Annotated in this window: 53 protein-coding genes and 1 riboswitch (1 of these 54 running past the window's edge); of the genes, 35 read left to right on the forward strand and 18 right to left on the reverse strand. The window is 76.2% G+C overall.

Annotated elements, in window-relative coordinates:
* Nucleotides 1-52 precede the first annotated feature (52 nt).
* The 7 genes from ACWF41_RS17240 (at nt 53) to ACWF41_RS17270 (ending at nt 5746) form a co-directional block, all read left to right on the forward strand.
* On the forward strand, nt 53-844 hold the full coding sequence (locus ACWF41_RS17240) for a DUF4129 domain-containing protein (protein WP_380316346.1): 792 nt from the start codon (nt 53-55) through the stop codon (nt 842-844).
* Entirely contained in the window at nt 841-1386 is a 546-nt protein-coding gene (locus ACWF41_RS17245) for a hypothetical protein (protein WP_380316344.1), read from the forward strand. The genes ACWF41_RS17240 and ACWF41_RS17245 overlap by 4 nt, the downstream gene beginning before the upstream one ends.
* Nucleotides 1383-2375: an AAA family ATPase gene (locus ACWF41_RS17250; protein WP_380316341.1), complete on the forward strand. Its 993-nt coding sequence runs from the start codon at nt 1383-1385 to the stop codon at nt 2373-2375. Before ACWF41_RS17245 ends, ACWF41_RS17250 begins: the two co-directional genes overlap by 4 nt.
* Entirely contained in the window at nt 2372-3691 is a 1320-nt protein-coding gene (locus ACWF41_RS17255) for a DUF58 domain-containing protein (protein ID WP_380316339.1), read from the forward strand. Before ACWF41_RS17250 ends, ACWF41_RS17255 begins: the two co-directional genes overlap by 4 nt.
* On the forward strand, nt 3688-4272 hold the full coding sequence (locus ACWF41_RS17260; protein WP_380316336.1) for a hypothetical protein: 585 nt from the start codon (nt 3688-3690) through the stop codon (nt 4270-4272). Before ACWF41_RS17255 ends, ACWF41_RS17260 begins: the two co-directional genes overlap by 4 nt.
* 40 nt (nt 4273-4312) lie before the next feature.
* Nucleotides 4313-4894 (forward strand): Dps family protein, encoded by a 582-nt coding sequence (locus tag ACWF41_RS17265; protein ID WP_380316333.1) that lies wholly within the window; start codon nt 4313-4315, stop codon nt 4892-4894.
* Nucleotides 4895-5041: 147 nt separating this feature from the next.
* Nucleotides 5042-5746: a GNAT family N-acetyltransferase gene (locus tag ACWF41_RS17270; RefSeq protein ID WP_380316330.1), complete on the forward strand. Its 705-nt coding sequence runs from the start codon at nt 5042-5044 to the stop codon at nt 5744-5746.
* A gap of 135 nt (nt 5747-5881) precedes the next feature.
* On the opposite strand, the gene ACWF41_RS17275 is transcribed toward ACWF41_RS17270, so the two are convergent.
* Nucleotides 5882-6601 carry a hypothetical protein gene (locus tag ACWF41_RS17275; RefSeq protein ID WP_380316327.1) on the reverse strand — a complete coding sequence of 240 codons (720 nt, stop codon included), beginning with the start codon at nt 6599-6601 and terminating at the stop codon, nt 5882-5884.
* A 76-nt stretch (nt 6602-6677) separates the two neighbouring features.
* On the opposite strand from ACWF41_RS17275, the gene ACWF41_RS17280 reads away from it, so the two are divergent.
* Nucleotides 6678-7358, forward strand: a complete 681-nt coding sequence (locus tag ACWF41_RS17280) for an IMPACT family protein (protein WP_380316324.1) — start codon at nt 6678-6680, stop codon at nt 7356-7358.
* Nucleotides 7359-7430: 72 nt separating this feature from the next.
* Here ACWF41_RS17280 and ACWF41_RS17285 read toward each other — a convergent pair whose 3' ends face one another.
* From ACWF41_RS17285 to ACWF41_RS17295, 3 genes are all read right to left on the reverse strand, one after another.
* On the reverse strand, nt 7431-8840 hold the full coding sequence (locus tag ACWF41_RS17285) for a UTP--glucose-1-phosphate uridylyltransferase (RefSeq protein ID WP_380316321.1): 1410 nt from the start codon (nt 8838-8840) through the stop codon (nt 7431-7433).
* A gap of 93 nt (nt 8841-8933) precedes the next feature.
* Complete coding sequence (locus ACWF41_RS17290; protein WP_380316318.1) at nt 8934-9554, reverse strand: L-threonylcarbamoyladenylate synthase; 621 nt, start codon at nt 9552-9554, stop codon at nt 8934-8936.
* A gap of 77 nt (nt 9555-9631) precedes the next feature.
* On the reverse strand, nt 9632-10645 hold the full coding sequence (locus ACWF41_RS17295; protein ID WP_380316315.1) for a threonine ammonia-lyase: 1014 nt from the start codon (nt 10643-10645) through the stop codon (nt 9632-9634).
* Nucleotides 10646-10740: 95 nt separating this feature from the next.
* Here ACWF41_RS17295 and ACWF41_RS17300 point away from each other — a divergent pair, with 95 nt between their 5' ends.
* Nucleotides 10741-11700 (forward strand): LysR family transcriptional regulator, encoded by a 960-nt coding sequence (locus ACWF41_RS17300; protein ID WP_380316312.1) that lies wholly within the window; start codon nt 10741-10743, stop codon nt 11698-11700.
* A gap of 81 nt (nt 11701-11781) precedes the next feature.
* The gene (locus ACWF41_RS17305; protein WP_380316376.1) at nt 11782-13284 is read left to right on the forward strand and encodes a lipase maturation factor family protein; all 1503 of its coding nucleotides are present in this window, start codon (nt 11782-11784) and stop codon (nt 13282-13284) included.
* Nucleotides 13285-13460: 176 nt separating this feature from the next.
* On the opposite strand, the gene ACWF41_RS17310 is transcribed toward ACWF41_RS17305, so the two are convergent.
* The 3 genes from ACWF41_RS17310 to ACWF41_RS17320 all read right to left on the reverse strand — a co-directional run bounded on the left by ACWF41_RS17310 (nt 13461) and on the right by ACWF41_RS17320 (nt 19296).
* Complete coding sequence (locus tag ACWF41_RS17310; protein ID WP_380316309.1) at nt 13461-15326, reverse strand: ABC transporter ATP-binding protein; 1866 nt, start codon at nt 15324-15326, stop codon at nt 13461-13463.
* A complete protein-coding gene (locus ACWF41_RS17315) occupies nt 15323-17188 on the reverse strand; it encodes an ABC transporter ATP-binding protein (RefSeq protein ID WP_380316373.1) in 1866 nt (621 codons plus the stop codon). The genes ACWF41_RS17310 and ACWF41_RS17315 overlap by 4 nt, the downstream gene beginning before the upstream one ends.
* 455 nt (nt 17189-17643) lie before the next feature.
* Entirely contained in the window at nt 17644-19296 is a 1653-nt protein-coding gene (locus ACWF41_RS17320) for a bifunctional hydroxymethylpyrimidine kinase/phosphomethylpyrimidine kinase (RefSeq protein WP_380316306.1), read from the reverse strand.
* Nucleotides 19287-19402: riboswitch (TPP riboswitch) on the reverse strand. Its footprint overlaps the gene before it by 10 nt.
* 78 nt (nt 19403-19480) lie before the next feature.
* On the opposite strand from ACWF41_RS17320, the gene ACWF41_RS17325 reads away from it, so the two are divergent.
* The 5 genes from ACWF41_RS17325 to ACWF41_RS17345 all read left to right on the forward strand — a co-directional run bounded on the left by ACWF41_RS17325 (nt 19481) and on the right by ACWF41_RS17345 (nt 23527).
* The gene (locus ACWF41_RS17325) at nt 19481-20155 is read left to right on the forward strand and encodes a hypothetical protein (protein ID WP_380316303.1); all 675 of its coding nucleotides are present in this window, start codon (nt 19481-19483) and stop codon (nt 20153-20155) included.
* A gap of 77 nt (nt 20156-20232) precedes the next feature.
* Nucleotides 20233-20991, forward strand: coding sequence for a YcnI family copper-binding membrane protein (locus ACWF41_RS17330; protein ID WP_380316300.1), 759 nt, complete (start codon nt 20233-20235; stop codon nt 20989-20991).
* Nucleotides 20988-21608, forward strand: a complete 621-nt coding sequence (locus tag ACWF41_RS17335; protein ID WP_380316297.1) for a copper resistance CopC family protein — start codon at nt 20988-20990, stop codon at nt 21606-21608. The genes ACWF41_RS17330 and ACWF41_RS17335 overlap by 4 nt, the downstream gene beginning before the upstream one ends.
* 125 nt (nt 21609-21733) lie before the next feature.
* Complete coding sequence (locus ACWF41_RS17340; protein ID WP_380316294.1) at nt 21734-23179, forward strand: hypothetical protein; 1446 nt, start codon at nt 21734-21736, stop codon at nt 23177-23179.
* Between the two features lie 69 nt (nt 23180-23248).
* Nucleotides 23249-23527: an acylphosphatase gene (locus ACWF41_RS17345; RefSeq protein ID WP_380316291.1), complete on the forward strand. Its 279-nt coding sequence runs from the start codon at nt 23249-23251 to the stop codon at nt 23525-23527.
* On the opposite strand, the gene ACWF41_RS17350 is transcribed toward ACWF41_RS17345, so the two are convergent.
* The gene (locus ACWF41_RS17350) at nt 23517-24209 is read right to left on the reverse strand and encodes a class I SAM-dependent methyltransferase (protein ID WP_380316288.1); all 693 of its coding nucleotides are present in this window, start codon (nt 24207-24209) and stop codon (nt 23517-23519) included. The two genes, ACWF41_RS17345 and ACWF41_RS17350, sit on opposite strands and share 11 nt — an antisense overlap.
* Before the next feature lie 96 nt (nt 24210-24305).
* Between ACWF41_RS17350 and ACWF41_RS17355 the strand changes: the two genes are divergently transcribed.
* The 4 genes from ACWF41_RS17355 (at nt 24306) to ACWF41_RS17370 (ending at nt 26648) form a co-directional block, all read left to right on the forward strand.
* Nucleotides 24306-25055, forward strand: coding sequence for a class E sortase (locus tag ACWF41_RS17355; RefSeq protein WP_380316285.1), 750 nt, complete (start codon nt 24306-24308; stop codon nt 25053-25055).
* 13 nt (nt 25056-25068) lie between these two features.
* Entirely contained in the window at nt 25069-25230 is a 162-nt protein-coding gene (locus tag ACWF41_RS17360) for a hypothetical protein (protein WP_380346885.1), read from the forward strand.
* 30 nt (nt 25231-25260) lie between these two features.
* Nucleotides 25261-26121, forward strand: a complete 861-nt coding sequence (locus ACWF41_RS17365; protein ID WP_380316279.1) for an LLM class F420-dependent oxidoreductase — start codon at nt 25261-25263, stop codon at nt 26119-26121.
* A 95-nt stretch (nt 26122-26216) separates the two neighbouring features.
* Nucleotides 26217-26648, forward strand: coding sequence for a hypothetical protein (locus tag ACWF41_RS17370; RefSeq protein ID WP_380316276.1), 432 nt, complete (start codon nt 26217-26219; stop codon nt 26646-26648).
* Nucleotides 26649-26730: 82 nt separating this feature from the next.
* Here ACWF41_RS17370 and ACWF41_RS17375 read toward each other — a convergent pair whose 3' ends face one another.
* A complete protein-coding gene (locus ACWF41_RS17375) occupies nt 26731-27114 on the reverse strand; it encodes a VOC family protein (protein WP_380316273.1) in 384 nt (127 codons plus the stop codon).
* A 144-nt stretch (nt 27115-27258) separates the two neighbouring features.
* Between ACWF41_RS17375 and ACWF41_RS17380 the strand changes: the two genes are divergently transcribed.
* Together ACWF41_RS17380 and ACWF41_RS17385 are read left to right on the forward strand one after the other, a co-directional pair.
* Nucleotides 27259-28179 (forward strand): LysR family transcriptional regulator, encoded by a 921-nt coding sequence (locus ACWF41_RS17380; RefSeq protein ID WP_380316270.1) that lies wholly within the window; start codon nt 27259-27261, stop codon nt 28177-28179.
* A gap of 248 nt (nt 28180-28427) precedes the next feature.
* A complete protein-coding gene (locus tag ACWF41_RS17385; RefSeq protein WP_380316267.1) occupies nt 28428-29594 on the forward strand; it encodes an epoxide hydrolase family protein in 1167 nt (388 codons plus the stop codon).
* 4 nt (nt 29595-29598) lie between these two features.
* Here the strand turns inward: ACWF41_RS17385 and ACWF41_RS17390 are convergent, their stop codons facing one another.
* From ACWF41_RS17390 to ACWF41_RS17415, 6 genes are all read right to left on the reverse strand, one after another.
* Complete coding sequence (locus ACWF41_RS17390) at nt 29599-29754, reverse strand: hypothetical protein (protein WP_380316385.1); 156 nt, start codon at nt 29752-29754, stop codon at nt 29599-29601.
* 67 nt (nt 29755-29821) lie between these two features.
* Nucleotides 29822-30094 (reverse strand): metal-sensitive transcriptional regulator, encoded by a 273-nt coding sequence (locus ACWF41_RS17395; RefSeq protein WP_380316265.1) that lies wholly within the window; start codon nt 30092-30094, stop codon nt 29822-29824.
* 27 nt (nt 30095-30121) lie between these two features.
* On the reverse strand, nt 30122-31864 hold the full coding sequence (locus tag ACWF41_RS17400) for an FAD-dependent oxidoreductase (protein WP_380316262.1): 1743 nt from the start codon (nt 31862-31864) through the stop codon (nt 30122-30124).
* 77 nt (nt 31865-31941) lie between these two features.
* The gene (locus ACWF41_RS17405; RefSeq protein WP_380316260.1) at nt 31942-33417 is read right to left on the reverse strand and encodes an MFS transporter; all 1476 of its coding nucleotides are present in this window, start codon (nt 33415-33417) and stop codon (nt 31942-31944) included.
* A 112-nt stretch (nt 33418-33529) separates the two neighbouring features.
* Entirely contained in the window at nt 33530-34771 is a 1242-nt protein-coding gene (locus ACWF41_RS17410; protein ID WP_380316257.1) for an RtcB family protein, read from the reverse strand.
* Nucleotides 34772-34913: 142 nt separating this feature from the next.
* On the reverse strand, nt 34914-35036 hold the full coding sequence (locus ACWF41_RS17415; protein ID WP_380316254.1) for a hypothetical protein: 123 nt from the start codon (nt 35034-35036) through the stop codon (nt 34914-34916).
* Nucleotides 35037-35153: 117 nt separating this feature from the next.
* Between ACWF41_RS17415 and ACWF41_RS17420 the strand changes: the two genes are divergently transcribed.
* On the forward strand, nt 35154-35792 hold the full coding sequence (locus ACWF41_RS17420; RefSeq protein WP_380316251.1) for a TetR/AcrR family transcriptional regulator: 639 nt from the start codon (nt 35154-35156) through the stop codon (nt 35790-35792).
* A 135-nt stretch (nt 35793-35927) separates the two neighbouring features.
* Here ACWF41_RS17420 and ACWF41_RS17425 read toward each other — a convergent pair whose 3' ends face one another.
* Together ACWF41_RS17425 and ACWF41_RS17430 are read right to left on the reverse strand one after the other, a co-directional pair.
* Entirely contained in the window at nt 35928-37025 is a 1098-nt protein-coding gene (locus ACWF41_RS17425) for a Gfo/Idh/MocA family protein (RefSeq protein WP_380317213.1), read from the reverse strand.
* Nucleotides 37022-37822 carry a sugar phosphate isomerase/epimerase family protein gene (locus ACWF41_RS17430; protein ID WP_380317215.1) on the reverse strand — a complete coding sequence of 267 codons (801 nt, stop codon included), beginning with the start codon at nt 37820-37822 and terminating at the stop codon, nt 37022-37024. Before ACWF41_RS17430 ends, ACWF41_RS17425 begins: the two co-directional genes overlap by 4 nt.
* 248 nt (nt 37823-38070) lie before the next feature.
* Between ACWF41_RS17430 and ACWF41_RS17435 the strand changes: the two genes are divergently transcribed.
* The 3 genes from ACWF41_RS17435 to ACWF41_RS17445 all read left to right on the forward strand — a co-directional run bounded on the left by ACWF41_RS17435 (nt 38071) and on the right by ACWF41_RS17445 (nt 40958).
* On the forward strand, nt 38071-39090 hold the full coding sequence (locus ACWF41_RS17435; RefSeq protein WP_380317218.1) for a glycoside hydrolase family 43 protein: 1020 nt from the start codon (nt 38071-38073) through the stop codon (nt 39088-39090).
* A gap of 71 nt (nt 39091-39161) precedes the next feature.
* Entirely contained in the window at nt 39162-39794 is a 633-nt protein-coding gene (locus tag ACWF41_RS17440; protein WP_380317221.1) for a dihydrofolate reductase family protein, read from the forward strand.
* A 147-nt stretch (nt 39795-39941) separates the two neighbouring features.
* Entirely contained in the window at nt 39942-40958 is a 1017-nt protein-coding gene (locus ACWF41_RS17445; RefSeq protein ID WP_380317224.1) for a peptidoglycan-binding protein, read from the forward strand.
* 184 nt (nt 40959-41142) lie between these two features.
* Here ACWF41_RS17445 and ACWF41_RS17450 read toward each other — a convergent pair whose 3' ends face one another.
* Nucleotides 41143-41991 carry an AfsR/SARP family transcriptional regulator gene (locus ACWF41_RS17450; RefSeq protein WP_380317227.1) on the reverse strand — a complete coding sequence of 283 codons (849 nt, stop codon included), beginning with the start codon at nt 41989-41991 and terminating at the stop codon, nt 41143-41145.
* Between the two features lie 371 nt (nt 41992-42362).
* Between ACWF41_RS17450 and ACWF41_RS17455 the strand changes: the two genes are divergently transcribed.
* The 10 genes in view from ACWF41_RS17455 to ACWF41_RS17500 are tightly spaced (at most 13 nt apart) and all read left to right on the forward strand, a layout consistent with a single transcriptional unit that may run on beyond the window.
* Nucleotides 42363-43004, forward strand: coding sequence for a hypothetical protein (locus tag ACWF41_RS17455; RefSeq protein WP_380317230.1), 642 nt, complete (start codon nt 42363-42365; stop codon nt 43002-43004).
* Nucleotide 43005: 1 nt separating this feature from the next.
* Nucleotides 43006-43332 (forward strand): LysM domain-containing protein, encoded by a 327-nt coding sequence (locus ACWF41_RS17460; RefSeq protein ID WP_380317233.1) that lies wholly within the window; start codon nt 43006-43008, stop codon nt 43330-43332.
* Nucleotides 43329-44477, forward strand: coding sequence for a hypothetical protein (locus ACWF41_RS17465; protein WP_380317236.1), 1149 nt, complete (start codon nt 43329-43331; stop codon nt 44475-44477). The genes ACWF41_RS17460 and ACWF41_RS17465 overlap by 4 nt, the downstream gene beginning before the upstream one ends.
* On the forward strand, nt 44477-44998 hold the full coding sequence (locus ACWF41_RS17470; RefSeq protein ID WP_380317239.1) for a phage baseplate assembly protein V: 522 nt from the start codon (nt 44477-44479) through the stop codon (nt 44996-44998). Before ACWF41_RS17465 ends, ACWF41_RS17470 begins: the two co-directional genes overlap by 1 nt.
* Complete coding sequence (locus ACWF41_RS17475; RefSeq protein WP_380317242.1) at nt 44998-45321, forward strand: hypothetical protein; 324 nt, start codon at nt 44998-45000, stop codon at nt 45319-45321. Before ACWF41_RS17470 ends, ACWF41_RS17475 begins: the two co-directional genes overlap by 1 nt.
* Nucleotides 45318-45719 (forward strand): GPW/gp25 family protein, encoded by a 402-nt coding sequence (locus ACWF41_RS17480; protein ID WP_380317245.1) that lies wholly within the window; start codon nt 45318-45320, stop codon nt 45717-45719. Before ACWF41_RS17475 ends, ACWF41_RS17480 begins: the two co-directional genes overlap by 4 nt.
* 13 nt (nt 45720-45732) lie before the next feature.
* On the forward strand, nt 45733-48303 hold the full coding sequence (locus ACWF41_RS17485) for a baseplate J/gp47 family protein (RefSeq protein WP_380317248.1): 2571 nt from the start codon (nt 45733-45735) through the stop codon (nt 48301-48303).
* Nucleotides 48300-50774 carry a baseplate J/gp47 family protein gene (locus ACWF41_RS17490; protein ID WP_380317251.1) on the forward strand — a complete coding sequence of 825 codons (2475 nt, stop codon included), beginning with the start codon at nt 48300-48302 and terminating at the stop codon, nt 50772-50774. Before ACWF41_RS17485 ends, ACWF41_RS17490 begins: the two co-directional genes overlap by 4 nt.
* Nucleotides 50771-53083 carry a hypothetical protein gene (locus ACWF41_RS17495; protein ID WP_380317254.1) on the forward strand — a complete coding sequence of 771 codons (2313 nt, stop codon included), beginning with the start codon at nt 50771-50773 and terminating at the stop codon, nt 53081-53083. The genes ACWF41_RS17490 and ACWF41_RS17495 overlap by 4 nt, the downstream gene beginning before the upstream one ends.
* 2 nt (nt 53084-53085) lie before the next feature.
* A protein-coding gene (locus ACWF41_RS17500; protein ID WP_380317257.1) for a DUF6519 domain-containing protein crosses the window boundary here: on the forward strand, nt 53086-55540 show its 5' portion. The gene runs 587 nt beyond the window's last position; 2455 of the gene's 3042 nt are visible here — the first part of the coding sequence; the start codon lies at nt 53086-53088; the stop codon falls past the right edge of the window.

Raw genomic sequence — 55540 nt, forward strand, 5'->3', positions numbered from 1 at the left:
CAGGACGGACGCCCCCAGCACCCACCCGGTGGCACCCGCTACCGTTCCTCGCATGGCAGCCCCACCGACGAGGCCACCCCGCAGGGCCACCCGCGCCGCCCTCGCGCCGCTCGCGGTCGCGATCCTCGCCGCCCTCGTCGTCCTCGGCGCCGCCACCGCCACCCCCTGGCGTGCCCGCGTCCCCGACGTGGTCCTGCCCGCACCCACCGCCAGCGACCCCGTCCGCGACCTGCGGCCCGGCGACCTCGTTCCCGCCGACCGTCCCGAGCCCTCCTACGACCTCATCACCTGGATCGTGGTCGCCCTCTCCGTCGCCGGCGCGATCCTCCTCGTCGCCCTCGTCGTGATGCTCGCCCGCCGCGTCCTGCGCGCCCTCGCCGACCCGGAGGACGACGACGAGCCCGACCCCCTCGCCCCCGGCGCCGCCACGGCCGGCACCCCCACCGAGCTCTCCCTCCCCCAGCTGCAGGACGCCGTCGACGCCGCCCTCGCCCGCGTCGACTCCGCCGCCACGCCCCACGACGCCGTCGTCGCCGCCTGGGTCGCCCTCGAGGACGTCGCCGCCGAGCACGGCACCACCCGCGACCCCGCCCAGACCGCCACCGAGTTCACCGCGCGCCTCCTCACCGTCCAGCGCCACGACGGACGCACCGTCCCCGCGTCCGACGTCGACACGCTGCGCCGCCTGTACCAGCGCGCCCGCTTCACCGACCGGCCCGTCGACGACGCCGCCGTCCACGACGCCCGCACCGCCCTGTCCCGCATCGCCCGCGCCCTCGGCCCCGCCCGCACCGTGCACCCCGGCCCCGCCGCGCACCCCACCCCCACGGACCCCGGCGCATGACCCGCCGCGCCCTGCTCACCGTCGCCCTCCCGGCGCTCGCGGCGATCGGCGTCCTCGCCGCCACGGGCCTGCTCGACCTGCTCCACGCGGCGCTCCTGGTGGTCGTCGCCGTGACCGCGGGCGTGCTGTGGCGGCGGCTCGACGACGGCACCGAGGTGCCGTGGCCCGACCCGCCCGAGAACCGTCGCGAGGGCGCCCGCAACGACGTCAGCGAGCTCGGGTGGGCGACCTTCACCCGCAGCGGCGCGGTCGGGGACCGGGTGCTGCGCCGCGTGCGGGAGCTCGCCGTCGCGCGCCTCGGCGCCGACGGCGTGGACCTCGCCGCCCCCGGCGGGCGGGAGGCCGCCGAGCGGCTCCTCGGGGCCGACGTCGTCGCAGGGGTCACCGCCCGCCGCCAGGTCACCCGCGCCGAGGTGCACCGCTGGCTCGACGCGATCGAGGCGCTCGACGCCCCCGCGCGCTCCGGCGGCCCGGCCCCCGCCCCGCGTACTGCCACCCCGACCCCACCGTCCGCCAGCACTGCAGGAAGGCCCCGCCCATGACCGTCGAGCCACCCGCCACCCGCCCCCTGCCCGTCGCCGAGGTGGCCGCCCTCGGGCGCCGGGTCCTGGACGAGGTCGGCACCGCCGTCGTCGGGATGCGCGACACCCTGGAGCTCGCCCTCGCCACCGTGCTCGCGGGCGGGCACGTGCTCTTCGAGGACGTGCCCGGCCTCGGCAAGACGCTCGCCGCGCGCTCCCTGGCCACCGCCCTCGGCCTCGACTTCGCCCGCCTGCAGTGCACGCCCGACCTGCTGCCCAGCGACATCACGGGCTCGTCGGTGTTCGACCCGTCCTCGCGCGAGTTCGTCTTCCGGCCGGGCCCCGTGTTCACCGGTCTGTTCCTCGCCGACGAGATCAACCGCACCCCGCCCAAGACGCAGTCGGCGCTCCTCGAGGCGATGGCCGAGCGCCAGGTCTCCGTCGACGGCGCCAGCCGGCCCCTGCCGCGGCCGTTCCACGTCATGGCGACCTCCAACCCCGTGGAGTACGAGGGCACCTACCCCCTGCCCGAGGCCCAGCTCGACCGGTTCATGGTGCGGCTCGCCGTCGGCTACCCCGACCGCGAGCAGGAGCGGGACGTGCTGCTGCGGCGGGTCGCCCGCCGCCAGGAGGCCGCGCCCGTGCGCCCCGTCGTCGACGCCGCCACCGTCCTCGCCATGCAGGCCGGCGTCGAGACCACCGCGGTCGACGACGACGTGGCCGGGTACTGCGTCGACCTCGCGGCCGCCACCCGCCGGCACGGCGCGCTCGAGGTCGGGGCGTCCCCGCGCGGCTCCCAGAACCTGCTCCTGCTCGCCCGCGCGGTGGCCGTGCTCGACGGCCGCGACTTCGTGCTGCCCGAGGACGTCAAGCGGGTCGCCGTCCCGGTCCTGGCGCACCGCCTCACCCTCACCCCGACCGCATGGGCGTCCGCGGTCCGCGCCGAGGACGTCGTGTCCGAGCTGCTGTCCTCGGTGCCCGGGCCGGCCACCGTGGGCCGGGAAGGGTGACCGCCGCCGTGTGGCGGCGCAGCCCGCAGGCGGCGGCCGGCGTCGGCGCCGGGGTGCTCGTCCTCGGCCTGGGCCTGCTCGCCGGCCGGGCCGACGTCGCCCTCCTCGGCGTCGCCCCGCTGCTCGGCGCCCTCTGGGCGGGGCGGCCCGGCGCCTGGCGCGCCACCACCCCGCGGCGGAGCACCACCCTGATGGTCGAGCCGGACGGCGGCCCCGCCGCCCCCGGTGAGCTGCGCGCCACCCTCCGCATCGACCCGCCCGACGGCGCAGAGCTCGTGCACGCGCGCGTCTTCGCACCCGGGCACCGTGTCACCGGCGTCGTCGTCGCCGCGACCACCCGCGAGCTCGCCCTCACCCTCAGCACCGTCCGGACCGGGCCCCAGCGCACGTTCCACGTCGACGCGCGCGGCCACGGCGCCGGCGGCACCACCGCCGAGGACCCGGTCGCCGCCACCGCTCCGGACCGGCTCGTGCTGCCCACGGCCATGCCGCTGGGCCGCGTCCCCGTGCCCCGCCGGCTGCGGGGCCTCACCGGTCCGCACACCTCCCGCCGCCTCGGCGACGGGAACGAGCTGCGCGACGTGCACCCGTTCACCCCCGGCGACCGGCTCCGGCGGATCGACTGGCGCACCACCGCCCGACGGTCCCCCGACCTCGAGACGCTGTACGTGCGGCGCACCTACGCCACCGCCGAGGCGACCGCCGTCCTCGTCGTCGACTCCCGCGACGAGGTCGGGCCCGACCTGCGCACCTGGCGTGGCACCGGCCCCCAGCGCGTCGACGAGCCCACGTCCCTCGACCTCGCCCGCCACGCCGCCGCCTCCGTGGCCGCCGCCCTCGTCACCGCCGGCGACCGCGTCGGCGTGGACGACCTCGGCCGCCGACGGCGCCCCCTGCCGCCCGCCGCCGGCCGCCGCCACCTGCGCCGCGTGCTGCACGCCCTCGCGCTCGCCAGCCCCAGCGGCACCCCCGAGCGCCGCCTGCGCGCCCCGCAGGTCCCCGCCGACGCGATCGTGTACCTGTTCAGCACCGTCCTCGACGACGAGCCCGTCGAGCTGCTGCGCGCCTGGCGCGCCACTGGTCACCCCGTCGTCCTCGTCGACACCCTGCCCGACGTCCGCGGCGCCCGGGAGGAGCACATGCGCCTCGCCTGGCGCGTGACGCGTGCCGAGCGCGACGACCGCCTGCGGCGCGCCGCCGCGGAGGGGGTGCCCGTCGTGCGCTGGGCCGGCGAGGCCCGCCACGAGGCCCCGCTCCGGCTCGAGGCCCTGGTCCGCGCCGCCGAGCGGCACCACGCCGGGACGGGCGCCCGATGACCGGCCTGCCCGCCCGCGTCCGCGCCTGGTGGCGGTCCCGCCAGCCCACGGGCCGGCCGCTGCCCGCCGTCGGCGTCGAGACCGGTCGCCGCCTCCCGGGATGGACGCTGCGCGCCGCGTTCCCCGTCGTCGTCCTCGTGCTCGTCCTGGCGGCCGGTGCCCGCACCACCGTCCTCACCGAGCTCTACGCCGTCCTCGCCGTCGTCCTGACGGTCTGGGCCGCCGTGCGCCCCGGGCCCGCGCCGGCCCACGTCGCCCTCGTCGCCGCCGCCCTCCTGCTCCTCGGGTCCGTCCGGGCCCCCTTCGACCCCGCGACGCTGTGGCTCGCGCCCCTCGGGTACGTCGTGACCAGGCTCGGCTGGTGGGCCCACCACCTGTCCGGAGCCGACCAGGTGGAGCTCGCCGCCCTGCGCCGCACCCTGACGCGCGACGGCGTGGTCGTGGGGGTGACGCTCGTCCTCGGCGCCGCCGCCTGGGCGCTCGCCGGGCACCCCGTCGGCTGGCTCGTCGCCCTGGGCGTGGCCGCCCTGGCTGCGCTCGCGTGGACCGTCGTGCGGGCCGACGATGGCCAGGCGCCCTGAGACCGCAGCGCGCAGCACCGACGAGGACGGAGACTCCCCGATGGCCGACAGCCCCCGCTACACCGTTCCCTCCCTCACCCCCGCCCAGGGCGCCAAGGTGGCGGCCATCCTGCAGGAGCGCCTCAACTCGTTGACGGACCTGCACCTCACGCTCAAGCACGTGCACTGGAACGTGGTGGGGCCGCACTTCATCGCCGTGCACGAGATGATCGACCCCCAGGTCGACGCCGTCCGCGCCATGACCGATGCGATCGCCGAGCGGATCGCGACCCTGGGCGTATCCCCCGTCGGCACCCCGGGGGCCCTCGTCGCGGCGCGGACCTGGGACGACTACGGCCTGCGCCGGGCCTCGGCGATCGAGCACCTCGGCGCGCTCGACGAGGTCTACGAGGGCGTCATCACCGCGCACCGAAAAGCGGCGAAGGACACCGAGAAGCTCGACGACGTGACCAACGACCTCCTCATCGGCCACCTGCACGAGCTCGAGCTGTTCCACTGGTTCGTCCGCGCCCACCTCGAGAGCGCCGGCGGCGACCTGTCCACCGAGGGTGCCACCACCGAGAAGGGCGCCGCCCGCAAGGCCGGCGCGGCCGCCGGCACGAGCCGGTCCCGCAAGAAGTAATCCGCACCGGGTAGTCCGCGCCGGGTAGGCCGCGCCGGTTAGGCCGCGCCGGTTAGGCCGCGCCGGGTAGGCCGCGCCGCACCGCGGGCGGACGAGGGGCGTCGTCGGGGCTGCCGCCCGGCGGCGCCCCTCCGGCATGATGTGCCCGTGATCCGCCGCTACCGCCCGTCCGACCGGGCCGCCGTCGCCGAGGTCTGCGTCCGCACCGCCGCGGGCGGCGGCGACGCCCGCGGACTGTACTCCGACGACCTGCTCATGCCCGAGGTCTTCGCCCTGCCGTACGTCGACCACTCGCCCGACCTGGCGTTCGTCGTCGTCCGCCCCGACGACGGGCTCGACGCCGCGAGCACCACCGACCCTGCCGACCCTGCCGACCCTGCCGACGCCGTGCTGCGCGTCGAGGACGGCCGCCTGACGGGCTATGTCATCGGCGTCGCCGACACGCGGGAGTTCGCCTCCTGGTGGGGACGCTCCTGGGGGCCGGCGTTCGCGGCGCGGCACCCGGAGCCGGGCGCGTCGCCCACGGGCCGGGAGCCGGGCTTCCCCGAGGCCGCGCTCCTGGACGCCGGCAGGGACGGCGACCGCATGGTGCGGGGGCTCACCGCCGACGAGCTCGACGCGTACCCGGCGCACCTGCACATCGACCTGCTGCCCGAGAGCCAGGGACAGGGCCTGGGGCGCGCACTGCTGGACACGCTGCGCTCCGCGCTCGCCGCGCGCGGGGTGCCCGGCGTCCACCTCGGCATGGACCCCGCCAACACCCGCGCCCGCGCGTTCTACGACCGGTACGGGTTCCACGAGCTGCCGTCGCACTCCCCCGACGGCCCGCTGCTCGGCATCGCCACCGCCTGACGTCGCCTCCCGAGGGACGACGACTCCGCCCGCCTCCCCGGGCGTCCGTCGGCCTGCCACGGCGCGACCCGCCGGTCCGTGCCTTTGGTCAGTTGCGTGCCTGGGTCGCGTCGGTGACTCAGGGTGCTTGGCACACTATTTATTCTCTGACGAGACTTCTCCGGAAGGCGCGAGGTCCCGGCCGAGGTCGGGCACGCCCGCGTCCACCCAGGCCCGGCGCACCTGCTCGAACCGGGTGGGCAGCGGCGCCCGCACCGCCCCGTACCGCGCGTTCGTCCGGTGCACGAAGCGCCGCCACGACAGCACCAGCCCCTGCCGGGTGATCGGCAGCCCGCTCGAGACGGTGGTGCCGTTGTCGTGCGTGTGGTGCACGGTGAGCAGCAGCGCCCGCGGCACCGACCCCTCCAGCTCGGCGGCGAGCTCCGTCCGCACGACCATCCAGTGCCGCAGGAGGAGAACCACCTCCGGCGGCAGGCGGTGCTCCCGGACGGTGCGGTGCTTGCCGTGCCGCAGCACGACCCTCCCCTCCCCCGGCTCGCGGGCGCCGCCCACCCGCCCGCGCCGACTCGCCGCCGCCGGGTCCGGGCCGAGGTCGAGGTCCTCGGCGCGCACGCGCAGCAGGTCCCCGTACCGCGCGCCCGTCGCCCTCGTGAGGCCCGCGATCACCGCCAGGCGCACCACCTCGGGCTTGCCGCCGGGGCGCAGCGCCTCCACCGACAGCTCCCGCCACACCCACTCGGCCTCGTCCAGCGTCACGGTGGGGCGCGGGTACCGCGCCGCCGCGGTCGTGGTCTCCCCTGCGGGGGCGTCGGCCGAGGTCAGGGTCTCGGGGATCTCCCCCGGGTCGGGCGTCATGGGTCCATCCTGGCGCTTGGCACACTTTTTATCGGGAGGTCATCGGCGTGTCGCGCGACGACGTAGCCTCGTCCGGGTGAGCCGCCCCGACCGCCCCGCCCCCGCGCCGCTCCCCGGGACGCTCGCCGCCCCCGTCGACCACGAGCTGGTCGTCAAGAAGTCCCGGTTCCTCGCGCACCTGGCCCCCGCCCGCACCGTCGAGGAGGCCGACGCCGTCGTCGCTCGCCTGCGCAAGGAGATCTGGGACGCGCGGCACCACTGCGTCGCCCTCGTCGTCGGCACGCACGCCGACCAGCAGCGCTCCTCCGACGACGGGGAGCCCTCCGGCACGGCCGGCGTGCCCATGCTCGAGGTGCTGCGCCGCCGGCAGCTCACGGACGTCGTCGCGGTCGTGACCCGGTACTTCGGCGGGGTGCTGCTCGGCGCGGGCGGGCTGGTGCGGGCCTACTCCGGAGCGGTCGCCGAGGCGCTCGACGTCGCCGCCGCCGACGGGGTCCTGCGCCGCCGGGAGGTGCTCACCGAGGTCACCGTCGACGTGCCGCACGCCGACGCCGGCCGGGTCGACCACCTGCTGCGCGACTGGGCGCAGGCGCACGACGCCGCCCTCGAGGAGCCGACGTACGCCGCCGTCGCCCGCCTCGCGCTGCTCGTGCCGCCGGCCGCGCTCCCCCGCCTGCGCGACGACCTCGCCGCCGCCTCGGCCGGCACGCTCACGCCCGTCGCCGGCGCCGACCGGGTCGTCGATCTCCCCGCCTAGCGTTGTGAGCGGGATTCTGGCCCGTCGACACGGCGTGTCGAGGGCGTGTCTCCCGCTCACAGCATCTCGGCGTCAGGGCTGGACGCCGTCCGCGGTGACGGTGGCGCCGGCGGGCACGGTCGCGGGCTCGCCGGCGTCGGCCAGGGCGGCGTCGCCCTCGGCGCGCACGCCCGCGCCGAACGTCCAGTCGCCCTCGACGGTGAGCGACGACGCGGCGCGCAGCGACGGCGCGCCCGCGGCGAACCGCTCGTCGAACCGGGAGATCGTCTTGTAGGTCGTGGACAGCTTCACCAGGGGCGCGGCGACCTGCGCGACCAGCCGGTAGTCGTCGGTGAGCTCGTAGACGTCCGAGCGCATGAGCAGCAGGTCGCTGGTGGTCTTCACCGGCAGGAACCGCTCGCGACCCACCTCGATCGCCGTCGCGCCCTCGAAGACGGCCACGGCCGCGCCCATCGCGGACTCGATCTGCACGACCTCCGGCGACGACGCGTCCGTGGGGTCCACGGTCTTCTCGTTGCGGATCAGGGGCAGCTCCAGGACGCCGCCGGTGCGGTCGAGCTCGGCGGCCAGCGCCTCGAGGTCGAACCAGAGGTTGTTCGTGTGGAAGTACGGGTGCACGGACGGGTCCAGGGACACGTCGACGTCGTCCGGGTGGGTCTGCGCCGTCTCGCGCTGCACGATGCGCCCGTCGCTCTTGCGGACCACGAGCTGGCCACCCTTGACGTCGGCCGGCGACTTGAGGCACATCTCGGCGGCGTAGGGCGCGCCCGAGGCGGCGAACCACGCGGCGATGGCGCCGTCGGGGGCGGCGCCGAGGTTGTCGGAGTTGGAGACGCTCGCGTAGCGGAAGCCGGCGTCCAGGAGCGCCCGCACGACGCCCGACGCGTGCAGCGCCGGGTACAGGTCGCCGTGCCCCGGCGGGCACCACTCGAGCGTCGGGTCGGCCGGCCACTCGACGGGCTCGAGGTCGTCGACGCGCAGCTTGGGCTCGCGGTTCTGCAGGAAGTCCAGCGGCAGCCCGTCGACGGCGAGGTCGGCGTAGGGGGCGAGCGCGGCGAGCGTGTCGTCCCGGGTGCGGAAGGAGTTCATCAGCACCAGCGGCAGCCGGGCGCCGGTGGCCTCCCGGGCGGCGCGCACCTGGCGGACGATGACGTCGAGGAAGGTGAGCGAGCCGTCGTCCCCCGCGTCGTCGCGCACCGTCAGCAGCGACTTCGCCTTGTCCATGCCCATCGACGTGCCGAGCCCGCCGTTGAGCTTGATGATCGCCGTCCGCGCCAGCGCGGCCTGGGCGTCGGTGTCCGAGACGTCGAGGTCGGCGTGCCGCGGCAGGTCGACCAGAGGGTCGACGTCGGCCTCGCGCACAAGGCCCGTCTCGCCGGACTCGAGGAGCCGGTAGAAGCGGGTGAAGGTCTCGATCGCGGCGGGGGCGACGCCCTCCGCCGACATCTTCTCTCGGGCCAGGGCAAGTCCGCGGTCGCTCATGGGCAGCACCCTAGCCGGGGCCCGGGCGGCGGCGTCCGCGGCGTCCGGCCCCGCCGCGGACCCGTCCCGGTCCTGTCCGGACCCGTCCCGGTTCTACTCGAAGCGGGACGGGTCCCCCGCGCCCACGCGCACGACCTCGGGATACCCCTCGGACCAGTCGACGACGGTCGTGGGCTCGGGCACCACCTCGCCGCCGTCGACGACGGCGTCGACCACGTGGTCGAGCTCCTCCTTGACCTGCCAGCCGTCCGTGAGCGGCTGCTCCTGACCGGGCAGGATGAGCGTCGAGGACAGCAGCGGCTCGCCGAGCTCGCGCAGCAGCGCCTGCACCACCCGCGAGGCGGGGATGCGCACGCCGATCGTCTTCTTCTTGGGGTGCGCCAGACGGCGCGGCACCTCCGCGGTGGCCGGGAGGATGAACGTGTACGGCCCCGGCGTGGCCGCCTTGATGGCGCGGAACGCCGTGTTGTCCAGGCGGACGAGCTGCCCCAGCTGCGCGAAGTCGGCGCACACGAGCGTGAAGTGGTGGCCTGCGTCGAGGTGCCGGATCTGGCGGATCCGCTCGGTGCCGTCGTGCTGGCCCACCCGGCAGCCCAGGGCGTAGCCGGAGTCCGTCGGGTAGGCGATGAGCGCCCCCTCGCCCAGCATCGCGACCACCTGCCCGATCGCCCGGGGCTGCGGGTCGACCGGGTGCACGTCGAAGTAGCGGGCCATGCCCGGCAGGGTATCCCCGGGCTCCGCCTCCTCACCCGACGTGGCGCGGCGCGCCCACGCGCCCCCGACGTCGGGACTCAGGCGCCCAGCGCCCGGCGGAGCTCCGTCTCGCTCGCGTTGCCGCCGGAGCACACGACGCCCACGCGGCGCCCGGCGAACTGCTCCGGATGCGTGAGGACCGCCGCCAGCGCGGCGGCCCCGGCGCCCTCGGCCACGGTGCGCGCGCCGGTGAGGTAGGCGCGCTGGGCGGCGGCGATGGCATCGTCGTCCACGAGGAGGAAGTCCGCGAGCCGCTCGCGCAGCACGGCCTGGGTGAGCGCGAAGCCGCACCCGACGGCGAGGCCCTCGGCGCGCGTCGTGTTCGCGGCCGTGCGCAGCTCGCCGGTGCGCCACGAGTCGTGCGCGGCCGGGGAGGCGGACGCCTGCACCGCGACCACCCTCAGCCCCGGCGCCAGCGCGCCCGCGACGAGGCACGCGGCCGCGGCGCCCGAGCCGCCGCCCACGGGCACCACGAGGACGTCGAGGTCCGGAGCCTGCTCCAGGAGCTCCAGGGTGGCGGTCGCGACGCCGGCCACGAGCACCGGCTCGTTGGCGGCGCCCACGAGGCGGGCGCCGGTCGCCGCGGCGATCCGCCCGGCCTCCTCGCGGGCGTCGTCGAAGGTCTCGCCGTGCAGCACGACGTCGGCGCCGAGGTCGCGCACCGCGCGCTCCTTGAGCGGGTTCGGGTGGTGCGGCATGACGATCGTGCACGCGGTGCCCGTGTGCCGGGCGGCGTACCCGAGGGCCTGCGCGTGGTTGCCCGTGGAGTAGGCGACGATGCCGCGGCGGCGCGCGTCGTCGTCGAACCCGAGCAGCAGGTTGAGGGCGCCGCGCACCTTGAACGCCCCGGTGTGCTGCAGGTTCTCGTGCTTGACGACCAGGTCGGCGCCCGCCGCGCCCGCGTCGGCGACGGCGCGGACGAGCTCCGGGTGCCGGACGGCGGGGGTCCGCACGACGAGCCCGTCGATCCGGCGGGCGGCGGCCAGCACGTCGCGCATCGTCGGGGGCGCCGGCACGTCGGACGGGGCGGGTGTCGGGACCGAGGTCGTCATCACAGCAGGATCGCCCGCGGGCGACTGATAGGTCCAATGCCTGTTCTGACTTGGCGTCATAGACCTCGTCGATGCATGGCCGTAGGCTGGCGGGCGTGTCCGTCGAACCCGCTCCCCCGCCCCACCTCGACCTGACGCGGCTGCGCGTGCTCGCCGCCGTCGCGCGCACCGGGTCGGTGACCGCCGCCGCGCGCGAGCTGCACTACGCCCAGCCGTCGGTGAGCCACCACCTCGCGCGCCTCGAGGCCGAGGTCGGGCTCCCCCTGCTGCAGCGGGCGGGTCGCGGCGTGCGCCTCACCGAGGCGGGCCGGCTCCTCGCGGCGCGGTCCGAGGAGATCCTGGGCCGGGTCGAGGGCGCGCGCCGCGAGCTCGACGCCCTCGCCGGGCTGCGGGCCGGGCGCGCCCGCCTCGCCGCCTTCCCGTCCGCCCTGGCGACGCTCGTGCCCGCCGCGGTGGCCGGGCTCCGGGCCGAGCACCCGGGGCTCGGCGTCGGGCTGGTCGAGGCGGAGCCGCCCGAGGCGGTCGCCGCGCTGCAGGCCGGTGACGTCGACGTCGCCCTCGTCTTCCGGCACACGGACGTGGGCCACGCGCGCCCGGTCATGGACCTCTCGCGGTTCGAGGCCACGGTGGTGCACTCCGAGCCCATCGCGCTGGTCCGCCGGGCGGACGACGTCGGCGCTGTCACGGCCGGTGCCATGACCCCGGGCGCCGACGGCCCGCCCCCGCTCACCGAGCTGCGCGACGCCGCGTGGATCGCCGGCTGCGAGCGCTGCCGGGCCGACCTCGTGGCCCGGTGCGCGACGGCCGGGTTCGCGCCGCGGATCGCGTTCGAGACCGACGACTACGTGGCCGTCCAGGCCCTCGTCGCCTCCGGCGCGGGCGTGAGCCTGCTGCCCTCCCTCGCGCTGCGCGCGCACCGCAACCCCGAGGTCGTGGCGCAGCACCTGCCCGGCGCCACGCGGCAGGTGCTCGCCCTCACGGTGGGCGCCCCGACTCCCGCGGCGCACGCCCTCGTCGAACGGCTGGTCGAGGCGGGCGACGCCGCCCGCGACTAGCGTGGAGGCGTGGCTGCGCAGCCCCTGGCCGGGCTGCCCGCCGGGCTGGGCACAGAGCTCCCTGAGGCACTGCCGCCCGGGCTGCCGACCGGGCTCGCGAACTGGCTCGACGGGTGGTGGGCCACCGCCGACGACGACGTCGCCCGCGAGATCCTGCAGCGAGGCGTCGCGGTGCTGCTGTGCCTGGCGTTCGTGCAGGCGCTGGCGCAGTTCCGGCCGCTGCTCGGCGAGCGGGGTCTGCTCCCGGTGCGGGCGTTCACCGCGCGCGTCCCGTTCCGCGCCGCGCCCTCGCTCTTCCACGCGGGCTACTCCGACCGGCTGCTGGTGGTCGTCGCCGGGCTGGGCGCCGCCGGCGCCGCGGCCCTCGTCGCCGGGCTGCCGCAGACCGGACCGTGGTGGGTCACGACGCTCGTGCTGCTCGCGCTGTGGGCGGCGTACCTGTCGATCGTCTCGGTGGGCCAGCGGTTCTACGCGTTCGGCTGGGAGACCCTGCTGTGCGAGCTGGCGTTCCTCGCCGCCTGGTTCGGTTCCCCCGCCGTGCCCGTGCCGTTCCTGCTCGTGCTCGCCGCGCGCTGGCTGCTGTTCCGCCTCGAGCTGGGTGCGGGGCTCATCAAGTGGCGCGGCGACCCCGCGTGGCGGAACCTCACCGCGCTCGACTTCCACCACGAGACGCAGCCGATGCCCGGCCCGTTCAGCTGGCACGCCCACCACCTGCCGCGCTGGTGGCACCGCACGGAGGTGGTGGGCAACCACGTGACGCAGCTGCTGGTGCCCTGGCTGCTGTGGCTGCCGCAGCCGCTGCCCAGCGTGGCCGGGGGCGTCGTCGTCCTCACCCAGGGCTGGCTGGTGCTGACCGGGAACTTCGCCTGGCTCAACTGGGCGGCGATCGTGCTCGGCGCGGCCATGGTGTCCGACGACGTGTGGCGCGCCCTCCTGGGCGCCCTGCCCGGCGACCTGATCGGACCCGTCGGCGGGACGACCCCGGCCACGCCGCCGCCCGACGTGCCGCTCGGCTACCTGGTCACCGCCTCGCTCGTCGCCCTGCTGCTCGCCACGCTGTCCGTGCGCCCGGCGATCAACCTCGCGTCGCGGCGCCAGAAAATGAACGCGAGCTTCGAGCCGCTGCGCCTCGTCAACGCGTACGGGGCGTTCGGCAGCGTGACGCGGCGCCGCGACGAGGTGATCGTCGAGGGCACGCTCGCCGAGCGGCCCGGCCCCGACGACTGGCGCGAGTACGACTTCCGCGGCAAGCCCGGCGACGTGCACCGGCGCCCGCCCCAGGTCGCCCCGTACCACCTGCGGCTCGACTGGTTGCTCTGGTTCGTGCCGCTCGGCGCCTCCGGCCCCTGGATCCCGCGGCTGTGCCAGCGGCTTCTCGAGGCCGACCCGGCCACCCTGCGGCTGCTGCGGCGCGACCCGTTCGACGGCGAGCGTCCGCACTGGGTGCGGATACGGCTGTTCCGCTACCGGTTCACCACCCGCCACGAGCGGCGCCGCACGGGCGACTGGTGGGTGCGGCACGAGCTCGAGACGATCGTCGGCCCGGTGGACCTCGCCCTCCTGTCACGCCGACGCGGTCCGTGACACTGCGGCCCGGGGCCCGTCCTGTGGCTCGATATCCCCGCGGAGACGACGACGGGTCGGCCGAGAGTTTCTTCGCGGGGACGTATCCCTCCCGAAGTGGAGGGCGCCCTGGCGCCCGTGAACGCGTCCCCGCGAAGACCTCTCGGCCGGCCCGGCCCCCAGCCACGGAGCCAGGACTACACCAGCGAGTCCTGCCAGGCCGCGTTGAGGGCCGCGTAGTGCCCGTCCCCCGCCGCCAGCTCGTCGGGCGTGCCGTCCTCGATCACGCGCCCGTGCTCCATGACGAGCACCCGGTCGGCGATCGCGACGGTCGACAGGCGGTGGGCGATGATGATCGCCGTCCGGTCGGCCAGCAGCGTCTGCAGGCCGTGCTGCACCAGCCGCTCGCCGGGGATGTCCAGCGACGACGTCGCCTCGTCGAGCACGAGCACCGCCGGGTCCGCGAGGAACGCCCGCGCGAACGACAGCAGCTGCCGCTGCCCGGCCGAGACGCGGCCGCCGCGCTTGTTGACGTCGGTGTCGTAGCCGTCGGGCATGTCCATGATGAACTCGTGCGCCCCGACCGCCCGGGCGGCCGCCTCGATGTCCTCCTGAGAGGCCCCGGGGCGGCCGAGCGCGATGTTTTCCCGCACGGACCCGCTGAACAGGTACGCCTCCTGCGTCACCATCACGACGGCGCGCCGCAGGTCGGTGGTCGACAGGTCGCGCACGTCGACGCCGTCGAGCTGCACGCGCCCCTCGCTCGCGTCGTAGAACCGGGTCACGAGCTTGGCCAGCGTGGACTTGCCGGCTCCCGTCGTGCCGACCAGCGCGACCGTCTGCCCCGCCGGGAGCGTGAGGTCGAGGTCGGGCAGCACGACCGGGCCGTCGCCGTACCGGAAGGTGACGTGGTCCAGCCGCAGGGCGCCGCGCGCGTGCGGCAGCGCCACGGGACGGCGCGGCTCGACGACGGTCGGCTCCTCGGCCAGCAGGCCGGACACCTTCTCCAGCGCCGCCGTGGCGGACTGGAAGGAGTTGTAGAAGTTGCCGAGCTGCTGGATCGGCTGGAAGAACCGCTTCACGTACAGCAGGGACGCCACCAGCACGCCGACGTCCAGCCCACCGGAGTAGACCCGCCAGCCGCCGATCGCGAGCGCGACCGCGACCGCGACGTTGCCGATGAGCACCAGCCCCGGCTGGTAGCGGCCGTTGAGCCCCATGGTGTTGAGGTTGGCGTCCCGGTACTGCTCGCTGAGCGCGCCGTACTCCGCCTCGGTGGTCGACTCCCGGCGGAACGCCTGGACGGCGCGCATCCCGGTCATCGTCTCGACGAACTTCACGATGAGCCGCGCGGAGGTGGTGCGCTGCTCGCGGTAGAACACCTGCGAGTGCTTCTGGAACCACCGGGTGAGCAGCCATGCGGGGACGAGGGCGACGGCGAGCACCAGGCCGGACCGCCAGTCGAGCAGGAACAGGCTCAGCCCGGTGAAGATCATCAGCATGAGCGAGGACACGACGCCGGTGAGCCCGCCGTCGAGCAGCTCGCGCAGCGCCTCGAGGTCGGACGTCTGCCGGCTGATGATGCGGCCGGACGTGTACGACTCGTGGAACTCCAGGCTGAGCAGCTGGGTGTGCCGGAAGACCCGGCGGCGCAGGTCCAGCAGCACGCCCTGCGCGATCTTCGCGGCCTGCCGCACGTAGGCGCCCGCGCACAGCCCGCCGACGACCGCGGCGACCAGGTAGGCGGAGCCGACCAGCACGAGGGTGCCGACGTCGCCGTCCATGAGGTCGGGCACGGCGGAGTCGATGGCGAGGGACACGAGCCACGGGCCGGCCACCTGGCCGAGCGTCGAGACCACGACCAGGAGGCCCGCGAGGGCGAGGGCGCCGCGGCGCGGCCGCAGCAGCTCGCCCAGCAGGCGCAGCGACCGGGACCTGACGTCCCGGGAGGCCGCGGCGTCGAGCCGGGTGGCGTCGTCCGCGGTCGCGTCGGTGGGGCGACGGCGGTCGTCCGGACCGGACGTCGCGGGCTGGGACGGTTCCGGCGTGCTGGGGCGGCTCACGGCTGGACCTCCTTCTCGTCGTGCCCGGTCCGGGCCTGCTCGGACTGTGCCTGCTCGGACCCGGCCTGTTCGGTCGGGTCCGGGTCGGCGTCGTCTTGCTCAGCCCGAGCGCGGTCGGGCTCGTCCCGGCCTGAGTGCTCGGCGCTCTCCTCCCAGTCCTGCTCCAGGCTGGAGATGACGTGCCGGTAGTGGGCGTCGCTGGCGAGCAGGTCGCGGTGCGTGCCGACGGCCGTGATCCGGCCGTCCCGCAGCACGGCGACGCGGTCCGCGAGCGCCACGGTGGACGGCCGGTGCGCGATGACGAGGCTCGTCGTCCCGTCCAGCACGGTCCGGAGCCGGGTGGTGACGGCCTCCTCGGTCGCGACGTCGAGCGCGGACAGCGGGTCGTCGAGGACGAGCACCGCGGGCCGCGCCGCGATGGCGCGCGCGAGGGCGAGGCGCTGGCGCTGGCCGCCGGACAGGGACAGGCCCTCCTCGCCGATCCGCGTCTCGACGCCTTGCGGCAGGTTCGCGACGAAGCCGGCCTGTGCCACCTCGAGCGCCTCGTGCAGCCGGCGCTCCCGCTCGGCCTCGGGGACGGCGTCGGGCCCGGCCTCCGGGACGCCGAGGAGCACGTTGTCGCGCACGGACGCGGAGAACAGGGTCGGGTCCTCGAAGGCGACCGCGACCGCGCGCCGCACGTCGTGTCGCCGCATGCGGCGCACGTCCACGCCGTCGAGCAGCACCTCGCCGCCCGTGACGTCGAAGATGCGGGGCACCACCATCGCCAGGGTGGACTTGCCCGACCCGGTGAGTCCGACGAGCGCCGTCGTGGTGCCGACGGGCAGCTCGAGGTCGACGTGGGCGAGGACCGGGCGTGCGGCGTCCTCGTAGCGGAAGGTGACGTCGCGGAGCTCCACGTGGCCGCGCGCGGGGCCGGTCTCCACAGGGTCCGCGGGGTCGGCCAGGGGGTTCGGGGTCTCCATCACCTCGAAGAAGCGGTCGACGGCGGTGCGGGCGTTGAGCGTCATCGACAGGGTCATCCCGAGGTCGACCACGGGGCCGTTGATCACGGCGGTCGTGAGGAAGAACGCCACGAGGCTGCCGACGGTGATCTGCCCCTGGGCGGCGAGCACGGTGCCGAGCACCAGGCAGACGGCCAGCGTGACCTCGGGGATGAGCTGCAGCGACGTGGTGACCGTGGCCTGGTTGCCCGCCTTGCGGATCTCCGTGCGCCGGAGCTCCTCCGCCTGGTCGGTGAACGAGTCGAGCGCGTCGCGACCGCGGCCGAACGCCTTGAGGACGCGGATGCCGTGCACCGACTCCTCGACGGTGGTGGCGAGGTCGCCCGACTGGTCCTGCGACAGGCGCGCGATGACGCGGTAGCGCCGCGAGAAGCGGAACGCGATGACCGTGACCGGGATCGCGCCCGCGAGGTAGACGAGGCCGAGCCAGCCGGCGGTGGCCAGCAGGATGCCCACGCCGACCACGATCGTCACGATGCTGACGACGAGCTGCAGGAGGCCGAAGACCAGCCAGCGCCGCAGCAGGCCGAGGTCGCCCATGATCCGGCTCAGCAGCTGGCCGCCGGGCCACCGGTCGTGGAACGCGACGGGCAGGTCCTGCAGGTGGCGGAACAGCGCCATCCGCAGCTCGGCCTCGACCCGCGTGCCGGGGTACATGACGAGGTTGCGGCGCAGCAGGACGAACCCGGCCTCCGCGACCCCCAGGACGAGGACGAGGAGGACGGGCACGACCAGGGCGCCGAGGTCGTGGGCGGCGGCACCCTCCGCGAGGGGGCCCTCGACGAGGGTCTGGAGCACGCGCGGGATCGCCAGCGCGGCGAGGCTCGCGCCGAGAGCCGAGAAGAGGCCGCCGACCATGCGCGGCAACGCGGGCCTGACGTAGGGGTACAGCCGGCGGATCGACGCGAGGGTCGAGAGCTCGGAGCCCGCGGGGGCGACGGGGTCCGCCGGGGCGACGGGGTCCGCCGGGGCGACGGGGTCCGCCGGGGCGCGATGGCCGGGTGCGCCGGGCGGCCCCGACGGCCCGCCCGGCGGCGTGCCGGGCGCGACGGACGAGCGCGGGGCGGAGGAGGCGGAGCTCCTCCTCGGACTGTGGGAGGGATCGGCGCCTGCGGCGCCTCGGCTGCTGCTGCGCGGAGCGCGCGTTGTGTCGGGCATCACCACCATTCTGACACCCGCCACCGACACGCTTGCCCCGGTCACCGCCTTTTGGCAAGCGTTTGCCCGACCTGGGGCGAAGGCGCGGTGAAGGCATGGCGCCGGCCTGACCCGGGTGCTCCGGCAGGGCCGGGCTCAGGCCACCGCGCCCGGGCTCACCCCGCCACGGCCCCCTCGAGCGCGACCGCGCGGGGCCGGGCGGCCTGGTCGAAGAACGCGAGCTCGTGCTCGCACGCCCCCTGGAAGGCCGCGCCCATCCGCACCCGGGTGGCCGGCCCCGCGGCGCCGGCGACGCGGCGCAGGACGGCGACGGCCTGGCGGGTCGCCGCGGCGAACTCGTCGTCGGCGTACGTGCCGAGCCAGGCGGCGTACGGGTGTCCGGGGTGGTTGCGGGCCGCGAGCCGCTCGCCCACGTCCTGGTAGATCCAGTAGCACGGCAGGACCGCGGCCACGAGGGTCGCGTAGTCGTCCCCGGCGGCGCGCAGGTGGTCGAGGTACGCGGCCGTCGTCGGGCTGGTCGGCACGTCGGTCGGCTCCCCGCCGAGCCACGTCGTGTGCAGGTCGAGCTCGGTGACCAGGGCGCCGTGCGCGCCGCCGGCCCAGAAGGCCTGCTCGGCGCGCGTGGGCGCGAGCTGGCTGGCCCGGGCCAGCGCGCGCGAGTACTCGCGCAGGTAGATCGCGTCCTGCTCGAGGTAGTCGCGGAACCGGTCCGTACCGAGCGTCCCGTCGCCAAGGGCCCGCACGAACGACAGCTCGTCGATCGCGGCCCGCACCCCGGCGGCGGCGGCCCACCACCCGTCGACGGCGTCGCGGCCGGCCCCGGCGGCGGCCTCGTCCCGCCCGGCCGGGGGCTCCGGATCGACGGCGCCCGCCGGGGTGCTCCCCGCGAGATGGTCGACCGGCCCGTGCCCCCCGCCGACGCGCAGCGCCTCCCCCGCCCGGATCGCCGCCGCCAGCCACGCCTTCGTGCCGCGCAGCGCCTCGGCCCAGTCCCCCGTGCGGGCGTACCGGGCGGCCAGCCCGCTCGACAGGGAGCAGCCGGTGCCGTGCGTCGCCGTGGTGCGGACCCGCTCGCCGGCGAGCTCCAGCAGCGTGCCGTCCGGGCCGACGAGGGCGTCGGGCGCGCCGGGGTCGCCCTCCTCGGCATCGTCGCCCGTCAGGTGCCCGCCCTTGGCCACGACCAGCACGTCGTGCCGGGCGGCGAGCCGGCGCGCCTGGTCGAGCGCGGCGGGCCAGTCGGGCGCGGGGGGCTCGCCGGCCAGGACCGCGAGCTCGGGCAGGTTGGGCGTGACGACGTCGACCCGCGCGAGCAGGTCCCGCACGGCGCGCTCCGCCGTCGGGTCCAGCAGGCGGTCGCCGCTGGTGGCCAACATGACCGGGTCGAGCACGACGGCCGGGCGGGCCCCGTTCGCGCCGTCCGGAACCGGCCCGCCGTCCGGCAGGCCGTCGAGCCACGCGCCGACGGCCCGCGCGACGGGCGCCGACGCGAGCATCCCGATCTTGACGGCGTCGATGGCGATGTCGTCCGCGAGCGCGTCGAGCTGGGCCGTGAGGAACTCCGCGGGCGGCACGTGCACCCCCCGCACGCCGCGCGTGTTCTGGGCCGTGAGGGCAGTGAGCGCGGCCATGCCGTACCCGCCGGCCGCGGCGATCGCCTTGAGGTCCGCTTGGATCCCGGCGCCGCCCGACGGGTCGGAGCCGGCGATCGCCAGGACCCGGGGCCTGCTGGGCGCGGGGGTTGGTGCGGTGGTCGCGGGAGCGGTGGTGCCCCGGAGGGCGGAGCTGTCGTGATGCGCGCGCACGCTCATGTCGACATCCCTTCGTCAGTGCTAGCTGAATCAGGTTCGACGGGTGTGATCTCAGCGTCTCGTCGCCGGCCGGGGCCGACGGCGGGAGGCACCCCGTGTCGTTCGGCGCCACCGTAGCCCACCGGCCGCAGCGGTCGGCGGCGGGTCCTCCCAGGCGTGTCGCCCGGCGGGATAGGGTGCCGGGGTGCCCGTGGTCGTCCGTCGTGTGCGCGAGCTCCTCGTCGCCGGCACGACGCTCAGCATCGCGGCCGCCGCCCACCTCCTGGGCGGCGGCGCGCTGCCCGGTGCACCCCTCGCGTGGCTGGTCGTGCTGGCGCTCTCGGCGCCCGTCGCCGTCTGGACCGCCCGCCGTCGCCTGACGCTGCGCCGCCTGCTGCCCGCCATGGTCGCGCTGCAGCTCGTGCAGCACTCCGCCCTGTCGGTGCTCGGCGCCGCCCGCGCCGACGACGACCCCTGGGGCACCGGGAGCACGGTGGGCGCGGGCGGAGCCGTCCCGGCCCTCGCGGGCCACGCCGGGCACGACCTCGGGCCCGGCTCGCTGGTCCCCGCGACCGGGACCGCCGTGCACCTGGAGCACGCCGCCGACGGCGGCACCACGACGTGGATGCTCGCCGCGCACGCCGTCGCCGTCCTCCTGACCGCGCTGCTGCTCGCCGCGGGCGACCGGGCCGCCGCGAACGTCGCCTCGCACCTGGCGCACGTGGCGCTGCTGGTGCGGGGGCCGGCCTCGCTGCCCGTGGCCCGCCGCGGGCCCGTCGTCGCGGGACCGGTCTGGCGTCCGCTGCCGTGGCACGCGCGCCGCCGTCCGGCGCCGCGCGGGCCCCCGGTGCGGCGCGGCGCCCTCGCGCGCGCCGCCTGAGCCCTGCCCTGGTCCGAGGTCGGACGGGGCGGGCCCTCGCCGTCCCACGAACCCTCGAACCACCGGAGCAGACAGCCATGCCTACGACCACCCCTGCCCGCACGCGCCGCACCCGTCGGCTCGCCGGAGCGGCCGCCCTCGCCGTCCCCGCCCTCCTGCTGGGCGCCGGAGCCGCGTCCGCGCACGTGACGGTGACACCGGACTCCGCCGAGTCCGGCGCGTACGCCACCCTCACCTTCAAGGTCCCCAACGAGTCGCCCGAGGCGTCGACCACGGCCGTGAAGGTGACGCTGCCGAGCGACACCCCGTTCACCAGCGTGTCCGTGGAGCCCGTCCCCGGGTGGAGCGCGAAGGTGACGCGGGCCGAGCTGCCCGAGCCGGTCGACGTCCAGGGCACCACCCTCACGGAGGCGCCCGCGAGCGTCGAGTGGACCGCCGACGACCCCGACGCCGGCATCGCGCCCGGCGAGTTCCTTCGCTTCTCCGTCTCGGCGGGCGCCGTGCCCGACGGCGTCGACGCGATCACGCTGCCGACGACGCAGACCTACTCCGACGGCGAGGTCGTCGAGTGGGACCAGGAGGCCACCGGCGACGCCGAGCCCGAGCACCCGGCCCCCGTGCTGCAGGTCGTGCCGGCGACCGGTGACGACGCGCACGGCAGTGCGGCAGGGGCCTCGGCCGAGACCGGGTCCGACGCCTCGGCGCAGGCCGATGACGGGTCCGGCGACACCCTGCCCCTCGCGCTCGCTGCGGCGGGCCTGGGGCTGGGTCTCGTGGGCGCCGTGACCGGCGTCGCCGCCCTGGCCCGCACCCGCGCCCGGACGGAGCAGCGATGACCCGCGGCCGTCCCCGCACGACCCGCCGCGCGCTCCTCGCCGGCGCGGGCGCGCTCGGCCTCGCCCTCGCGGGCGCCGTCGGGCTCGCCGGGCCCGCGAGCGCGCACAACGTCGTCGTCGGCACCACGCCGACGTCGGGCTCGACCGTGACCGAGGCGCCCGAGTCCGTCGAGATCACGTTCGACGAGGCGGTGCTCAACCTGGCCGCCGACGGGTCGAGCACCGTCATCTCGGTGACCGACGCCGACGGCACCGAGCACGCGAGCGGGTGCCCCACCACGCAGGACCGCACCGCGTCCGTGCCGGTGACGCTCGGCCCGGCGGGCGAGTACACCGTCGACTGGCGCATCGTGTCCGCCGACGGCCACCCGACCAGCGGGCAGTTCGCGTTCACCTACGACCCGCCCGCCGGTGCGGCGGCGGCCACCCCGGCCGCCGAGGCGACGCCCTGCGGCTCCCCGGCGGCCGGCTCCGACGCCCAGGCCGCCAGCACCGGCACCGCGGACGACGACGGCTCCTCCGAGCTGGTCGTCGTGCTCGGCATCGCCGGGGGCGTCGTCGTGCTGGCCGGTGCGGCCGTCCTCGTGGCGCTCCGGGTCGCCCGGCGCCGCGACTGACGCACCGAAGACCTGTCAGGGCCAGCGCGACGTATGTCGAGCGCTGGCCCTGACAGGTCCGGGGCCGCACCCGCTCCGCGCCGGGGCGTCCCCGCACCCGCCGTGCTCCGCCTACGATGCCGACCATGGATGCGGGGCAGATCGTCGGGATCGTGACGGGCCTGGTCGTGGTGGTCGTGCTGGTCACGGCGGTGGCGGTCTGGGCAGCACGGCGCAGGAGCGCCGCCCGGGCACGCGCGGCGGAGCTCGAGGCCGAGCTGCAGCGGCTCGGCATCGAGGCCGGCTCCGCGCTGGTGCGCACCGACGAGCGGGCCCGCCTGGCGGAGGACGAGCTGTCCTTCGCGGTGGCCGAGCTCGGCGAGCGCGACACCCGCGAGCTCGCGCCGACCCTGCGGCGGGCGCGCGAGCGGCTGGCGGAGGCGTTCCACCTCAACCAGCGGCTGCACGACGAGGTCCCGGACACCGACACCGAGCGGCGCGAGTGGTCGGCGCGGATCGTGGACCTGTGCCGGTCCGCCGGCGGCTCCCTGGACGACCTCGACCGCGGCCTCGCGGGGCTGCGGCAGACCGTCCGCGGCACGCCGGACGTCGTGGCCCGGGTGGACGGCGAGCTGGCCCGGGTGCGCGACGCCGTCCCCGCGGCGCGGGCCGACCTCGAGCGGTTGCGCGGCCAGTACGCGGAGCGCGCTCTCCTGCCGGTCGCGGACAACCCCGACCAGGCGGAGCGGCTCCTCGAGTTCGCCGGCCGCAGCACCGCGGCGGCGCGCAAGCGGCTCGCGACGCAGCAGGTGGCGGAGGCGGGCGCCGCGGCCCGCGCGGCGGAGGAGGCGGTGCGCCGCGCGGAGGGCCTGCTGCGCGCCGTCGACGACTACGAGGCCGAGGCGTTGCGCGCCGAGGCCGCGCTGGGCGCGATCGTCGCCGAGTCGCGCGCCGAGCTCGCCCAGGCCCGCGCGCTGCCGGCCGCGGTGCGCGCGGGCCGGATCGACGGCGCCGTCGACGCCCTCGAGGGCGCGCTCGCGTCGCTGCCCGCCCCGGGCGAGCCCGGCGACCCGCTCGACGCGCTGACGCGAGTGCGCGAGGCCAACACCGCGCTCGACGACGCCGTGGCGGAGCGCGCGGAACGCGACGATCGCGCCCGCAAGGCCGCGGCGCGCCTCGGCCCGGCGCTCGACGACGCCGAGCGGCAGCTCACCGCCGCGCGCTCCGTCGTGGACGACTACCGCGCCCCCGTCGGCCCCGACGCCCGCACCCGCCTCGCGGAGGCCGAGCGCGAGGTGGCGCAGGCGCGCACGACCGACGACCCGGAGCGCGCGTTCGCCGCGGCCCGACGCGGGGCGGCCCTCGCGGCGGAGGCCGCGACCCTGGCGCACCGCGACATCGCCCGCGCCGGCAGCGGCCAGCGGTGGGACGGCGGCTACAACGGCGGGCACGACCGCGGGTACGGCGGCTGGGAGGGCGGGCGCCGAGGGGGCGGACGCAGCGGCTCGGACGTCTTCGGCGCCGTCCTGGGCGGGATGGTGCTGGGCGGGATCCTCGACGACATCGGGGACATCGGCGACATGTTCGACTGACCGCGGGGTCACGAGGGATCACGAGGGATCACGAGGGATCACGACGGGTCAGGCGGGACGGGGGGACGGATGACCACCACGGTGCGGCGGCGCGTGCGCGTGCACGGCCGCGTCCAGGGCGTCGGGTTCCGCTGGGCGACGCGGCAGGCCGCGGCCCGCGCGGGCGTCGTCGGGCACGTGCGCAACCTGCCCGACGGGACCGTCGAGGCCGAGATCGAAGGCGCTCCCGACGACGTGGCGGCGATGCTCGACTTCCTGCGCGCGGGCCCGACCGCGGCCGTCGTCACCGGCGTCGACGTCGAGGACGTGCCGCCGCGGGGTGACGACGCGTTCGACGTCAGCGGCTGACGACCCCCGACCATCCCGCCGGGAGGCGCGCGGCGACCAGCTCGATGACCCCCGCGCGGGACCTCTCGTGCTGCTCGACCTCGAGCCCCTGCTCCTCGATCCACCGCGCGGGCCGGCGGCCGAAGTGCTCGCCCGCCAGCGGGACGCTCACCAGGTCGGCGGCGGCCTGCAGCGCCCGCAGCGGCCAGGCGCTCGAGGCGACGTGGTCCGCGAGCAGCAGGAGGCCGCCGGGTCGCAGCACGCGCGTCATCTCCGCCAGGGCGGCGCGGTCGTCGCCGATGGCGCACAGCGAGAACGTGCACACGACGGTGTCGAACGCGTCGTCGGGCAGGTCGAGCGCCTGCGCGTCGCCGAGCCGCAGGTCGACGAGGTCCAGGCCGAGCTCCGACGCGCGGCGGCGGGCCAGCCGCAGCATCCCGGGGCTCCATTCGACCCCCGTGTACCCGCCGCCGGGCGCTCCCCCGGTCACCGCCCTCGGGTAGTGCGCCAGGTTCAGGCCGGTGCCCACCGCCACCTCGAGGGTGCGGCCCTGCGCCCGCGCGCACAGCCGCCCCCGCACGTCGGGGAACATCCGCCGCTCCGCGGCCGCGAACGCCCGGTCGTAGCCCGCCGCCTCCCGGTCCCACCGGCGCCGCAGCCGCGTGGCGCGCCGCCCCGTCGCGGTCTCGTCGTCGCTGGTCACCGGCCCAGGCTCCCACGCGCCGACGCCGCCGACCAGGCCCCTGCCGGCGGCGGCACCGGGCCGCGACCGGACCCGCGACCCACTACCATCGCGCACGTGACGAGTCCCACCCACGCCCGGCCCGCCCGCCGCCGCTCCGTCGGCAGCGCCCTGGTCGGCGGCGTCGGCGAGCTGCTCATCACGCTCGGCGTGGTGCTCGGGCTCTTCGTCGTCTGGCAGCTGTGGTGGACGTCCGTGGAGGCCAACGCGCAGGCGCAGGAGGTGGTCCAGGAGTTCCGCGCCACGCTGCCGCCCGCCAACCCCAAGCACGCCACGACCGCCGAGCTGCGCACCGACGACCCGCCGGTGCCCGACGCCGTCGGCTACGGCGAGACGATCGGCACCCTCATCGTGCCGCGCTGGTACGGCCTGACGAACAACGCGATGCCGATCGCCGAGGGCACCGGCATGGACGTGCTGGACCGCGCGATGGCGGGCCACTACGCGACGTCGCAGCAGGTGGGCGACATCGGCAACTTCGCCCTCGCCGGGCACCGCCGCACGCACGGCAACTCGTTCCGCCACGTCGACGAGCTGAAGAAGGGCGACCAGATCATCGTCGAGACGGCGAAGACCTGGTACGTCTACGAGGTCACCGACCACGAGATCGTCACCCCCGACCAGGTGGACGTCGTGGCCCCCGTGCCCCACCACCCGGACCAGAAGCCGACCGAGCGCCTGCTCACGCTCACCACCTGCCACTCGCTCACGCTCGGCGAGTACGGCAACGACCACCGCTGGATCACCTACGCGACCTTCGTCGGCTGGATGGACCGCGCCGACGGCACCCCCGACCAGGTCCGCTGAGCCAGGAGACGACATGTACGCGTGGATCTTCCGTCACCTGCCGGGCAACGTGTTCTGGCGGGTCCTGCAGTCGCTGGTGCTCGTCGCCGCGGTGGTCGCCGTCCTGTTCCTGTGGGTCTTCCCGGCGATCGCGCCGTACATGACGCTGCTCGAGGGCGACCCCGCCGTCGGCTGACGCGGGCGCACGCCCGCACGGAGGAGGACCATGACGTCGCGACACCCGCCCCGCTTCGGGGTCAAGCTCACGCAGGACGCGCCGGCGACCACCTTCCAGCAGGTCTGGCGCACCGCCGACGACGCGGGCTTCGACCACGTGTGGGTCATGGACCACCTGGCGTCGCTCGGCCCGGCCGACGACCGCCCCGTCTTCGACGCGTGGGCCATGCAGGCGGCGATGGCCGTGGCCACGTCGCGCGTGCGGATCGGCTGCATGGTCTCGGGCAACACCTACCGGCACCCCGTGATGCTGGCCAAGCTCGCCACCACGGTCGACCATCTGTCCGGCGGGCGCCTCGAGCTGGGCGTCGGCGCCGGCTGGAACGAGCACGAGCACACGATGTACGGGCTCGACCTCGGCACGGTGCGCGAACGGATGGACCGGCTCGAGGAGTCCCTGCAGATCCTCACGTCGCTGTGGACCCGTCCGCGCACCACGTTCGACGGCGCGCACTACCGGCTCGAGGACGCGGTCGCCGAGCCCAAGCCCGTGCAGCGGCCGCACCCGCCGATCTGGGTGGGCGGCTCCGGCCCGCGCCGCACGCTGCGGCTCGTCGCGCAGTACGCCGACGCGTGGAACGACACGTCCAGCACGCCGGAGCAGATGGTGGCCCTGGGCGAGGTGCTCGAGCGACACTGCGCGGACGTCGGCCGCGACCCCGCGCAGATCCGCCGCACGGTGCAGCTGCGGCTGCGCGAGCACGGGCTCGCGGACCTCGCCGGCCTGGTCGAGCGGTACGCCGCGGCGGGGGTCTCGGAGTTCGTGGTGGTGCTCTCCTCCGGCGCGAGCGCGCTGCGCGAGCTCGACCACGTCGCGGCCGCGCTCCCCGCCCTGCGCGCGGCCGGCTGACCCCGGCGCGGTGCGGCGCTCGCCACAGTCGCCCCCGGACGGCCCGATCGGCTCCCCGGCGCGACTAACCTGATGCCGTGGCTACCTTCTCGAGCGTGACCCGCCAGCACATCCTCCGGGCGATCGAGGAGTACGACGACCGCGGCCGGGACGCCTTCGTCGGCGTCTACGGGTTCACGCCCACGCCGGCCCACACGTTCGAGCACGACGAGCGCACCTACGACTCCAAGGCCGTGCTCGGCGTCGCGCACAAGTACGCGACCGGCGTCCCCGCGCGCCCCGAGGACCTCGTCGACGCCAAGTGCGACGACGCCGCCATCCTGCGCAAGCACGGCTTCGTGGCCTACGCCCCGGCCGCCGCGGCCGCGGCCGCGGCCGCCGCTCCCGCCCGCAAGACCGTCGCCCCGCGCCGCAAGGCCGCGAGCGCCCCGGCCCGCAAGGCCGTGGTGCCGGAGCCCGAGCTCGCGATCTGCCCGACGTGCTTCACCGCCCTGCCGGCCACCGGCATCTGCGACGAGTGCGACTGACGGCGCCGGACCGCCTGCGCGGCCCGTGCGGGCGCGGCGCCGACGGCGGGGCACGGCCCGCCGCCGGGGGACGCCGCGCGGTTCAGGGGGCGACGACCTTCCACAGGTGCCCGTCCGGGTCGGCGAAGTAGCCGAAGTAGCCGCCCCACTGCGCCGCCTCGGCGGGGCGGGCGATGGTGCCGCCCGCGCGCTCGGCGCGCTTGAGGACGTCGTCGACGGCGGCCGCGTCCTCGGCGTAGAGGTTGAGGGTGAGGCCGCCGAACCCGGAGCCGGCCGGGTCCACGCCCGCGTCGTGGGCGAGGGCGCGCCGGGGGTAGAGGGTCAGTGCCGGGCCGCCGGCGAGCCGGAAGGCGACGTACTGACCGCGGTCCTGCTCGACGGCGCACCCCAGGCCGTCGGCGTAGAACGCCCGGGAGGCTGCGAGGTCGCCGACCGCGAGGGTGACGGCGTCGATGGTGAGCTCCATGATGATGACTCCTGCCGTGGGGACGATGCTCCGACCGGGGCCGGGCCCGGCCCCTGCGCCACAGGCTCGGACGCCGGCACGGGCGGATCAAGAGGCGATGCGATACCTTCCGATCACCCCAGGGTTATCGACCGAGGTCGTGCGATGGAGCTGCGGGACATCGAGATCTTCCTGACGCTGGCCGACGAGCTGCACTTCGGCCGTACTGCGGAGCGCCTCCATGTCTCGTCCGCCCGGGTGAGCCAGTCGATCAAGCTGCAGGAGCGGCAGATCGGCGGCGCCCTGTTCGAGCGGACCAGCCGCCACGTCCGCCTCACCCCGCTCGGCGAGCAGCTCCGGGACGACCTGCGGGTCGGGTACGACGCGATCAAGGCCGGCGTCGCGCGCGCCGGGGCGGTCGCCGACGGCGTCGTCGGCGAGGTGCGCCTGGGCGTCATGGGCAACGACGCGTTCGAGTTCCTGGGCGTCCTCGACCGGTTCACCGCCGACAACCCCGGCTGCTCGGTCGCGCCGCGGGAGACGCACTTCAGCGACGCCTTCGCGGCGCTGCGCCGGGGCGACGTCGACGCCCTGGCGGTGTGGCGCCCGGTCCGGGAGCCGGACCTGGTCGAGGGGCCGCCGGTCTTCCACGCCGGGCGCGTCCTCATGGTGTGGGCGGGCCACGAGCTGGCGGGGCGGTCGGAGGTGTCGCTCGAGGAGCTTCCCGACCACCTGCTGATCGACCCGCGCGTGTCCCCCGCCGCCTGGGTGGACGTGATGCTGCCGCGGCGGACGCCCGGCGGCCGCGCCATCCCGAGGCGGGGGCCGCGTCCCACGACATTCCACGAGATCCTGGGCCTGGTCGCGAGCCGGCGGTGCGTGACCCTGGCCGGCGCGCAGGCCGCGCTCTACGGCGCCCACCCGGGGGTGGTCTTCGTCCCGGTCGCCGACGCCCCGCTGCTGACCTGGGTGCTCACCTGGCCCGCCCGGCTGGAGACGCCGCTGATCCGCGCGCTCGCCCGTGCGGCCCGCGACGTGGGCCCGGCGACCGTGCCTGCCCGACCGGCGCGCGGGCTGCCGGCGTGACCCGCGGGGCGGCCTCCGCGAGGTCGCCCGCCCGCTCGTGCAGGTCCTGCGAGTCGATCGAGGTCCTCGATCGTCCGGCCCATCAGCTCCACGGGGGCGTGATCTCGTCGGGCGTCCACCGGTCCATCGGCACGTCCGTGCCGGGCACCGGCTCCGGGACCCCGCGGTCGTGCTTCACGACGTTCTCGGGATCAGCCGACGGCCTCGCCTCTCGACCGCCGTCGGCGGGCGGTCGTAGCGTGACGGTCGTGACGACCGCGCCCCGGATCGACCCGTTCACCCCGCCCGCCGACCCCGGGCAGATCGACGACCTGCGTGCCCGCCTGCGGGCCACGCGATGGCCCGACGTCCCCGACGGCGCGGGCTGGTCGCTCGGGACCGACGCCGAGTACCTGCGCGGGCTCGTGACGTACTGGGCGGAGGAGTTCGACTGGACGGCGGACCTCGCGCAGCAGGCGCGGCTCACGAGGTTCTCGACGACGGTCGGGGGCCGCACCGTGCGGTTCGTGCACGTGCGCGCGGCGGAGGGCCGCGGGGCGCTCCCGCTGCTGCTCGCCCACGGTTGGCCGGACTCCTCCTGGCGGTACCGCAAGGTGGTGCCGCTGCTGACCGGCCCGGGGGCGCACGGTGGCGACCCCGCGGACGCGTTCGACGTCGTCGTCCCCGACATGCCCGGGTTCGGGTGGTCGCCCGCGCCGCTCGACCGCGTCCTCAGCTCGATCGACGTCGCCGCGCTGTGGGCCGAGCTCATGACGGCGCTCGGGTACGACCGCTTCGGGGCGGCCGGCGGCGACATCGGCAGCCACGTGAGCCGCTACCTCGCCCTCGACCACCCCGACCGCGTCGTGGCGGTGCACCGCACGGACGGCGGGGTCCCCGTGTGGGCGGGCGACCCGGCCGAGCTGACCCCCGCGGAGCGGGAGTGGTTCGCCGCCGCGGCGGCGTGGGGCGCGACGGAGGGCGGGTACGCGGCGATGCACCGCACCCGCCCGCAGACGGCCGCGTTCGGCCTCGCCGACTCCCCCGTCGGTCTCGCCGCGTGGATCGTCGAGAAGCTGCGGGCGTGGAGCGACTGCGGCGGCGACGTCGAGCGGTCGTACACGAGGGACGAGATCCTCGCGCTGGTCACCGAGTACTGGGTGACCGGCACGATCGGCTCCTCGATGCGGATGTACCACGCCAACGGGGCGATCGACCCCGCGCAGCTCGCCCGGCGGGTCGAGGTGCCCTCGGGCTTCGCGCTGTTCCCGGGCGACCTGCTGCGCCCGCCCCGCGCCTGGCTCGAGCGGACCACGAACCTGATCCGTCTCAGCGAGCCGCCGCGGGGCGGGCACTTCGCCGCGTTCGAGGAGCCGGAGCTCTACGCCGCGGAGCTGCGGGAGTTCTTCCGGCCCTTCCGCACGGCCGCGCGCTGACCGGTCAGCGGCCGAACAGGCGGGACAGGAAGCCGCCGCCAGCGGCCGGCTCGTCGTCGTGGCCGGGGCACCACTGCCCGGCGGGGACGGACCGGCGCACGTCGTCGACGTGCTGGCCGCAGCCCTTCCAGGTCGTCTTGCCGCACGTCTTGCAGGTCACGGGGTAGCACACGAGAGGTTCTCCAGTCGTCGTTCGGGTGTGTGTCTGGTCGGGTGTGTCGGTCGGGTCAGGCCAGCGTGAGGAAGAGCTTCTCCAGCTCGTCGGTGGTGAGGCCGTCCTCGCCCCGCGCGTCGGGGTCGGCGAGGCACTCCTTCATGGCCGTGGAGACCACGGCGAAGCCGGCGCGGTCGAGCGCCGCCGAGACGGCGGCCAGCTGGGTCACGACGTCACGGCAGGAGCGGCCCTCCTCCACGGCGTCGATCACGGCGTTGAGCTGGCCGCGCGCGCGGCGCAGCCGGTTGGCGATGCGGCGCTGGGCGTCGCTGTCGGTGGTGAGCATGGGTCTCCCTCTCGTGCGGTGGACGGGTCAGGCGCGCGCGGGCTCGGGCGTCACGAGGAGGTCGTCCGCGCGGTCGCCGAGGACGGCGCGCAGCGTGAGCGACCCGCCGGACAGCGACGCGGAGTCGAACCCGGACTGCACCAGGACGCGGTGGGCGATGGCGGAGCGCACGCCGGAGGCGCACATCACGCGGACCGGGCGGCCCGCGGCGGCCTCGCGCACCTCGTCGAGGCGTGCCCGCAGCTCGGTGTGCGGCACGTGGAGCGCGCCCGGCAGCATGCCCGACGCGACCTCGGCGGCCGTGCGGACGTCCAGCACGAGCGCCTCGCCGAGGACCTGGTCCACGTCCTGGGCGTACCAGAGCGCCAGGGTGCCGTCGAGCACGTTGGTGCCGACCATGCCCGCGAGGTTCACCGCGTCCTTGGCCTGGCCGTAGGGCGGCGCGTAGGCGAGGTCGAGGTCGACGAGGTCGCCGACGGACATGCCGGCCCGCAACGCGGTCGCGAGCACGTCGACCCGCTTGTCGACGCCGTCCTGGCCGACGGCCTGGGCGCCGAGCAGCAGGCCGTCGTCGGCGCGCACGTGCAGCACGAGGTGCAGCTGGCGCGCGCCCGGGAAGTAGCCGGCGTGCTGGTTCGGGTGCAGGTGCAGGGTGCGGTACGCGATCCCGGCGGCGTCGAGCGCGGCGCGGTTCGCGCCCGTGGTGGCCGCGGTCAGCTCGCCGACGCGGACGACGGCGGTGCCGAGCGGTGCGGGCAGCGGCCGCGCGGTCTCGGGGCGCACGATGTGGTCGGCGACGAGGCGGCCCGCGCGGTTCGCCGGGCCGGCCAGCGCGACCGGCCGACGCACGCCGGTGACGGCGTCGGTCTGCACGACCGCGTCGCCCACCGCCCACACGCCCGGGGCGGAGGTGCGGCCGTGCTCGTCCACGACGATGGCGCCGCGCTCGGTCTCGATGCCCGCGGCCGCGAAGGCCTCGGTGTCGGGACGCACGCCCACGGACAGGACCACGACGTCGGCCGGGACCGAGGTCCCGTCGTCCAGGACGACGAGGTCGTGGGTGCCGTCCTCGGCCGGGCGCAGGGCCCGGGCGCCGACGCCCGTGCGTACGGTGATGCCGAGGCGGCGCAGCTCCGCGGTCACCGGCTGGGCGACCTCGTCCTCGAGCGGCGGCAGCACGTGCGCGCCGAGCTCCACGAGGGTGACGTCCAGGCCCGCGAGCGCCAGCGCCTCGGCCGCCTCGACGCCGATGAAGCCGGCGCCGAGCACGACGGCGCGGCCGGCCCCGGCCTCCACCTGGGCGCGCAGCGCGCGGGCGTCGTCGACGGTGCGCAGCGTGCGCACGCGCGGCGAGTCGAGGCCCTCGACCGGCGGGCGCACGGCGCGCGCGCCCGGGGACAGCACGAGCGCGTCGTAGGGCAGCTCGACGTCGCCGCCTGCGGTGCGCGCCACCACGACGCGGCGGGCGGTGTCGACGGCGGTGACGTCGTGGCCGGTGCGCACGTCCAGGTCGAGCGACGCGCGCAGGGACGCGGGCGTCTGCACGAGCAGCTTGTCGGCGTCGGGGATCTCGCCGCCCACGTGGTAGGGCAGGCCGCAGTTCGCGAACGAGACGTGCGGGCCGCGCTCGAGGACGACGATCTCGGCCGACTCGTCGAGGCGGCGGGCGCGGGCGGCGCAGCTCATGCCGCCCGCCACTCCCCCGACGACGACGATGCGCCGCGCGCGGGTGGGCGAGGTCGAGGGGGCGGGTGCGGTGCTGTCGATCATGGCTCGACAATACCCCGGGGGGTATCACTCGTCCCAATCCGCTGGTCAGCCCGGGACGGCCGGGCACCGTGGCGCGCTCACCCGTCGGCGTCGCGCTCCGCGTCCTGCGCCGACAGCGGCGTCGCCACGTCCTCCAGGGACTTCCGCTCGGCACCGACCCCGAGGAACATCGCCACGACCCCGCCCGCGACCATGAGGGCCGCGCCGATGTAGTACCCGACGGCGATCCCGGAGATGTCCTGGGCCTCGCCCGCCGACTCGATCAGCCTCCCGAACAGGAGCGGGCCGGTGATCCCGCCGACCGCGGTGCCGATCGCGTAGAAGAACGCGATGCACAGCGCCCTGGTCTCCATCGGGAACACCTCGCTCGCGGTGAGGTACGCCGAGCTGGCGCCCGCCGACGCCACGAAGAAGATCCCCATCCCGAAGAGGGTCAGCGTCCAGGCCGTCAGCCCGCCGAGCATGAGGCCCGCGACCGCCAGCAGCACCCCCGAGACGATGTACGTCGCGGAGATCATCCGCACCCGCCCCACCCGGTCGAACAGCGGCCCGAGGACCAGCGCCCCGAGAAAGTTGCTCACCGCGAACAGGGCGATGTAGGTACCGGTCTGCCCGACGCCCAAAAACGTCTGCAGCGTGTCGCCGAAGGTGAAGAAGAACGCGTTGTACAGGAACGCCTGCCCCACGAACAGCGCGAGGCAGAGCACCGTGCGCCGCGGGTAGTCCGCGAAGACGGTCCGCGCGATGCGCCCGAGGCCGATGGTGTGGCGCTGGCGCACGGTGATCGTCTCCCCGGGCTCGTCGAGCTGGACGCCGTCCTGCTCGCGCACGCGGTCCTCGATGCCCGCCACGATCCGCTCGCTGTCCTTCTCGCGCCCGTGGATGAACAGCCAGCGAGGGCTCTCGGGGACGTTGCGCCGCACGAACAGGACGCACAGGCCGAGCACCGCGCCCAGCGCGAAGCACAGCCGCCAGCCCAGCCACGCCGGGATCAGCTCCGGGTTGAGCAGCGGGATGGTGAGCAGCGCGCCGCCCGCCGCTCCGACCCAGTACGAGCCGTTGATCGCGATGTCGATGCGGCCGCGGTACTTCGCAGGGATCAGCTCGTCGATCGCCGAGTTCACCGCCGCGTACTCGCCGCCGATGCCCAAGCCGGTGACGAACCGCATCGCGAAGTAGTACAGCGGGTTCATCGAGAACGCCGTCAGCACGGTGCCCACGAGGTACACGAGCAGCGTGAGGATGAAGAGCCGCTTACGCCCGAACCGGTCGGTGAGCTGACCGAACACCAGGGCTCCCAGGCACGAGCCCGTCACGTACACCGCGCCCGCGAGGCCGATGTCCGCGCTGGTCAGGCCGAGCCCGGTGTCCCCCTTGAGGGCGTCGGACAGGTTGCCGACGATCGTCACCTCGAGCCCGTCGAGGATCCACACCGTCCCCAGCCCGATGACGATCATCCAGTGCCACCGCGCCCACGGCAGCCGGTCCAGGCGCGCCGGCACGTCCGTGGTAATGGTCCGCAGCGTCGTCGTGCCGCTCTCCGTCGAAGGCATGATCCGGTGGTACGCCAGGTCGCCGATGCACGCACTGCGGCGAGAGGCATGCCCGGCCGGCGAGACTTTCGAGGTCCCTTCCGACCGGACACACCCCTCGCCCGCGACGCCGTCAGCCCTTGACGCAGAGCAGCGTGCGGAGCCGGGCCACCACCTCGACGAGGTCGGACTGCGCCGCGATCACCGCGTCGAGGTCCTTGTATGCCCCGGGGATCTCGTCGAGCACCCCGGCGTCCTTGCGGCACTCGATGCCCGCCGTCTGGGCGGCGAGGTCGTCGAGGGTGAAGGTCTTCTTCGCCCTCGTCCGGGACATCCGCCGACCGGCGCCGTGCGACGCCGACCAGTACGAGTCCGGGTTGCCGAGCCCGCGCACGATGTACGAGCCGGTGCCCATCGAGCCCGGGATGAGGCCGAGGTCGCCCCGGCCCGCCCGGATCGCGCCCTTGCGGGTCACGACCAGCTCCTGGCCGTCGACCTGCTCGACCGCGACGTAGTTGTGGTGCACGTTGACGGCCTCGTCGAACCGGATCCCCCGGCCCGGGAACGACGCCCGCACGGCGTCGACAACGAGGGTCATCATCACCGCGCGCGACCGCGCGGCGTACTCCTGCGCCCACCACAGGTCAGCGAGATAGGCGTCCATCTCGGGAGTGCCGCCGAGGAACACCGCGAGCTCGCGGTCCACCAGGCCCTGGTTGTGGTCCAACCGCTTCGCGACGGCCACGTGCTGCTCGGCCAGCGTCTTGCCGATGTTCCTCGACCCCGAGTGGAGTTGGAGCCAGATCGAACCGGACATATCAGCACATATCTCCACAAAATGATTTCCGCCACCTAGTGTCCCGAGCTGCCGCCGCGCCCGGTCCTCGATGTCCGACACCCTCCCGTGCAGCGCACCGAACCGCGTCCAGAACGCGTCGGCGCCGCGCGCGGCCTCGGCCGGGCCGTTCCCTGCGATGGAGCGCAGCCGGTGCGGGTCGACAGGCTCGGCGTGGGCGTGGAACCCGACCGGGACGGCAGCCTCGATGCGCGACCGGACCGAGCCGAGATCGTCGGGCAGGTCCTCCAGGGTCAGCGAGGTCCGCACGCCGATCATGCCGCAACCGATGTCGACGCCGACGGCGTTCGGCGAGACGGCGTCGCGCATGGCGATCACGGAACCCACGGTCGCACCCTTGCCCAGGTGGACGTCCGGCATGACGCGCACCCCCTCGACCCACGGCAGCGCGGCGATGTTGCGCAGCTGGGCAAGGGCCGCCGGCTCGACCTCGTGCTCGTGGGCCCACATCAGCGTGTCGGCGCGCGCCCCGCTCAGCGGGACGGGGAAGGCGTGGGTCGCGGTCGTGTTCTCGATCATGATGAGCACCCCCTCCAGGTGGGTGCGTGGTGGTTCTTCGCGACGGCGCCAGGACGGCGCCATGGAGCTGCCCGCAGGACGACGAGAGCCGCCCTCGGGACGTGGTCCCAGGGGCGGCTCGGGTGGCTGAGTCAGGTGTCGCTCAGGTCGTGCTCCCGCCCTCGGGACGCGGCTTCTCGTATCGCAGCGCCTCGGCACCCAGGGACGCGGGCACGACGAGGCGCAGGCCGGCATCGGCCTGACGACGGCTCGTCGAACGGGTCACGGTCCCCTCCGGGGCGGGTGGTAGGCCGCAGGACTGTCCTGCGGACGGCGCCGAACGTAGCACCGGCACCGGCGCTCGCCCCACCGAATAACGGCAGAACATCGGTAGGTTGGCCCGGTGAGCGATGCGGGGGCTGCGGCGGGCGACGAGGCGGCACCCCGGCGCGGGTACGCGAAGGGCGCGGCCCGCCGCGCACAGATCCTGGAGCAGGTGCTCCGGATGGTCGCGGAGCACGGGGTCGACGCGTCCTCGCTCCGGTCGGTCGCCGACGCGGTCGGCGTCTCGCACGCCACGCTGCGGCACTACTTCCCCTCCCGCGACGACCTCCTGATCGAGGTCTACCGCGCACACGAGGGGCAGCGCGACGAGAGCAGCCCGCTGCCGCCGTCCGCCGTCGGGCGGATGCGCGAGAGCGCCGTGCTCAACCGCGACGTGCCGGGGCTCGTGCAGCTCTACACGACCCTGGCGGGCGACGCCGCGGGCGAGGGCCACCCGGTGACGCGCGAGTTCTTCCGGCAGCGCTTCGCGCGCGTGCGCGGCGAGCTCGCCGAGCAGGTCCGCGCCGACCAGGAGGCGGGCCGCATCGACCCCGCCGTCGACGCCGCGGACCTCGCGGCCCTGGCGGTCGCGGCGTCGGACGGCATCCAGGTGCAGTGGCTGCTCGACCCCGGCGCCGTCGACGGCGCGCGCGTGCTCGAGCTCCTGGAGCGGCTGGTGCCGCCGCCCCCCACGGACACGCCGTCGAGCGGCGACTGAACCGACCGGACCGGCCCGGATCGATCCGGACCGATCCGGACCGACCCGGCCGGACTGCCTTTCAGCAAGCGATCCCTCGCGCCATCGAGACCGATGGCGCGAGGGATCGCTTGGTGGAAGGCGGGTGTCGACGGCTCAGAAGGTCGCCGACGCCGGGTCGAAGTCCTCCGGCAGGGGCGGGGGCGCGTCGACCGTCGAGGTGACGTCCACCGCCGCGCCGGACTCCGCGGCGTCCCGGACGGCCAGCAGGACGTCGAGGACGTGCAGCGCGACGGCGCCGGACGCCCGCTCGGGCTGGCCCGCGCGGATCGCGCGCGCCAGCTCGACGACACCCGTGCCCCGGCCCCAGGTGGAGCCGGTGGCCGGGATCGTCACGGGCTCGTCCTGCCCGTAGCGCCACAGCGTGGACTCGCCGTCGAAGTTGTTCGGGTCCGGCAGCGAGAGGGTGCCGAGCGTGCCGTTGATCTCGACGAAGCCCGCGCGCGGCAGCGCGTGCTGGAACGAGAAGGTCGACTGCGCCGACTGCCCGCCGCGGAACTCGATGAGCGCCGCGTGGTGCGTGGGCACCTCGACGGGGAACGACTCCCCCGCCCGCGGGCCCGACGCGATCGTCCGCTTGTCGAGCGACCGCGACGACACGGCCTGCACCCGCGCGGCCGCGCCGAGCGCGTGCACGAGGGTCGTGACGTAGTACGGGCCCATGTCGAACAGCGGGCCCGCGCCCGTGGCATACAGGAAGTCAGGGTCCGGGTGCCACGCCTCGGGGCCCGGCACGTGGAACATCGTCGTGGCCGTGAGCGGCTCGCCGATGTCCCCGCGGGCGATGGCGCGCAGGCCGGACTGGATGCCCGCGCCGAGCACGGTGTCCGGCGCGCACGCGACGCGCAGGCCCTTCGCCTCCGCCTCGGCCAGCAGCGCCGCGGCGGACGCATGGTCGGTCGCGATCGGCTTCTCGCTCCACACGTGCTTGCCCGCCGCGATGATCTGACGGTCCACCTCGGCGTGCACGGCCGGGGTCGTCAGGTTGAGGACGATCTCGATGTCGTCGCGCGCGAGGAGCTCCTCGTCGGTCCCCCACGCAGCGACGCCGTACGCCTCGGCCTGGGTCTGGGCCCGGTCGAGCAGCAGGTCGGCGACCATGAGGACCTCGACGTCGGCGAACTGCGTGAGGTTCTCCAGGTACTGCGTCGAGATGTTCCCGGCACCGATGATGCCGACGCCGACGCGGCTCACTTGTCGTTCTCCCGCAGCCACGCGAGGGAGGAGGCGATGCCCTCGAAGACGTCGCCGGCGTACGAGTCGAACTCGACCACGCGGATGGCCTGCGGCGCGGCGGCGAGGATCGCCGGCACGTCGACGTCGCCCTGGCCCGCGGGCACCTGGTTCTCGTAGGCGGCCTTGAGCGCGGGCGGGACGTCGAGGGCGCTCTCGCTGGACGGGAGCACGGTGGCGATGTCTCCGGACACCTCGCCGTCCTTGACGTGGATCGCCACGACCCGGTCGCCGAGCGTCGTGAGCACGGCGGGGGCGTCGGCGCCGCCGACGGTGGCCCAGAACGTGTCCACCTCGAGGACGGCCTCGGGGTCGAGCTGCTCGGCGAAGATCTCGAAGACGGCGCGGCCGCCGACGGTGTTCGTGAACTCCCACTGGTGGTTGTGGTACCCGAACCGCAGGCCGTGGCCCGCGGCGCGGACCGTCAGCTCGTTGACGCGCTCGGCGAGCCGCTTCGCGTCGTCGGCGGTCTGCCAGCGCTCGGTCGGGACGAACGGGTCGATGACGATGCCGATGCCGAGGCGCGCGGCGGCGTCGAAGACGACGTCGGGGTCGGCGGCGTCGATGACCGCGGCGTGGCTCGACGGCGCGGCGAGGCCCGTCGCGGCGAACGCGCGCTCGAAGTCGGCGACGCGCTCGACGAACGCGTACGGCTCGACGTGCTCGTACCCGATCTCACGAACCCGCGCGACGGCGGCGTCGAGGTCGGCGGCGATGGCATCCCGCAGCGAGTACAGCTGCACGGATGTGAGAGTCATCTGGTGCTCCTTCAGCGATGGGTCGACGACGTCTTCCGCCGACACGCACCCAGAAGTGCAAGGTGGAACGCCGGAAGCCAGGAACGAGCCTAACCCCTGAAAACCTCACAGTGGAAGGTTTTGTGGCGAGGCGGCGCATTCCCGTCCGAGGCGTGTCGCCTGAGCGCACCTTTGAGTCAACGATGTACCTTCGTCGCGCCAGCGACGGGCGTCGATGCCCGTCACCGCATCGAACGAAAGGCGCAACGTTGCACCATACGTCGAGCACCACGACCTTCACCCGCCGCGCCGTCCTCGCGGCGGCCGGCGGCCTCGGCGCGGCCGTCGCCCTGACCGCGACGCCCGCCGCGGCCGTGTCACCGAAGGGGTACCAGAACCCCGTCATCCCGACGAACAACCCCGACCCCGCCGTGCTGGCCGCGGACGGGGCGTTCTACCTCTACGCGACCAACGGCGCGGCGGGCGCCATGCCCGTGCTGACCTCGCCCGACCTCGTGCACTGGGCCCCTGCCGGCAACGCCATGCCGCAGCTCGCCTCCTGGTGCCGGCCCGGCCGGCACTGGGCGCCCGAGGTGATCGCGACGGGCGACCGCTACCTCGCGTACTACACGGCGTGGCGGGCCGACATCGACCAGCAGGCCGTCTCCGTCGCGGTCTCCGACTCGCCCACGGGACCGTTCGTCGACGACCGCACCGCCCCGCTGATCGACCAGTCCGACCAGGGCGGGAGCATCGACGCCTCCCCGTTCCGGGACGCCGACGGCACGCTCTGGCTGCTGTGGAAGAACGACGGCAACCACGACGGCCTGCCGTCGTACATCTACCTGCAGCGGCTGTCCGACGACGGTCTCGAGCTGGTGGGCGAGCCGCAGCGGCTGTTCGGGATGGACCAGCCGTACGAGAAGTACACGATCGAGGGCGCCTCGGTGGTCGTGCACCAGGGGCGGTACTACTGCTTCTACTCGACCGGCGAGTTCTGGAACGACTCGTACGGCGTGTGCTGGGCGAGCGCCCCGGCCCTCACGGGCCCCTGGACCAAGCAGGGTGACGGGCCCATCCTGGCCAGCAACGACGTCGCAGCGGGCTCGGGTCACGGCATGCCGATCAAGGTCGGGCCGCACTGGTGGTACGTCTACCACGCGTGGCAGCCCGACCACGTCAACCAGGACCCGGGCCGCCTCGTCTGGCTGTCCCGGATCCGGTTCACCGGATCCGGGCCGGTGATCGACGGACCTGCCGTGGACAACCCGCTCGCACCCCTGGTCTGAGCCCTCGCGATGATTCCGCGCGGGGCGGCCGGTCTCCTCTTTCGACCAGCCGCCCCGCGCCAGGAGGAACCATGGGCCTCATCCACCTCGAGATCTTCGCCACGCTCGACCTCGTCGCCCAGGCCCCCGGCGGGCCGGACGAGGACACGGCGGACGGATTCGCCTTCGGGGGCTGGCAGGCGCCCCTGCTCGACGACGTCGCCGGGGAGCAGATCGCGGCCGCGTACGCGGAGGGCACCGACGCGCTCCTCCTCGGCCGCAGGACGTACGACGTCTTCGCCGCCTACTGGCCCCAGCAGGACGACCAGTTCGGCGCGCTCTTCAACAGCATCCCCAAGTACGTCGCGTCCCGCGGCGCCCCCGACCTGTCCTGGTCCGGCTCGTCGCAGCTCGGGCCCGACCTGCCCGCCGCCGTGCGCGAGATCCGCGACCGGCACGAGCACGTGCGCGTCGTCGGCAGCCTCGACCTCGTGCAGACCCTGCTGGCCGAGAAGCTCTTCGACCGGCTGGACCTGTGGCTGCACCCCATCGTCCTCGGGGGCGGGAAGAAGCTGTTCGACGGGGGCGAGGTACCCACGAACCTCACGCTCCTCGCGCCGCCCGCCGCCAGCCCGAAGGGCGTCGTCTTCCTGCACTACGGGCTCGCCGACGGCGTCCCGCCCACCGGAGACATGACCGCCCCCGACCGCGGCGTGAGCGCGTGAGCGCGTGACGCCGTGAGCGCGCACGCCGTCGGCGGTCGCCACGGGCAGCGATGACGACCCCGTGACAGGCCGGTGACGACGACGCGCGACGCTGGGTCCCGGGCGCCGACGCAGGCCGTCCCGTCGGCCCGGCTCAAGGAGTGCGCCATGACGACGATGCGGTTCCGCGGCAGGTCCTACCGCAACGGCTGCGTCCCGTCCGCGGTGCTCGACGAGCTGAGGCCGCACGGCCGCCACGGCACGGACGGGCGGTCGCGGGCGTTCCTGCGCAAGGACGCGGCGGCATCGTGGAACCGCGCGGTCGACGACGTGCGGGCCGGCACGGGGCTGCAGCTCACGGTGCGCGGGTGGAACCGTTCGCTGGGCGAGCAGCAGGCGTTCTTCTTCCAGCGCTACCGGCGCGGCGCCCGCAGCCCCTTCGGCGACTACCGCCGCTACGACGGGTCGACCTGGGGGCGCGTCGGGGGTGCGGCCGCCGCGGTCCCCGGGTACTCCAACCACGGCTGGGCCCTCGCCGTCGACGTGCAGGACTTCGGCGGCGTCGGCGAGTGGGGCAACCCGCGGCGGGCGAAGGCGTACCCGATCCTGCGCGAGCACGGGTGGACCGAGACGGAGGGCCGCCGCGTCAACGAGCCGTGGCACCTGGTCTACTGCCCGGCCGAGGACCGGGGAGCACGGCGGCGTGGGCGGGGCGCCAGCAGGGGCGCCGGCCGGACCGCGCTCCGCCGCCCGCTCGCCCGCTCGGCGACGCTCCGACCCCACCGCCCTCCCACCCTGCGACGCGGCAGCAGGCGGCCGGCATGGGTACGGCTGTGGGCCGGTGTCCTGGCCGCGGAGGGCGTGTACGCCGGGGCCCTGGTCGGCACGTTCGACGACGCCCTGGACCGCGCCACCCGCACCTTCCAGGGGCGGGCCGACGTGACGGTCGACGGGATCGTCGGACCGCAGACCTGGTACTCCTCGCTCCGTGGCGTGAAGCCGGGCAGCCGCGGGCCCGCCGTGCGGGTGGCGCAGGTCGTGGCCGGGCTGCGAGGCGCGGCCCTCGACGGGGTCGCCGGCTCCGTGTTCGCCGGCCGGTGGAAGCGGGTGCAGCGCTGGCTGGGGGTCGCGGCGGACGCCGAGATCGGCCCCCGGACCGTCGCCGCGCTCCTGCGGAAGGGATGAGGACGATGGGCCACCGGGCGACGAAGGACCGCACGCGCGCAGGCTCCGACCGTCGCGGCCCCGACGGCCGCGGCCCGAGCGGGCGCCGCGTCCTGCTGCTCCTCGCTGTCGCGGTCGCCGTCGTGGCGTGCACCCGCGCGGCCCGCGCCCGCACCGGTGGGGCCCGGGTCGAGGAGTCGGAGGACTACGAGGCCGAGAACGCGGCCCTGCTCTGGGCGGCGGATCCCGAGACCCCTGCGGGGAGCGAGGACGCCGGCACCCGCGACGCCGGCGCCGACTGAGGCCGCCGCGACGCCACGGGAACAGCGACGACCGGCGCCACGACGGGGGCCGCGACGGGCGCCGGTCGTGCCGCGCCGCCCCAGGGGCGCACGAGCCCGGAGGTCGACGGCGACGGCTCGATCCCGAGCTCCGCATGCAGGGTGCGGCGACACAGGTCGTAGGCGCGGCAGGCCTCGGCGACGTTGCCCTCGGCCAGGTGGATGGCGATGACCGCACGGTGGGCGCTCTCGCGCAGGTCGTCGGCGCGCAGGGCCGCGAGCGCCGCCTCGAGGGCCAGGCCGTAACGGCCCCGCTCGGCGAGGCGGGTCGCGGTGGCCTCCAGCACGTGCAGGCGCAGCTGGTGCAGGCGTTCGCGCTCGGCCTCGAGCCACGGGTCCTCCCAGTCGGGGAGCAGCTCGCCGGTGGCGAGGTCGGGCGGTTCGTCGCCGTCGTCGACGTGCCCGCCGAGCACGGCCCTGGACGCCGAGATGAGACGGTCGACGTCGCTGTCCGGCCCGAGGCCGAGCTCGACGACGCCGTGCGCCGCACGCACGAGCCCCGCGGCGGCCTGGTTCACGCGCCAGATGCCGGTGCGCAGGCTGGCGAGGGCCCGCTGCTCGAGGGTGTCCGGCCACAGCAGGCCGGCGAGGCGGCTGCGGCCCGTGCGGCCGCGCAGGGCGAGCATGGCCACGAGCCGCTGCGCGCCCACGGGCAGGGACACGGACGCGTCGTCGACCTCGATCTCGAACGCCCCGAGGAGACGGATCCGCACGGCAGGCTGCCGGGCCGCAGGCCCGTGCGCGGGACTCGTCCGTTCCGACACCCTTCACCCCCGGTGGTGCGGGCGGCCGTGCGCCGCGGCCGGTCGACGCGTCGTCGTCGTCCGCGGGCGAGGCGGCGTGTCCTCACGTCCGGAAAGATCCGGTCGCCTTCCTCCGTGATACGACGCCGCGGGTGGACCGGCTGCCCCAGCGGACGATTTCACCCGCGGCTCCCGGCCCGCCGCGGCACGGGCGCCGCGGCGACGGCCGGACACGGGGCCGGCCGGTGACGGCCGGTGACGGCCGGACACGGGGCCGGCCGGTGACGGCCGGTGACGGCCGGTTGACAGCACGGTGACGTGCCCGGGGCACGATCCGGGCCATGAGCAGCTTTCCCGGCACGCCGCGGACGGTGCCCGGCGCGATCGTCGCCGTCGACCCGGTCTCCGCGCTGTCGCGCGTCGCGCTGTTCCAGTACAACCCGGACGAGGTGACGCGCACGCTGCGCCCGCGCGCGCCGTCCGGCGGGGGCGCCGCGGAGGTCGACCGGGTGTACGGGGCGCCCACGCAGACCATCGCGATGAAGGTGGAGCTCGACGCCACCGACGGGCTGGAGGTCGGGGACCCCCTCGCGACCGCGTCGGGCGTGTCGGCGGGCCTGGCGGTGCTGGAGATGCTGCTGTACCCGAGCGTGGCCCGCGTCGTCGCCAACACCGTGCTCCTGGCCGCGGGGACGATCGAGGTGCTGCCGCCGCGCGCGCCGCTGGCGGTGCTCGCCTGGGGTCCCGGGCTCGTGGTGCCCGTGAAGCTGGAGAGCGTCACCGTCACGGAGCAGGCGTTCGACGCCGCGACCCTGGTCCCCACGCGCGCGGCCGTCGACCTGTCGCTGCAGGTGCTCACCTACGACGACCTCGCGCCGACCGACCCGGCGCACGCGCTCTTCCTCGCCCACCAGACGGTGCGGGAGCAGCTCGCTGCGGCGGCCGGCGCTCTGGGCGTGGCCCGCCTGGCGCAGGGGGCGTGAGATGTCCCGGTACGACGGCGTGCCCACCACGACGCTCGAGGTGACGACGGCCGACGGCGAGCGCCGGCTCGTCGGCCACTACCGTCGCCGGTTCCCGCCCCCGCCGTCGGACGCGACGACATCGGCGCGCCGCACGGTGGCGCCGGGCGACCGCCTCGACCTGCTGAGCTTCACCCTGACGGGCGACCCTCTGGGGTTCTGGCGGATCTGCGACGCCAACGCCGCCCTCGACCCCGACGACCTCGTCGACGACGAGGCGGTGGGCACCGTCATCGTGGTCCCGCTGCCCGGGGTTCCCGGCGTGCCGGGGGCGGGGGTGCCGCGATGACCGCGGACCTGGGCGTGCACCTCACCGTGCTGGCCGGGCCGACGGTGCCCGTGCCGCTGCCGCCGGACGTCGCGGCGCGGGTGCGGTCGGTGACGGTGACGGAGTCGGACGCGGCGCGCTCGGCGTTCACGGTCACCCTCGACGCGGGGCGGTCCGGCCCCACCGCGGCGTTCGACTCCCCCGTCGTCGGGCCGACGGCGCCGATCCGGGCGGGCTCGCGCGTCGTCCTCGTCCTGACGATCGGCGTCGTGCCGCACGTGCTCGCCGACGGGCTCGTCACCGAGACCGAGCTGACACCCGGCGGCCGGGACGCGGCGGCCGAGCTGCGGCTCACGGGCCAGGACCTGTCCCTGCTGCTGGACCGGCAGGAGGTCTCCGCCGAGCACCCGGGGCTGGAGGACTCGTTGCAGGTGCTGGCCGTCGCGGCCCGGTACGCCCCGCACGGCCTGGTGCCGGCCGTCGTGCCCCCGGCCGACCTCGACCCGCCCCTGCCCGTCGAGCGCACGCCCACCCAGCAGGGCACCGACTGGGAGCACCTGCAGCTCCTCGCGGCGCGGCACGGGTACGTCTGCTACGTCTCCCCCGGCCCGGTCCCCGGTACCTCGACGCTCTTCTGGGGGCCACCGGTGCGCGAGGGGCTGCCCCAGCCGGCGCTCTCGACGGGCCTCGGCCCGGCCACGACCGTCACGGGGTCGCTGCGCTTCCGCGAGGACGTGCTCACGCCGGAGCTGCAGGAGGGCCGGGTCACCGACGCGCGGCTGGGCGCCACGCTGCCCGTGCGCACCGTGGGCGCGCTGCGCGTCCCGCTGTCCGCGGCCCCGACATGGGCGGCGCACCAGCAGGACCTGCGGGTGCGCCAGTTCCGCGACTCCGGCGTGGGCGCGGCCACGGCGTTCGCGCGCGCCCAGGCGGCGACGGACCGCTCCGCCGACAGCGTCACCTGCGACGGCAGCCTCGACGGGTCCGTGTACGGGGAGGTGCTGCGGCCGCGCGGGCTCGTCGGGGTGCGCGGCGCCGGCTGGTCGCACGACGGCCTCTGGTACGTGCGCCAGGTGGTGCACCGCGTGGACCGGGGCTCGTACGCCGCGGACTTCTCGCTGTCGCGCGACGGGCTCGGCGCGACCGTCCCGGTGGTGAGGGTCTGATGGACGGGGTCCCGGGCGACGGCGCCCGCCGGTTCTACGGCAAGTACCGCGGCAAGGTCGAGAACACGCTCGACCCGCTGCAGCTCGGCCGGGTGCAGGTGTCCTGCCCGGCGGTCCTCGGGGAGGGCACGCTGAGCTGGGCGCTGCCGTGCACCCCGTACGCCGGGAACCAGGTGGGCCTGTTCCTCGTGCCGCCGGTCGGGGCCCACGTGTGGGTCGAGTTCGAGGGCGGCGACCCGTACCAGCCGATCGTCGGCGGCTGCTTCTGGGGCACGGGCGAGGTGCCGGCCAGCCCTGCCGTCGAGCAGGTCAAGCTGCTGCGCACCGACGCGATCACGCTCCGGCTCAGCGACGTGCCGGGCGGGGGCGGGGTCACCGTGCAGGTCGGCTCCCCCGCCGTGGCCGTGCCGGTCGACATCAAGGCCACCAGCACGGGTGTGGAGATCTCGATGGGCAAGAACAAGATCGCCCTGACGGCCGCGTCGGTGTCCATCAACGACGGCGCGCTGGAGGTGACGTGATGCCCGGCTACCTGCTCTCGACGGCCGCGTCGGTCGCGTGCGCCCACCAGGGCCGGGCGACGGCGGGCGGCGTGGCCGCGCGCGTCAGCCTGGGCGGCAGCCCGGCGGTCCTCCTCGCCCCGCCGTGGTCGATCGCCGGCTGCACCTTCCCGCCCCCGACGGCGGGCAACGGCCCGTGCGTCAGCGGATCCTTCACCGTCGGCACGGTGCGCGTCACCTCGATGCAGCAGCCGCTCGCGATCCAGGCCGCCCCGGGGCAGTGCGTCCCGACGGGGGTCCCGCTGGTGGTCTCGTCGACGCAGGTCCGGGTGCGTGCGACATGAGCGAGATCCCCCGGCGCGCCTGGGCGCCGCGGCACGTCGCCTTCCCGCTCGCCCTCGACGGCCGCGGCCGCACCGCCATGGTCGACGACGCGGACTACGTCCGCGGCCTGGTCGAGCAGGTGCTCTTCACCGCACCGGGCGAGCGCGTCAACCGGCCCGACTTCGGCAGCGGCGTCGGGCGGCTGGTGTTCGCACCCACGGACGATGCCCTGGCGCGGTCCACGCAGGCGCTGGTGCACGGCGCGCTCCAGCGGTGGCTCGGTGATCTGCTGCGCGTCGAGGACGTGCGGGTCACCGCCGTGGACGCTCGTCTGGAGGTGGTCGTGGAGTACCTGCCGCTGGCCGCGACGACGGGCGAGGAACGCCGCACGGTGACCGTCACCGGGGGTGCGCCATGACCGGGGGTGCGCCGTGACCGGCGAGGGCGGGCTGCTGACGGCCGCGGTCGACCTGGAGGCGCGGCGCGCGCTGCTGCGGGGCCGAGCGGGCGTCGACGGGATCGACGTCGTCGAGGTGCTCTCCAACCACCGCGGGTCGCCGGGCCACGTCGCCGGGGCGCCCGAGCAGCGCACCCTCCTGGTCCGCCTCGTCAACGGCCCCGTGCCGGGCAGCTGGGGCGCGGCGCACGTGACTGTGACGGGCGGCGTGCGCGTCGACCCGGCCCTCAACCCCGTGGGCGTCTCGTGGGCCTTCCCCGCCGCGCGGGTGGTGGGCACGGGCACGGAGCCCGCCGCGCCCGACGCCGACGTCCCCGGCGTCATCGCGGCCGACCGCACCCTCGTCGACCGGGCGCTGCGCGCCCCGGGCGGCCTCCCCGACGACGACGCCCGCCGCCGCACCCTCGTGGTGCGCACGACCTCCTCGGGCGACTGGTCCACCTACCGGGTACGGCTCGTCGACCCCGGCGACCCGGCCGGGGCCGCCGCCCCCGCCGGCGTCGACGCCGCCCTGGCCGACGCGCCGTTCACGTTCACCGTGGACTGCCCCACCGATCTCGACTGCGCGCCCTCCCCCGGAGGCGCCCCGCAGCCGGAGGACCTGCTGCCCGGGGACTACCTCGCGCGTGACTACGAGGCCCTGCGCACCCGGCTCCTGGACCGGCTCACCACCCTCCTGCCCGGCTGGGGCGACACCAACCCGGCCGACCCGGCCGTCATGCTCGTCGAGCTGTTCGCGGCCGTCGGCGACCGCCTCGCCGCCTGGCAGGACGCCGTCGCCGTCGAGGCCTACCTCGGCACCGCGCGCCGCCGCACCTCGGTGCGCCGGCACGCGCGTCTGCTCGGCTACACCGTCCACGAGGGCTGCGCCGCCCGCGCACTGCTGGCCGTCACCACCCCGACCGCGGCCGACGTCCCGGTCCCGCGCGGGACACCCGTGTGCGACCTGCCCCCCGCGGTCCCGGCAGGCTCGCCGCTGGAGGCGGCCGACGCCGGCGCCACCGTGTTCGAGACCGCGCAGGACCTCGTCGCCACGCGCTCGCGCAACGCCCTGCCCCTGCACGCCTGGGGCGACGCCGACCACTGCCTGCCCGCCGGCAGCACCGCCGCCTTCGTCGCCACGGCGGTCGGCGAGGACCCGGGACTCGCGGCGGGCGACCTGCTGGTCCTCGCGGAGCAACCCGCGGGCGGGAGCCCCGCCGGCGGCCCGCCCGACCGGCGCTACGCCGTGCGCCTGGTGCGCGACGCGCGGCGCCACCTCGACGCCGTGGCGGGGCGGTCGGTGTGGGAGCTCGCGTGGTCGCCGGCCGACGCCCTGCCCGGCCCGCTCACGGTCCGCGAGGGCGACCCCGACGCGGTCCGCGCGGTCGCCCTCGCCAACGTCGTCGTCGCCGACCACGGGGCGAGCGTGCGCGCCGACCCGCTCGTGCCGCCCACGGCCCCGGCGGCGCCCGCACAGGGCGCCTACCGTCCGCGGCTGCGGCGCCCGGGCCTCGCGTTCGTCGACCCGCGGCTGCCGGCGTCGGCCTCGGCTGCCGCCCTGGCCCACCCGGACCCGACCCGCGCCGCGGCCGCCCTCACGCTGTGGGACGGGCTGCGGGAGTGGACCCCGCGGCCCGACCTGGTCGGCAGCGGGCGGCTCGACGCGCACGTCGTCGTCGAGCCGGAGCAGGGCGGGGTGGCGCGGCTGCGGTTCGGCGACGGGACGAACGGCCGGCGGCCCGCCCCCGCCTCCGCCGTGGTCGCCTCCTACCGGCTGGGCGGGGGCACGGCGGGCCACGTGTCCGCGGACAGGCTGGTCCGCGTCCTTCCGCCGGCCGACCCCCGCCGCGCGATCCCGGGCGACGCGCCCGCGGTCTGGAACCCGCTGCCGTCCGCGGGCGGCGAGGACCCCGAGGACCTCGAACGGGTGCGCCAGCTCGCCCCGGCGGCGTTCCGACGGCAGCTGCGCGCGGTCACCTCGCCCGACTACGCCGCCGTCGCCGAGCTGGACCCGGGCACGCAGCGTGCCGTGGCGCGGCGCCGCTGGACGGGCTCCTGGTACGCCCAGGAGGTCACGCTCGACCCGGTGGCCCGTGCGGACGACGTCGCCCTGCGCGCCGACGTCACGGCCGTGCTCGAGGTGCGCCGCATGGCGGGCGTCGACGTGGAGCTCGAGCGTCCCGTGCACGTGCCGCTGGAGATCGTGCTGACGGGCTGCGCCGAGGCGGGGCACCTGCGCGAGGACGTCGAGCTGCGCCTGCGCGACGTGTTCTCCTCCGCGGTCCGGCCCGACGGCCGCCCGGGGTTCTTCCACCCCGACCGGTTCACGTTCGGGCAGTCGCTGCGGCTGTCGGACGTCGTGGCCGCCGCCATGACGGTCGACGGGCTGGCGTGGGTGGAGCTCGAACGGTTCTCGAGGGCCGGCGCCACCGACGCGCAGGCCGCCGCGGACCTGGCCGCCGGCGTCGTGCGCGCCGCCCCGCGCGAGCTGCTGCGCTGCGACAGCGACCCCGACGACCCCGAGGCCGGCCACGTCGTCGTGCGCGTGGGGGGTGGGTCATGAGCTGCGCCTGCGACGCCGGCACCGGCGACGCGTGCCCCTGCGACGGCGGTGGCGTCGGCGTCGAGAACCCGCCCGGCCAGCACGCGCTGCACTGGCGGGTCGCCCCGCACGGGGCCGCGCTGGCCCGGATGCGGCAGGCCCTGCCCGCGCTGGGCCCCGACGACCCCGCGAGCGCCCTGCTCGACACGTGGGCCGTGGTCACCGACGTCGTCTCGTTCTACACCGAGCGGATCGCCCAGGAGGGGTTCCTGCGCACCGCGACCGAGCCGCTCTCGGTGCGCGAGCTCGCACGCACGCTGGGCTACGAGCTGCGTCCGGGCGTGGCGGCGCGGGCCGACCTCGCCTTCGACGTCGAGACGGCGGCCGGCGCGCCCGAGACGGTGCTCGTCCCCGCCGGGACGCCCGTGCAGACGGTGCCCGCCCCGGGCGCCCTCCCGCAGACCTTCGAGACCGCGGCACCGCTGGAGGCGCACCGGGGGTGGAACGCCGTGCCGGCCGTCGCCACCGAGCCGCAGACCTTCGGCTTCCGGACCAGTGAGGTGTGGCTGCACACCGTCACCCCGGGCGTCCGGGTGGACGACCGGCTCCTGGTCGTCGGCGACGAGCGGGCCGGCCTCGGCGCCTCCGACCCGCACGGCGACCCCACCGAGACGTGGGACTTCCGCCGGGTGGTCGCCGTCGACGTCTCCCCGGCGTTCCGCGACGGCTGGACCCGGCTCACCCTGGACCGCCGGATCGGGTACCGCGAGGGCCGGGAGCTGGCGGCGCGGCAGCACCCGCGGGTCCACCGGATGGCGCAGCGCCTCAGCCTGTTCGGTCACCACGCCCCCGACCCGCGGATGTTCAGCGCGCAGTCCCGGCCCCCCGGGGTGCCCGACGCCGCCGAGTGGAGCGACTTCGACGTCACATCGGCCGGCGAGCGCGTCGTCGAGCTCGACGGCGACCACCCCGAGGTGGTCGCCGGGTCGTGGGTCGTGCTGGAGCAGCTCGGCGCGGTGGAGGCCTACCAGGTCACGGACGTCACGCCCGACGGCGCCACGCGGTACGGCCTGTCGGGGCGGCTCACGCGGCTGCGCCTCGACGTCCCGCACGGGCTGGAGCAGTTCGGCCGGCGACGGGCCGCCGTGCACGCCGTCTCCGAGGACCTGCACGCCGACCTCATGCCGCGGGCCGGGCTCGTCGGGGACGTGCCCGGCGGCACCCCGACGGTGCTGGACGTCGCGGGCACCGCCCCGCCGCTGCCCGCGGGCCGCCTCGTCGCCGTCACCGGCCGGTCCGAGGACGGCACCCCCGCCGTGGAGACCGTCACCGTCACCGCGGTCACGCCGCAGGCCGACGGCACCCAGCGCCTCGTCCTCGACCCGCCCCTGGCCCACGCGTACCACCCGGGCACCGTGACGGTCCGGGCCAACCTGGCGCCCGCCACCCACGGCGAGACCGTGCAGCAGGTGCTCGGCAGCGGCGACGGCCGCGTCGCGTTCCCGCGCTTCGCGCTGCGGCGCCCGCCGCTGACCTACGTGCGCTCCACGACCACCGCCACCGGCGCCGTCGCGGCGCTCGAGGTCCGCGTCGAGGGCGTCGCGTGGCGCGAGGTGCCGACCCTCGACGACGCCGGCCCGCACGACCAGGCGTACGTCGTGCGGCAGGACGCCGACGGCGGCACCGAGGTCGTGTTCGGCGACGGCGTCCACGGTTCGCGCCTGCCCACCGGCGTCGAGAACGTGCGCGCCACCTACCGGGTCGGCATCGGACCCGACGGCGCCGCGGCCCCGGGGCAGGTGTCGCTGCCCGTGCGCCGGCCGCGCGGCATCGCGCAGGTCGCGAACCTCGCCGACGCCCGCGACTGGGCCGGCCCCGAGGACCTGGAGCAGGCGCGGGCCAACGCGCCGCAGCGCATCCGCACGCTCGACCGGGCGGTGTCGGTGGCCGACCACGAGGACTTCGCGCGCGGCTACTCCGGGGTGGGGCGGGCCCGCGCCGACCTGGTCTGGGACGGGCGGGTCGAGACCGTGGTCGTGTCCGTCCTGGCGGCCGACGGCGGCCCCGCCTCGACCGGCCTGGTCGCCGACCTGCGCGCGACCCTCGACGGCGCCCGCGAGACGCGGGCGCCGCGGCTCGTCCTGGCGGGCGAGGTGGTCGACGCCGTCGCGCGGGTCGAGGTGGACGTCGACCCGCGGCACGAGCCCGACGACGTCCGCGCCGCCGTCGAGGCCGCGCTGCGCGCCCGGCTCGGCGCGCTCGAGCTGGGCGCCCCGCTCGCCGCGTCGGCGGTGCTGGTGGTCGTCGCGGCCGTCCCCGGGGTGGCCTCCGCGACGATGCCGGTGCTCGCGGTGCCGCCGCCCGGGCCCGCGCTGCCGGGCTCCGACGACGCGCTGCTCGTGACCGCCGCCGCGCGCTGGGACGCCGCGACCCGGGCCGTGCTCCCCGCCCAGGCGCTGCGCCTGACGCCCGACGTGGGGGTGCGGCCGTGACCGTCGACGACGCCCGGCGCGACGAGCGCACCGCCTACCTCGCGTCGCTCCTGCCCGCCCACGTGATGGAGCGCGACGCCGAGAGCGGCGGGCTCCTACGGCGGCTGCTCGGCGCCGCCGCGGGCGAGCTCGCCCTCGTCGAGGACGACCTCGAGCGGCTGTACGAGTCCTGGTTCGTGGAGACCGCGCCGGAGTGGGTCGTGCCGTACCTGGCCGACCTCGTGGGTCTGGTGGGCCTGCCGGGCGACCTGGGCACCGGCTCGGGGGCGGGCGTCAGCCGGCGCGGCGTCGTGGCGAACACGGTCGCGTACCGGCAGCGCAAGGGCACCGTCGCCGTGCTGGAGCAGGTGGTGCGCGACGTCACGGGGTGGCCCGCCCGGGCCGTGGAGCACTACCGCCTGCTCACCACGACGACGCACGTCAACCACCCCCGCCCCGAGCGACCGGCGACCGGCTCGGTGCGGCACGCGGCCCTCGCGGAGCTGGAGTCCCCGGCCCTGGCCGGCGCGGCGCTGACGCGGTTCACGCACACGGGCGAGGTGCGGCACGTCTCCCCCGGACCCACCGGGGGGCGCGGCCGCTACGGCATCCCGCACGTCGGGGTGCACGCGTTCTCCACCCAGGTGAGCGAGGTGCGCGGCGCGCCGGCGCGACGGGTCGGCGACGCCTGGCTCACGCACCCGCTCGACCGGCCCGCCCCGTGGTTCGCCGCGCCGGCCGCGGAGGACTCCATCGAGCACCTGGCCGCCGAGGCGGACCTGCCCGTGCCGCTGCGCCCGCGCCGCCTGCTGGCGCTCCTCGCGGACGCGCGCGCCGCGTGGTCCGCGGGGACACCGGTCGAGGAGCTGATGCCGGTGCCGGTGGCGGTCCGCGTGGACGACGACCCGGACCCGCTGCCGCCGTACCGGGTGCGCGTGTGCGGGCTGGAGGACCTCGCCACGGTCGGCGCGGCCACCCCGGACGACCTCGGCGACGACGACCCGGCCCAGGTGCTCGGCGGCTGGCAGGTCATGGTCGACCCGGTCGCGGGGGCCCTCCGGCCGTACCGGGACGGCGTCCCCTACGACCCCACCGCGCACGGCGCGCACGCCTTCCACGTCGACCATGCCGCGGGCGCGGTGGCCGACCTGGGAGCGGGCACCTACGACCGGTCGGCGGCGCACGAGGCCGCCCGCGACGACGACCCGTTCGCCGCCACCGGCGGGCGGCGCGACCGGTACGACGCCCAGGCCCGGGTTCCGGGCGGGCCCGGCGCGCCCGCCGTCGTCACGATCGCCGACGGCGTCGCCGCCGTGGCCGCGGGCTGGGCCGCGGACGCGGCGGCCCGGCCGGGCGGCACCCGGGTGGTCTCCGTCGCGGACGGCGAGGACCACCCCGGCGACGTGGTCCTCGAGGTGCCGCCGGACTCGCGGCTCGTCCTCGTCGCGGCCGAGTGGGCCGCACGGCCCCTGCTGAACGGCGACGTCGCCGCGCCCGTCCCCGGCGTCTACACGGCGGAGGGCCTGCGCCCGCGCGTCGTCGGCGACGTCGTGGTGACCGGAGGCACGGGCAGCGCGCTGCTCCTGGACGGCCTGGTCGTGATCGGCGACGTCCGCGTCGAGGCGGGCGCGCTCGCGTCGCTCACCGTCAGCCAGTGCACCGTGGCAGGGCGCGTCGTCGTCGCCGGGGACGACGACCCCGCCGACGACCCCGCCGACGACCCCGCCGACACCGACCGCGCGAACCGCGCCCTGCGCGTGACCGTGCGGCGCAGCCTGCTCGGCGGCATCGAGCTGGCCGGCACCGTGCCGGCGCTCGACGTCACGGACAGCGTGGTCGACCCCCGGCTCACGACGGCCGGCGGCGGCCCCGTCGACCCCGCCGCGCCCGCCGTCGCCGCCGAGGGCTCGCACGCCCGGCTCGCGGGGTCCACGCTGTTCGGCCCCGTGGGGTGCCGCGTCCTGGAGGTGACGTCGAGCCTGTGCGACGGCGTCGTGACCGTGGTGGACCGTCAGCACGGGTGCGCCCGGTTCTCCTACCTCGGGCCGGGCTCGCGCGCGCCGCGCAGGTTCCGGTGCGTCCCCGAGTCCGACGCCGCGAGCGGCGCCCCCGTCGTCGGCGCACCGTCGTACGTGTCCCTCGACCCCGCGTCGCCCGCCTACCCCGCGCTCGCGTCGACCGTGCCCGCCGCGATCCGTCGCGGCGGCGAGGGCGGGGCCGAGATGGGCGCCCACCACCACCTGCGCCGTCCCCTGCGGACGGACGCGGCCCGCCGCCTCGTCGCGCCGTACCTGCCGGCAGGCATGCAGATCGGGATGTTCGGGAGCTGACCATGCACGCAGACCTCACCCGCTGGACCTTCGACCCGACGCAGGGCTACCGCTCGGTGCTGATGCAGCAGGGCCGCGTGCTGCTGGACGCCGAGTGGAACGAGCAGGCCGCGATCGCCGCGCACCACGACGAGGCGCGCACCGCCGACGTCGTCGGGTCGTCCGGCGGCCCCGCCCCGCTGGACGGCGGCCCGGGACCGTTCGCCGTCGTGGACGCCGGCACCGGCCTGCCGCCGGTGGACGCGGCCTGGGCGGACCTGGTCGTGACCGCGGGGCGGTACACGGTGGACGGCGCGCTCGTGGAGTCGGCGGCGTCGGCGCCGCTGGCGGACCAGCCGTTCCTGGAGGTGCCGGAACCCGCCGTCGGGCGCTGGGCGGCGTACCTGGACGTGTCCGACCGGCTCGTCACCGCCGACGAGCGCCCCGCGCTGCTGGAGTCCGCCCTCGGCGGCCCCGACACCGCCTTCCGGACGCAGACCGTGTGGCAGGTGCGGCTCGCGGCGACCGGCGCGGACCAGGTCTGCTCGGACGTGGCGGGCGCCGGCTCCCGCACGCCGCGCACGATGCGGGTGCGCCTCCAGGAGGCCGCGGCGTCCGACGACCCGTGCTCGATCACCGCCGGCGGCGGGTACACGCGACTGGAGAACCAGCTCTACCGGGTCCAGGTGCACGACGTCGCCGGGGCGGTCGCCCGGTTCCTGTGGTCGCGGGAGAACGGCTCGGTGGTGGTGGGCCTCGTGCGCCTCGAGGACTCCCCCGTCACCGGGACGCTCGGCCTCCTCACCGTCGACCGCACGGGCCGGGACGACGAGCTGTCGATCGGCCAGGGCAGCTGGGTCGAGGTCACCGGCCCCGAGCGCCAGGTGCGGGGCCTGCCCGGGTGGGTCGGCCAGGTGACGCAGGTGGCCGACCGGGAGCTGCACGTCACCTGGCCCGAGGGGCACCCCGCGTCCCTGGCCGACGTCGGGGCGACCCCGCTGGTGCGGCGCTGGGAGGCGCCACCGCGGGCGCTGTCCACGGCGTTCGCCGCGCTGGAGGGCGGCATCGAGGTGGCGTTCCCCGCCGGCGGCGAGCCCGCCGTCGGCGACTTCTGGCTGGTGCCCGCCCGCACCTCCCGCCTCGCCTACGGCGTGGTGGCCACCCGGGGCACCCTCGAGTGGCCCTGGTCGGCCGCCGGCGCGACGGCGCTGCCCCCGCTGGGGCCCGTGCACCGCACGGCGCCGCTCGCCGTGCTCGACCGCACGGCCGCCGGCTGGACCCTGGTGGGCGACTGCCGGCACCTGTTCCCGCCCCTGACCGGGCTGGTCACGATCGACCTCGTCGGCGGCGACGGGCAGGAGGCGATGCCGGGCACGGAGCTGCCCCAGCCGGTGCGGGTGGTGGTGCGCAACGGCGGCCTGCCGGTCGCGGGCGCCGAGGTGTTCTTCTCCGCGCCCGACGGCGGGCTGCTGCGCAACCCCGACGACCCGGTGCCGAACGCCTCCAACGTCTCCGTGCGCACCGACGCCGACGGCGTCGCCGACGTCTTCTGGACCCTGTTCATGGCCGCGGGCGCGCCCACCACGCAGACCCTCGTCGCGCACCGGCTGGACGACCACGGCGCCGAGACCGACGTCGACGTGGTCACGACGGCGCGGCTGTCGGTCGCGAGCCAGGTGGCGTGGTCGCCGGCGTGCGCGGGGTTCGCCGACGCCCCGACCGTGCAGGACGCGCTCGCCCGGCTCGCCACGACGCCGTCGTTGGCGCTGCTCGGGGGCGACGGCCAGGAGGTCGCCGCGGCGGGCCGGACGGTGCCGCGCCTCGTGCGGGTGGCGACGGACAGCCCGTGCGGTCCCGGCGAGGGAGCAAAGGTCGTCGCGACCGCGACCGACGGCGCGCTCGTCCTCCCGCTGCCCGACGGCTCCCCGGTCCCCGCGACCCTCGCCGGGGTGGCGGGCGCGGGCACCGAGGCAGTCGCGGCGGCCGACGCGGCGGGAGTCGCCGCCTTCGCGTGGCAGCCCGCGTTCGACGACTCGGGCAGCGACGTGCTCGCCGTCGCGCTCCCGGACTCCGACGAGGCGACGGTCCAGGTCACCGCGCAGCTCGACCCGCCCGGGACGCGGACGGCGGGGATCCACGTGAAGCAGGTCCGGTTCTTCTCGGGCCGCGAGCTGGTCAACGACGAGGTGTACGGCTTCGACGAGCTCGGCGGGAACTTCCCCGGCATCGCCGTCGGGCTCGACGCCCCCGTGGACCAGTCGAGCGTGCAGGGCAAGCCGGTGGTGCGGCTGCTGCTGGAGCTGCCCTGGCCGGTGGGCCAGGAGTCCGCGCCCTTCGGGGGCGGCACCAGCGTGTGGGCGCGCCGCACTATCGAGATCGTCGGGCAGACCAACGCCGACGGACCGCTGATCATCTGGTCCCCCGGCCGCCCGGGCGACGACCTCCCGCTCGACGCCGTTCTCAAGAACGTGATCACCA

This window comes from Isoptericola sp. NPDC055063, assembly GCF_053608125.1.

Excerpts from the sequence above, each read along its gene's own strand:
- ACWF41_RS17240 (WP_380316346.1), top strand. The coding sequence starts at position 53 with ATGGCAGCCCCACCGACGAGGCCACCCCGCAGGGCCACCCGCGCCGCC.
- ACWF41_RS17245 (WP_380316344.1), top strand. The coding sequence starts at position 841 with ATGACCCGCCGCGCCCTGCTCACCGTCGCCCTCCCGGCGCTCGCGGCG.
- ACWF41_RS17250 (WP_380316341.1), top strand. The coding sequence starts at position 1,383 with ATGACCGTCGAGCCACCCGCCACCCGCCCCCTGCCCGTCGCCGAGGTG.
- ACWF41_RS17260 (WP_380316336.1), top strand. The coding sequence starts at position 3,688 with ATGACCGGCCTGCCCGCCCGCGTCCGCGCCTGGTGGCGGTCCCGCCAG.
- ACWF41_RS17265 (WP_380316333.1), top strand. The coding sequence starts at position 4,313 with ATGGCCGACAGCCCCCGCTACACCGTTCCCTCCCTCACCCCCGCCCAG.
- ACWF41_RS17275 (WP_380316327.1), bottom strand. The coding sequence starts at position 6,601 with ATGACGCCCGACCCGGGGGAGATCCCCGAGACCCTGACCTCGGCCGAC.
- ACWF41_RS17285 (WP_380316321.1), bottom strand. The coding sequence starts at position 8,840 with ATGAGCGACCGCGGACTTGCCCTGGCCCGAGAGAAGATGTCGGCGGAG.
- ACWF41_RS17290 (WP_380316318.1), bottom strand. The coding sequence starts at position 9,554 with ATGGCCCGCTACTTCGACGTGCACCCGGTCGACCCGCAGCCCCGGGCG.
- ACWF41_RS17295 (WP_380316315.1), bottom strand. The coding sequence starts at position 10,645 with ATGACGACCTCGGTCCCGACACCCGCCCCGTCCGACGTGCCGGCGCCC.
- ACWF41_RS17315 (WP_380316373.1), bottom strand. The coding sequence starts at position 17,188 with ATGGTCGGCGGCCTCTTCTCGGCTCTCGGCGCGAGCCTCGCCGCGCTG.
- ACWF41_RS17320 (WP_380316306.1), bottom strand. The coding sequence starts at position 19,296 with ATGAGCGTGCGCGCGCATCACGACAGCTCCGCCCTCCGGGGCACCACC.
- ACWF41_RS17330 (WP_380316300.1), top strand. The coding sequence starts at position 20,233 with ATGCCTACGACCACCCCTGCCCGCACGCGCCGCACCCGTCGGCTCGCC.
- ACWF41_RS17335 (WP_380316297.1), top strand. The coding sequence starts at position 20,988 with ATGACCCGCGGCCGTCCCCGCACGACCCGCCGCGCGCTCCTCGCCGGC.
- ACWF41_RS17340 (WP_380316294.1), top strand. The coding sequence starts at position 21,734 with ATGGATGCGGGGCAGATCGTCGGGATCGTGACGGGCCTGGTCGTGGTG.
- ACWF41_RS17345 (WP_380316291.1), top strand. The coding sequence starts at position 23,249 with ATGACCACCACGGTGCGGCGGCGCGTGCGCGTGCACGGCCGCGTCCAG.
- ACWF41_RS17360 (WP_380346885.1), top strand. The coding sequence starts at position 25,069 with ATGTACGCGTGGATCTTCCGTCACCTGCCGGGCAACGTGTTCTGGCGG.
- ACWF41_RS17365 (WP_380316279.1), top strand. The coding sequence starts at position 25,261 with ATGACGTCGCGACACCCGCCCCGCTTCGGGGTCAAGCTCACGCAGGAC.
- ACWF41_RS17375 (WP_380316273.1), bottom strand. The coding sequence starts at position 27,114 with ATGGAGCTCACCATCGACGCCGTCACCCTCGCGGTCGGCGACCTCGCA.
- ACWF41_RS17380 (WP_380316270.1), top strand. The coding sequence starts at position 27,259 with ATGGAGCTGCGGGACATCGAGATCTTCCTGACGCTGGCCGACGAGCTG.
- ACWF41_RS17395 (WP_380316265.1), bottom strand. The coding sequence starts at position 30,094 with ATGCTCACCACCGACAGCGACGCCCAGCGCCGCATCGCCAACCGGCTG.
- ACWF41_RS17400 (WP_380316262.1), bottom strand. The coding sequence starts at position 31,864 with ATGATCGACAGCACCGCACCCGCCCCCTCGACCTCGCCCACCCGCGCG.
- ACWF41_RS17405 (WP_380316260.1), bottom strand. The coding sequence starts at position 33,417 with ATGCCTTCGACGGAGAGCGGCACGACGACGCTGCGGACCATTACCACG.
- ACWF41_RS17410 (WP_380316257.1), bottom strand. The coding sequence starts at position 34,771 with ATGATCGAGAACACGACCGCGACCCACGCCTTCCCCGTCCCGCTGAGC.
- ACWF41_RS17430 (WP_380317215.1), bottom strand. The coding sequence starts at position 37,822 with ATGACTCTCACATCCGTGCAGCTGTACTCGCTGCGGGATGCCATCGCC.
- ACWF41_RS17440 (WP_380317221.1), top strand. The coding sequence starts at position 39,162 with ATGGGCCTCATCCACCTCGAGATCTTCGCCACGCTCGACCTCGTCGCC.
- ACWF41_RS17445 (WP_380317224.1), top strand. The coding sequence starts at position 39,942 with ATGACGACGATGCGGTTCCGCGGCAGGTCCTACCGCAACGGCTGCGTC.
- ACWF41_RS17455 (WP_380317230.1), top strand. The coding sequence starts at position 42,363 with ATGAGCAGCTTTCCCGGCACGCCGCGGACGGTGCCCGGCGCGATCGTC.
- ACWF41_RS17460 (WP_380317233.1), top strand. The coding sequence starts at position 43,006 with ATGTCCCGGTACGACGGCGTGCCCACCACGACGCTCGAGGTGACGACG.
- ACWF41_RS17465 (WP_380317236.1), top strand. The coding sequence starts at position 43,329 with ATGACCGCGGACCTGGGCGTGCACCTCACCGTGCTGGCCGGGCCGACG.
- ACWF41_RS17470 (WP_380317239.1), top strand. The coding sequence starts at position 44,477 with ATGGACGGGGTCCCGGGCGACGGCGCCCGCCGGTTCTACGGCAAGTAC.
- ACWF41_RS17475 (WP_380317242.1), top strand. The coding sequence starts at position 44,998 with ATGCCCGGCTACCTGCTCTCGACGGCCGCGTCGGTCGCGTGCGCCCAC.
- ACWF41_RS17480 (WP_380317245.1), top strand. The coding sequence starts at position 45,318 with ATGAGCGAGATCCCCCGGCGCGCCTGGGCGCCGCGGCACGTCGCCTTC.
- ACWF41_RS17490 (WP_380317251.1), top strand. The coding sequence starts at position 48,300 with ATGAGCTGCGCCTGCGACGCCGGCACCGGCGACGCGTGCCCCTGCGAC.